Source organism: Burkholderia sp. MSMB1072 (genome assembly GCF_001524725.1).
GTDB lineage: Bacteria > Pseudomonadota > Gammaproteobacteria > Burkholderiales > Burkholderiaceae > Burkholderia.
Genome location: NZ_LOYC01000036.1, coordinates 1 through 52,398, shown reverse-complemented (window position 1 = coordinate 52,398; position 52,398 = coordinate 1). Strand labels below are relative to the sequence as shown.

General features: G+C 66.8%; 44 protein-coding genes and 4 pseudogenes. 26 read left to right on the top strand and 22 right to left on the bottom strand.

The genetic code is table 11. The annotated features are described in order from the left end of the window. Positions 1 to 201: 201 nt before the first annotated feature. From WS89_RS20730 to WS89_RS20705, 6 genes are all read right to left on the bottom strand, one after another. Entirely contained in the window at positions 202 to 942 is a 741-nt protein-coding gene (locus WS89_RS20730; RefSeq protein WP_082741922.1) for an SDR family oxidoreductase, read from the bottom strand. 97 nt (positions 943 to 1,039) lie between these two features. Beyond that, positions 1,040 to 1,951, bottom strand: coding sequence for an SDR family oxidoreductase (locus WS89_RS20725; RefSeq protein ID WP_059793107.1), 912 nt, complete (start codon positions 1,949 to 1,951; stop codon positions 1,040 to 1,042). Positions 1,952 to 1,995: 44 nt separating this feature from the next. Continuing rightward, positions 1,996 to 3,105, bottom strand: coding sequence for a HoxN/HupN/NixA family nickel/cobalt transporter (locus tag WS89_RS20720; RefSeq protein ID WP_082741921.1), 1,110 nt, complete (start codon positions 3,103 to 3,105; stop codon positions 1,996 to 1,998). Positions 3,106 to 3,177: 72 nt separating this feature from the next. Next, on the bottom strand, positions 3,178 to 4,209 hold the full coding sequence (locus WS89_RS20715; protein WP_059793106.1) for a DUF4331 family protein: 1,032 nt from the start codon (positions 4,207 to 4,209) through the stop codon (positions 3,178 to 3,180). Between the two features lie 233 nt (positions 4,210 to 4,442). Next, entirely contained in the window at positions 4,443 to 5,762 is a 1,320-nt protein-coding gene (locus tag WS89_RS20710) for an MFS transporter (RefSeq protein WP_059793105.1), read from the bottom strand. Then, positions 5,759 to 7,000: a sensor histidine kinase gene (locus tag WS89_RS20705; protein WP_257128191.1), complete on the bottom strand. Its 1,242-nt coding sequence runs from the start codon at positions 6,998 to 7,000 to the stop codon at positions 5,759 to 5,761. Before WS89_RS20705 ends, WS89_RS20710 begins: the two co-directional genes overlap by 4 nt. A 370-nt stretch (positions 7,001 to 7,370) precedes the next feature. Here WS89_RS20705 and WS89_RS20700 point away from each other — a divergent pair, with 370 nt between their 5' ends. Then, on the top strand, positions 7,371 to 8,192 hold the full coding sequence (locus WS89_RS20700; protein ID WP_059793103.1) for an alpha/beta fold hydrolase: 822 nt from the start codon (positions 7,371 to 7,373) through the stop codon (positions 8,190 to 8,192). Positions 8,193 to 8,245: 53 nt separating this feature from the next. Here WS89_RS20700 and WS89_RS20695 read toward each other — a convergent pair whose 3' ends face one another. Continuing rightward, positions 8,246 to 8,596, bottom strand: coding sequence for a DUF4148 domain-containing protein (locus WS89_RS20695; RefSeq protein WP_059793101.1), 351 nt, complete (start codon positions 8,594 to 8,596; stop codon positions 8,246 to 8,248). 420 nt (positions 8,597 to 9,016) lie between these two features. Here WS89_RS20695 and WS89_RS20690 point away from each other — a divergent pair, with 420 nt between their 5' ends. From WS89_RS20690 to WS89_RS20675, 4 genes and pseudogenes are all read left to right on the top strand, one after another. Next, positions 9,017 to 9,403 (top strand): response regulator transcription factor, encoded by a 387-nt coding sequence (locus WS89_RS20690; protein WP_156440579.1) that lies wholly within the window; start codon positions 9,017 to 9,019, stop codon positions 9,401 to 9,403. 375 nt (positions 9,404 to 9,778) lie between these two features. Continuing rightward, positions 9,779 to 10,549 (top strand): annotated as a pseudogene (locus tag WS89_RS20685) (sensor histidine kinase); the annotation flags it as partial. After that, positions 10,539 to 11,213 (top strand): response regulator transcription factor, encoded by a 675-nt coding sequence (locus WS89_RS20680; protein WP_059793098.1) that lies wholly within the window; start codon positions 10,539 to 10,541, stop codon positions 11,211 to 11,213. The pseudogene WS89_RS20685 and the gene WS89_RS20680, both read left to right, overlap by 11 nt. A 221-nt stretch (positions 11,214 to 11,434) precedes the next feature. Then, complete coding sequence (locus WS89_RS20675) at positions 11,435 to 12,490, top strand: alpha/beta hydrolase (protein ID WP_059793096.1); 1,056 nt, start codon at positions 11,435 to 11,437, stop codon at positions 12,488 to 12,490. Between the two features lie 109 nt (positions 12,491 to 12,599). Here WS89_RS20675 and WS89_RS20670 read toward each other — a convergent pair whose 3' ends face one another. From WS89_RS20670 to WS89_RS20650, 5 genes are all read right to left on the bottom strand, one after another. Continuing rightward, a complete protein-coding gene (locus WS89_RS20670; protein ID WP_059793094.1) occupies positions 12,600 to 13,760 on the bottom strand; it encodes an NAD-dependent formate dehydrogenase in 1,161 nt (386 codons plus the stop codon). A 154-nt stretch (positions 13,761 to 13,914) separates the two neighbouring features. Next, the gene (locus WS89_RS20665; RefSeq protein WP_257128190.1) at positions 13,915 to 19,410 is read right to left on the bottom strand and encodes a trifunctional serine/threonine-protein kinase/ATP-binding protein/sensor histidine kinase; all 5,496 of its coding nucleotides are present in this window, start codon (positions 19,408 to 19,410) and stop codon (positions 13,915 to 13,917) included. A 192-nt stretch (positions 19,411 to 19,602) separates the two neighbouring features. Further along, a complete protein-coding gene (locus tag WS89_RS20660) occupies positions 19,603 to 20,250 on the bottom strand; it encodes a response regulator transcription factor (RefSeq protein WP_082741918.1) in 648 nt (215 codons plus the stop codon). Positions 20,251 to 20,775: 525 nt separating this feature from the next. Further along, positions 20,776 to 22,200 (bottom strand): aminotransferase-like domain-containing protein, encoded by a 1,425-nt coding sequence (locus tag WS89_RS20655; RefSeq protein WP_059793088.1) that lies wholly within the window; start codon positions 22,198 to 22,200, stop codon positions 20,776 to 20,778. A 165-nt stretch (positions 22,201 to 22,365) separates the two neighbouring features. Next, positions 22,366 to 24,456, bottom strand: coding sequence for a cation:proton antiporter (locus WS89_RS20650; protein ID WP_059793086.1), 2,091 nt, complete (start codon positions 24,454 to 24,456; stop codon positions 22,366 to 22,368). Between the two features lie 434 nt (positions 24,457 to 24,890). Between WS89_RS20650 and WS89_RS20645 the strand changes: the two genes are divergently transcribed. The 6 genes from WS89_RS20645 (at position 24,891) to WS89_RS20630 (ending at position 27,874) form a co-directional block, all read left to right on the top strand. Then, positions 24,891 to 25,331: a PRC-barrel domain-containing protein gene (locus tag WS89_RS20645; protein ID WP_059793084.1), complete on the top strand. Its 441-nt coding sequence runs from the start codon at positions 24,891 to 24,893 to the stop codon at positions 25,329 to 25,331. Between the two features lie 36 nt (positions 25,332 to 25,367). Next, positions 25,368 to 25,631, top strand: a complete 264-nt coding sequence (locus tag WS89_RS34270) for an SDR family NAD(P)-dependent oxidoreductase (protein WP_082741916.1) — start codon at positions 25,368 to 25,370, stop codon at positions 25,629 to 25,631. Next, on the top strand, positions 25,571 to 26,050 hold the full coding sequence (locus WS89_RS32850) for a nuclear transport factor 2 family protein (RefSeq protein ID WP_082741915.1): 480 nt from the start codon (positions 25,571 to 25,573) through the stop codon (positions 26,048 to 26,050). Before WS89_RS34270 ends, WS89_RS32850 begins: the two co-directional genes overlap by 61 nt. A 256-nt stretch (positions 26,051 to 26,306) precedes the next feature. Continuing rightward, positions 26,307 to 26,576, top strand: a complete 270-nt coding sequence (locus WS89_RS20640; RefSeq protein ID WP_059793082.1) for a hypothetical protein — start codon at positions 26,307 to 26,309, stop codon at positions 26,574 to 26,576. A gap of 288 nt (positions 26,577 to 26,864) precedes the next feature. After that, entirely contained in the window at positions 26,865 to 27,332 is a 468-nt protein-coding gene (locus WS89_RS20635) for an MEKHLA domain-containing protein (RefSeq protein WP_059793080.1), read from the top strand. Between the two features lie 236 nt (positions 27,333 to 27,568). Continuing rightward, on the top strand, positions 27,569 to 27,874 hold the full coding sequence (locus tag WS89_RS20630; RefSeq protein WP_059499808.1) for a DUF4148 domain-containing protein: 306 nt from the start codon (positions 27,569 to 27,571) through the stop codon (positions 27,872 to 27,874). A 68-nt stretch (positions 27,875 to 27,942) separates the two neighbouring features. Here WS89_RS20630 and ansP read toward each other — a convergent pair whose 3' ends face one another. Next, positions 27,943 to 29,433: an L-asparagine permease gene (gene ansP, locus WS89_RS20625; protein ID WP_059793078.1), complete on the bottom strand. Its 1,491-nt coding sequence runs from the start codon at positions 29,431 to 29,433 to the stop codon at positions 27,943 to 27,945. A gap of 471 nt (positions 29,434 to 29,904) precedes the next feature. Here ansP and WS89_RS20620 point away from each other — a divergent pair, with 471 nt between their 5' ends. The 5 genes from WS89_RS20620 to WS89_RS20600 all read left to right on the top strand — a co-directional run bounded on the left by WS89_RS20620 (position 29,905) and on the right by WS89_RS20600 (position 33,321). Next, complete coding sequence (locus WS89_RS20620) at positions 29,905 to 30,711, top strand: transporter substrate-binding domain-containing protein (protein WP_059793076.1); 807 nt, start codon at positions 29,905 to 29,907, stop codon at positions 30,709 to 30,711. Positions 30,712 to 30,800: 89 nt separating this feature from the next. Beyond that, the gene (locus WS89_RS20615; protein ID WP_059793074.1) at positions 30,801 to 31,487 is read left to right on the top strand and encodes an amino acid ABC transporter permease; all 687 of its coding nucleotides are present in this window, start codon (positions 30,801 to 30,803) and stop codon (positions 31,485 to 31,487) included. Beyond that, on the top strand, positions 31,484 to 32,134 hold the full coding sequence (locus tag WS89_RS20610) for an amino acid ABC transporter permease (RefSeq protein WP_059793072.1): 651 nt from the start codon (positions 31,484 to 31,486) through the stop codon (positions 32,132 to 32,134). The genes WS89_RS20615 and WS89_RS20610 overlap by 4 nt, the downstream gene beginning before the upstream one ends. Beyond that, positions 32,121 to 32,873, top strand: a complete 753-nt coding sequence (locus WS89_RS20605) for an amino acid ABC transporter ATP-binding protein (protein ID WP_059499790.1) — start codon at positions 32,121 to 32,123, stop codon at positions 32,871 to 32,873. Before WS89_RS20610 ends, WS89_RS20605 begins: the two co-directional genes overlap by 14 nt. Before the next feature lie 169 nt (positions 32,874 to 33,042). Next, positions 33,043 to 33,321, top strand: a complete 279-nt coding sequence (locus WS89_RS20600) for a DUF4148 domain-containing protein (RefSeq protein WP_059793070.1) — start codon at positions 33,043 to 33,045, stop codon at positions 33,319 to 33,321. 178 nt (positions 33,322 to 33,499) lie between these two features. Here WS89_RS20600 and WS89_RS32840 read toward each other — a convergent pair. The 3 genes and pseudogenes from WS89_RS32840 to WS89_RS20590 form a co-directional block, all read right to left on the bottom strand. Further along, positions 33,500 to 33,874, bottom strand: a pseudogene (locus WS89_RS32840) (FAD-dependent monooxygenase); the annotation flags it as partial. After that, positions 33,868 to 34,416, bottom strand: a pseudogene (locus WS89_RS20595) (LysR family transcriptional regulator); the annotation flags it as partial. The pseudogenes WS89_RS32840 and WS89_RS20595, both read right to left, overlap by 7 nt. Positions 34,417 to 34,507: 91 nt before the next feature. Then, on the bottom strand, positions 34,508 to 35,185 hold the full coding sequence (locus WS89_RS20590) for a hypothetical protein (protein ID WP_059793068.1): 678 nt from the start codon (positions 35,183 to 35,185) through the stop codon (positions 34,508 to 34,510). Between the two features lie 106 nt (positions 35,186 to 35,291). Between WS89_RS20590 and WS89_RS20585 the strand changes: the two genes are divergently transcribed. Then, complete coding sequence (locus WS89_RS20585; RefSeq protein WP_059793114.1) at positions 35,292 to 36,455, top strand: aldose epimerase family protein; 1,164 nt, start codon at positions 35,292 to 35,294, stop codon at positions 36,453 to 36,455. A 30-nt stretch (positions 36,456 to 36,485) separates the two neighbouring features. Here the strand turns inward: WS89_RS20585 and WS89_RS20580 are convergent, their stop codons facing one another. Next, positions 36,486 to 37,457, bottom strand: a complete 972-nt coding sequence (locus WS89_RS20580; RefSeq protein WP_059793066.1) for an AraC family transcriptional regulator — start codon at positions 37,455 to 37,457, stop codon at positions 36,486 to 36,488. 94 nt (positions 37,458 to 37,551) lie between these two features. On the opposite strand from WS89_RS20580, the gene WS89_RS20575 reads away from it, so the two are divergent. Beyond that, positions 37,552 to 38,385, top strand: a complete 834-nt coding sequence (locus WS89_RS20575) for an oxidoreductase (RefSeq protein WP_059793063.1) — start codon at positions 37,552 to 37,554, stop codon at positions 38,383 to 38,385. A 137-nt stretch (positions 38,386 to 38,522) separates the two neighbouring features. After that, the gene (locus WS89_RS20570) at positions 38,523 to 39,359 is read left to right on the top strand and encodes an alpha/beta fold hydrolase (protein ID WP_059793061.1); all 837 of its coding nucleotides are present in this window, start codon (positions 38,523 to 38,525) and stop codon (positions 39,357 to 39,359) included. Between the two features lie 227 nt (positions 39,360 to 39,586). Here WS89_RS20570 and WS89_RS20565 read toward each other — a convergent pair whose 3' ends face one another. The 4 genes from WS89_RS20565 to WS89_RS20550 form a co-directional block, all read right to left on the bottom strand. Next, entirely contained in the window at positions 39,587 to 40,294 is a 708-nt protein-coding gene (locus tag WS89_RS20565; RefSeq protein WP_059793058.1) for a DUF3142 domain-containing protein, read from the bottom strand. Between the two features lie 7 nt (positions 40,295 to 40,301). Continuing rightward, positions 40,302 to 42,479, bottom strand: a complete 2,178-nt coding sequence (locus tag WS89_RS20560; protein WP_059793056.1) for a hypothetical protein — start codon at positions 42,477 to 42,479, stop codon at positions 40,302 to 40,304. 175 nt (positions 42,480 to 42,654) lie between these two features. Next, positions 42,655 to 44,067 (bottom strand): hypothetical protein, encoded by a 1,413-nt coding sequence (locus WS89_RS20555; protein WP_059793054.1) that lies wholly within the window; start codon positions 44,065 to 44,067, stop codon positions 42,655 to 42,657. 31 nt (positions 44,068 to 44,098) lie between these two features. Continuing rightward, positions 44,099 to 44,860, bottom strand: a complete 762-nt coding sequence (locus WS89_RS20550) for a 2-keto-4-pentenoate hydratase (RefSeq protein ID WP_059793052.1) — start codon at positions 44,858 to 44,860, stop codon at positions 44,099 to 44,101. Between the two features lie 295 nt (positions 44,861 to 45,155). Here WS89_RS20550 and WS89_RS20545 point away from each other — a divergent pair, with 295 nt between their 5' ends. The 6 genes and pseudogenes from WS89_RS20545 to WS89_RS20525 all read left to right on the top strand — a co-directional run bounded on the left by WS89_RS20545 (position 45,156) and on the right by WS89_RS20525 (position 49,428). Then, positions 45,156 to 45,635, top strand: coding sequence for a universal stress protein (locus tag WS89_RS20545; protein ID WP_059793050.1), 480 nt, complete (start codon positions 45,156 to 45,158; stop codon positions 45,633 to 45,635). A 13-nt stretch (positions 45,636 to 45,648) separates the two neighbouring features. Next, the gene (locus tag WS89_RS20540) at positions 45,649 to 45,840 is read left to right on the top strand and encodes a DUF2964 family protein (protein WP_059793112.1); all 192 of its coding nucleotides are present in this window, start codon (positions 45,649 to 45,651) and stop codon (positions 45,838 to 45,840) included. Between the two features lie 84 nt (positions 45,841 to 45,924). After that, a pseudogene (locus tag WS89_RS33880) lies at positions 45,925 to 46,047 on the top strand (MFS transporter); the annotation flags it as partial. Between the two features lie 149 nt (positions 46,048 to 46,196). Next, positions 46,197 to 47,933 (top strand): site-specific integrase, encoded by a 1,737-nt coding sequence (locus WS89_RS20535; protein ID WP_059502968.1) that lies wholly within the window; start codon positions 46,197 to 46,199, stop codon positions 47,931 to 47,933. A gap of 164 nt (positions 47,934 to 48,097) precedes the next feature. Continuing rightward, entirely contained in the window at positions 48,098 to 48,421 is a 324-nt protein-coding gene (locus tag WS89_RS20530) for a TfoX/Sxy family protein (protein ID WP_059502966.1), read from the top strand. A gap of 86 nt (positions 48,422 to 48,507) precedes the next feature. Further along, entirely contained in the window at positions 48,508 to 49,428 is a 921-nt protein-coding gene (locus WS89_RS20525) for a hypothetical protein (protein WP_059793110.1), read from the top strand. A 14-nt stretch (positions 49,429 to 49,442) separates the two neighbouring features. On the opposite strand, the gene WS89_RS20520 is transcribed toward WS89_RS20525, so the two are convergent. Next, a complete protein-coding gene (locus WS89_RS20520) occupies positions 49,443 to 51,620 on the bottom strand; it encodes a DUF4132 domain-containing protein (protein ID WP_059793048.1) in 2,178 nt (725 codons plus the stop codon). Positions 51,621 to 52,176: 556 nt separating this feature from the next. On the opposite strand from WS89_RS20520, the gene WS89_RS20515 reads away from it, so the two are divergent. Continuing rightward, on the top strand, positions 52,177 to 52,398 hold a 222-nt coding region (locus tag WS89_RS20515; protein ID WP_156440578.1), incomplete at its 3' end, for a GntR family transcriptional regulator.

Here is a 52,398-nt window from a genome sequence, read left to right as displayed (position 1 = left end):
GATGCCGTTGGCCCGTGAGGATCCACCCCTCTTTACCCTCACGTGCGTGGGTGGGACGCGTTCATTTCATTCTCCTTGCTCATCGGAGGCGGACGAGGCGGCCAACGCCGTTGACGCAACCGGCGTTCGCGCATGTCGGCACGTTCGCCCGACATGCGCGAGCGCGGCCGCCGTCGGCGCTTCACGCTCGTCCGGCCGTCGTCAGCACATTCCGCCGTTCGCGCGTACGACCTGGCCGTTGATCCATCCGCCCTGCGGGCTCGCGAGGAACGCGACGACGGCCGAGATGTCCTCCGGCTGCCCAAGCCGCTCCATCGGATTCATCTTCTCCATGCGCTCGATGAGTTCCGGGCTCTTGCCGGCGAGGAACAGCTCGGTGGCGACCGGCCCCGGTGCGACCGCGTTGACGCTGATGCGGCGACCGCGCAGTTCCTGTGCGAGCACCTGCGTGAGCCCTTCGACCGCGCACTTCGTCGCGATGTACACCGCATAGGTCGGCAGACGCACGCCGGTCACGCTCGTCGTCAGGTTCATGATCCGGCCGCCGTCGCGCACGCGGCGCGCGGCTTCGCGGCACACGTTGAACGCGCCCTTGAAGTTGATGGCGACCGCTCGGTCGAACGTCGCGTCGTCGAATTCGGCGATCCGTGCCTGAAGCATCACGCCGGCGCTGTTGACGACGACGTCGACGCCGCCGTATGCCTTTTCCGCCGCATCGAACATCGCGATGGTGGCCGCCGGATCGGCGATGTCGGCCTTGACGAGCAACGCATCGCCGCCCGCCTGGCGGATGCGGGCGACGACTTCTTCCGCCGGCGCCGCGTTGCTTGCATAGTTGACGACGACCTTGAACCCGTCGTGCGCGAGGCGAACTGCGATATCGGCGCCGATGCCGCGCGACGAACCGGTAACGATGGCGATCTTGTCGGACGATTGAGACATGGGTGCTCCTTCAATGAAGGCCGGGCGGCTGCGGACGCGGCGCATCGCGGCCGAGCCCGGACGGGTGGATGATCGATTGCGGGTGAAACGGCGCGCGTCACGCGCGATTCGACGTCGGGACGTGCGGCGACAGAAGATCGGACAGCCCGACGCGATGCAGCATCTCCGCGCGCAGCCGGTCGAGCACCGTAAAGCCGACGTTCGCGCCGTCTTCGGTCGGATCGATGTGCACGCGAAACGGCCGCTTGCCGGCAGGCGTCGCGACGACGTCCACGATGGCATCGGCGACGAGGCTCGCGTGCGCGTGTGCCGGCACGATCGCGGCGAACGCTTCCTGCACTTCGCGGCCGAAGTCCGCATAGGGTCCGGCGTCGTATTCGGCCGCACGCGCGGCGTCGGCCGGCGCGCTCGCGTGGGCGAAATGATTCGTGCCCTGCGTGAATGCGCCCGGCACGACGATCGACGTCTCGATGCCCCAGCGAGACAGTTCGCGCGCATACAGCACGGCGATCGCGTCCATCGCGGCCTTCGCGCCGAAATACGGTGCGAGGTACGGCGGCGTGCCGCCAGCGGCGCTGCTGCTCGATACCCAGATCAGCAGTCCCTCGCGCCGGCCGCGCAGGTGGGGCAGCACGGCGCGGTTCACACGCTGGGTGCTGAGCACGTTGATGTCGTACAGCTGCGCATACTGCTCCGGCGTGAACGCTTCGGCCGGGCCGAATGCCATGTGGCCGGCATTGTGGATCAGCACGTCGATGCGGCCCGCTTGCTCGATCACCTGCGCGACGGCGCGATCGATCGACGCGTCGGACTGTACGTCGAGTTCGAGCGGGCGCAGGTCGATGCCGGCGTCGCATGCGAGTGCGTGCAGCTGTTCGCGCGCCGGCGCATTGCGCCCGCCGATGTCGCGCATCGACGCATAGACGGTGTGGCCCGCGCGTGCGAGCGCCTCGGCCGTCAGCCGGCCGAAGCCGCTGGACGCGCCGGTGACGAGTATGACTTTGCTCATGATGGATGCCCTCCGTAGGCAAGTGAACGTGACGTTGCGCAATGCTATGCGTCGCGGCCGACGGCCCAGCGCTGCTCGAACCGCCCGACCTTCCAGATCGCGATCGACACGGCCCAGGTGGCGACGAACAGGCCGACGATCGCAAAGCCGAGATCGTTCAGATCGAGCGTGGCGAGCCATGTGCCGGCCGCACCGTGCGTACCCAGTGCGCGGTTGAGCAGGCCGAGTACCTCGACGGTGCCGATGACGAGCGCGACGCCGATCGAGAGACCGGTGACGACCAGGTTGTAGTAGATCTTGCGAACGGGCCGTGCGAGGGCCCATCCGTACGCGACGTGCATGAACGAACCGTCGATCGTGTCGAACAGCAGCATGCCGGCCGCGAACAGCACGGGCAGACAGAGAATCGCGTACCACGGGAGACCCGACGCGGCGCCGGAGCCGGTCAGCACCAGCAGCGCGATCTCGGTCGCCGTATCGAAGCCCAGCCCGAACAGCAGGCCGACGAAGTACATCTGGCCCGGCTTGCGCACGATGCGCATCAGCGGGGCGAGCACGCGGGCGACGAGACCGCGCGACTCGAGGCGCCGCTCGAGTTGGGCTTCGTCGTAACGGCCCGTGCGCATCGCGCGGAACGCCGCATACAGGTCGTAGAACGCGGCGACGTTGAGTGCCGCGATCGCGTAGAGAAAGACGCTCGATACGACGGCGCCGAGCACGCTGGTCAGCGCGCGCAGCGTCGATCCGGCGTCGACCACATGCGCGGACAACGAGCGCATGCCGAGCGAGATGAGCACGGCGAGCCCGAATACGACGCTCGAGTGCCCGAACGAAAACCAGAAGCCGACGCTCGCCGAGCGCTGGCCTTCACCGAGCAGCTTGCGCGTGGTGTTGTCGATCGCGGCGATGTGGTCCGCGTCGAACGCGTGGCGCATGCCGAGCGAATACGCGGTGATGCCCGCGCCGATTCCGAACGCACGGGAACCGACGCTCAGATGCTGCGGGACGATCAGCGCGATCAGCGTACCCCAGCCGACGACGTGCAACAGCACGATGAAGGCGACGATCGCGATCGCGGAAAGATCGATCGACGTGATGCGATGTCGGTGTGCCCGGTCGGTGCCGGACGGCGGGAGATGTCGACGTGCAAGCATGGCAGCCTCGTCAAGGGGAGCTGCGCGCCCGGCGACTCGCGGACGCCGGACGCGGGAAACGCCGGACCGGCGTCAGGCTTTCGGAACGTACGGGAACGTGGACGACGGCTTCGACGTGACCGATTCCTTGCCGATTCCGAGGCGGATCGGCGTGTTCGACGCGATCGTGAACATCACGTCCGGCGCGTTGTCGGTGAGCGATCGCCCGTTCCACTCGGCCATGCCGAACACGGCGGGCGTGCCGATCGTGTACGGCAGGACGTTCGGCAGGAACCGATGCGCGACGGCGGTTGCATAGCCGACCGGATCTTCGGCGGTGCCGTTCGCGCGCACCGCGCCGGCCACCGATGCAATCACCGTTTCGCCGTATGTCGCGAAGTCGTCGGCGGGGCGTCCTGCGTTCAGCCGGTCGCCGAGGTCCTCGTTGTATTGCGTGAAGAGCGGATGAATCATCGGCAGCCCGACGCGATTGATCGATCGCCAGCCGCCGGCGTCCGTCGCGAGGGTCGCCACTGCCCATACGCCGACCTTGCGGTTCGCGTCGGCATTCGCGAGGAGCTCGGCGTCGGGCACTTCGAGCACGATCGAGTAGACGGTGTGGCCCGCGAACAGGTTGCGTGCATCGCCCGGCTGCCACGTACCGAGGTCGAGCGGGGTGCCATCCTGGAACGCGTGGCCGACCGCATGCAGCACGTCGGGTTCGATCCAGAACGGATCGCCTGCCTTGCCGGCCCAGACTCGCGTACCGGACGGCGCGGTAACCGCTTCGTCGGTGCTGCCGCGCGCGACGAATTCGCCGTCGGCATGCGGATCGGTGGCCGCCGCACCCGCGATACGGCGCAGCTCGAAGCGCTGGCGCCCGTGCGTATCGCGCGCGTCGAAGCGGATCCGGTACGTGAGCTCTTCGATCGCATCGCCGTTCAGATCGAGCTTGAATTCGTAGAACCCTTCGGGGTGATAGCCGGGTGTCGGCACGTCGCCCGCGATCGAGTGGCAAACGTTGATCGCCAGCACCGTTCCCGTCTCCCCGCGAAAGCAGTAGAGGTCGGTGATGTCGAGGCGAATGTCCTGCCGCGCGAGCGGGGAGTCGAGATGATGTGACATGGTTCGATCCTGTCCGAAGTGGGGCTGCGGGTGGGCAGACGTGCCGTATCGCGCGATGCGCGCCGGCATGGTCTTCGACGCTTTTCAGCGGAACGTCGGACGCTTCGATCGACGATGCGTCGGACGACAGGCAGATTCTGGAAGGGAGCAGGGCAGGGCGCTGTCGGCGAACGGCGGGCGTTTGCGGAATCGCACGACGGCGGCGTGGCGGCGGCCACCGCCGGAAGCGGCGTTCAGCGTCGTACGGCGGGCGTTCGCGCGTCGGCCGCGCGAACGGCGGCAAGCGCGACCAGCGTGACGGCGGCCGATACGAACACGTATGCGCCAGCCGCGCCGTGCGTGCCGGCCCACGCGTTCACGGCCGCGACGACGAACGGCGCGGTGCCGCCGAACAGCGCAACGCCGGTCGCATAGACCACGGAGAGGGCGGCCGCCCGGCCGTGCGCGGGGAACATGTCGAGGATCGCGACGATGCTCGGCGCGCCGGCGAGTGCCGACAACCCGGCGAACAGCGCGACCACGCCGAGCAGCGCGAGCGGATGCGCATGGACGGCCGCGAAGTGGAATGCCGGCAGGACGACGGTCATCGTCAGCGCGCGGGCCAGCACGATGGTGCGGATGCGGCCGATCCGATCGGCAAGCAGGCCGCCCGCGATCGACAACGCGAACGTCACTGCGCCGACGGCCGCGGTCGTCACGAACGATGCATGCGCGGATGGCGGCGGCCCTGCGACGCCGAACGTCGTCGTATAGGTGGCGACGTAGGTCGGCACCGTGCCGCCGAAAATCAGTGCGATCGCGAGCAGCCATCGGCCGCGATGCTGCCGGAGCATGCCGCCGAACGCGGTCGTTGCGGTGCGCCGTTCCCACGTTTCGTCGATATGGCGGCGCAAGTAGATCTGCACGGGAATGAGCGCGGCCGCGAGCGCGAACGGCACGCGCCATCCCCAGCGCTCGATCTGCGCGGCGCTCAGCGTCGCGTACAGCGCGATCCCGCAGGCGCCGGCGGCGGCCAGCGCGAGCCCCTGCCCGGCCATCAGCCAGCCCGCGTACGTGCATGTGCGCCCGGGTGGGCACCGCTCGATCAGCAATGCGCCGGACGCGCCCATCTCGCCGCCCACGGCAATGCCCTGCAGGATCCGGCACAGCAGCACGGCGATCGGCGCGGCGATGCCGAGCGTTGCGTAGCCCGGAATCACGGCGAGCCCGAACGAGCCGGCCGTCACGAGCGCGGCGCTCAGCAGCAGCGCCGGCTTGCGTCCTGCGGCATCCGCATGGACGCCGATCGCGATCGCGCCGAGCGGGCGCGACAGGAACCCGGCGGCGAAAGTGCCGAGCGACAGGAGTGCGGCGTAGGCGCCGGCAACGTGCGGGAAGAACGTACGCGTGATGAAGGCTGCGTAAACGGCGTACGAGAAATAATCGAAGAATTCGAGCGCGTTCGCCGCGACGACCGTCGCGAGGAGCCGGCGCTCGGATGCGCGCCGCTGCGCGGTGGCGGCATCGGCCGCGCGCGCGGCGCCGGCGGGCGGTTTCGCGCGGTGCCGGCTCAATCGTCGGTCCGGCCGGGAGCCGGTCCGGCACCGGCCGCCGCGTGCACGGACGAAGGCAGCGTGAAGCAGATCTTCGTGCCGTGCGGGCCGGTGTCGCCGATCCAGATCGTGCCGCCGTGCGCTTCGACGATCGATTTCGAGATCGGCAGGCCCATTCCCATGCCGTCGCGCTTGGTGCTGGAAAACGGCTGAAAGATCGCGTCGCGCGGCGCGCTGGCGATTCCGCAACCGTTGTCGGCGACTTCGAACAGCGTATGCGTGTCGTCGTAGCGGCCGGCTCGCACGCGCAACAGCCGCTCGCGCGCGTCGGCGGGCGCCGCGTCGATCGCGTGAATGCCGTTGATGAGCAGGTTCGTCAGCACTTGCTGGAGTTGAATCCGGTCCGCATGCGCCGTCGCGCCGGCGGCGACTTCCGCGGCGAGCGTGATCGTATGCGCGCTCGCTTCCGATGCGACCAGTTGCATCGCGGAAGCCACGACCTCCGCGCAGTCGAGGTCCACCGCTTCCACCGGCGCGCCGGCCAGGAACCCGCGCAAGCGCCGGCAGATGTTCGCCATGTCGTCCGTCCACCGCGATGCGTGGCGAAAGGCGGCGGTGGCTTCGGCGACGTCCGGCTCGCTGCGGTCCAGCCATCGGACGGCCGCGTCGAGCGCCGTGCGGATCGCACCGAGCGGCTGGCCGATCTCGTGCGTGATCGACGCGACGAGCTGGCCCATCATCGACACGCGGGCCGTGCGCGCGAGCTGCGCGCGCAGCGCGTCGAGCCGTTCGCCGTTCTCCTTGTATTCGGTGACGTCGAATGCGTAGAAATGAAGCCGGCGGTATGCGTCGTCGTCGGCCGGCAGCGAGCAGCGCCAGACGATCGGCACTTTCCTGCCCGTCAACGTGGAGAGCGTACGCTCGCCCTGACACGACGAACGGCCGGCGAACATCGCATGCAGGACCTGCGAATTGCTGAGCCGGCTGGCCGGCAGCAGTTGCCCGGCCACGGCGAAAAACGCTTCCTTCGATGCCGCCTCGAACAGCGACAGCGTTGCGTCGTTCGCGTCGACGAACGCGTGCAGCCGACGCATTTCGTCGATGACGTCGGGATGCGCGTCGAGGTAGGCGTCGAGATCCGTCACGCCGCGCGCCTTCAGCGTATCGATCCAGCGTTTGATGCCGGACCAGTCCTCGATCAGGATCGGGATCGGCGCGCGGCGGAACAGCGCGTCGACGCGTGCGTCGTCTGCGCGCATATTCCGATCGGGCATCGTGTCAACCGCTGCGTGAGGTTCGTTCATGGTGGAGTGCCACGTTGGCCGCGTGTTCGGGCGACGCCCCGCGACACGGGACATGCCATCTCGCCGAAAAATGCGCGCCGATTATACACAGACAAAATGGCCGGATTGCCGCGCGATGCCGCCGCCCGGTCGATCGCGAGACGCGCGAGGTTGTCGTGCGGAACGGAAATGCGGCCTGCGTCCGGAAAACTGGTCGGCCGCGCGATGCCGAGAATGGCTCGGATGCACGATGGCGCGATCGGCAAAGGGCCGGTGCGCGTGCCGTGCGACACCGCCGCATGCCCGCGATGGCGGGCGACAGCGGCCTTCTCGAAGGAGCATGAAAATGGCAAAGCGCGTACTGAAAGACGGCACTGAACTGTTTTACAAGGACTGGGGCACGGGCCAGCCCGTGGTGTTCTCGCACGGCTGGCCGTTGAACGCCGACGCGTGGGACGCGCAGATGATGTATCTCGCCGAGCGCGGTTTTCGCGTGATCGCGCACGATCGCCGCGGACACGGCCGCTCGAGCCAGCCGTGGACCGGGAACGACATGTCGCGTTATGCCGACGACTTGGCTGAACTGATCGAGTCGCTCGACCTGAAGGACGCGGTGCTGGTCGGTCACTCCACCGGCGGCGGCGAAGTGGCGCGTTACATCGGCCGGCACGGCACGCAGCGCGTCGCGAAGGCGGTGCTGATCGCCGCCGTGCCGCCGCTGATGCTGAAAACGGCCGCGAACCCCGGCGGGTTGCCGCTGTCGGTGTTCGACGATATTCGCAGCGGGGTTGCCGGGAACCGGTCGCAGTTCTTCAAGGATCTTGCGGTGCCGTTCTACGGTTTCAATCGCGACGGCGCGAAGCCTTCGCAAGGCACGGTGGACGCCTTCTGGTATGCCGGCATGCAGTGCTCGATCAAGAGCGCATACGACTGCATCAAGGCCTTCTCCGAAACGGACTTTACCGACGACCTCCGGCGCATCGACGTGCCGACGCTCGTCCTCCAGGGCGATGACGACCAGATCGTGCCGCTCGACGATTCGGGCAGGCTGACGGCCGAGATCGTTCGCGACGCGCGGCTGACGGTCTATCCCGGCGCGCCGCACGGGCTGTGCACGACGCATGCCGATCGCGTGAACGCGGATCTGCTCGCATTCATCCGCGCGTGAACGGCCGCCCCGCCTCGCGCGCGCAGGCTCGGCGCGCGGGCGGGCGGCGGGGTTCAACTGCCGAAGTACGGATTGCAGAAGCTGGCCGGTCCGACGCAGCTCCCGCCCTTCGCGACGGTGCGTGCGGCGCGGGTTCCGGCCGCGCTGCTGCCTTCGGGCGCGCCGCCATATCCCTGCACGAGCGCCTGCCGTGTGTCGTTCGCAGCGATTTTCGCTTCGGCGGCCTGGATGTCGGTCGGGTAATCCGCATTGGCGCCGCGCGACGGCAGATAGCCTGCCTGCTCGACGCGAGCGAGGTCGGCGCGTACCTGCGCACGCGTGACGGGCGTTGCGGCTTGCGCGTAACCGGCGGCGGGGATCAGCGCGCAGGCGCCGAGAATCAGTGAGACGGCGATGTTCTTCATGATGACGCTCCTTCGGATATCGATGGGGACAGTGACAATGCGTGCAAGCACGCCGGCGACGACCGGTGCTGCGTGACAATCGTTCGAGGCGGCGGACGGCGGGACGCGGCGAAGAGGGCGTGCCGGCTGCCGATCGATGGTCGACGCGTGCAATATAGGGGGCGCGCGCCGTGGATCGTTACGCGAACGCACGCAATCCTGCGGATTCGCCGGATCGCGAGCGGCGCCGGCCGGCCGCGCGCCGGTGCGCCGGCGGTCGTCGGCCCGGCTGCCGGCCCGTGGCGGGCGGGAACGGGCGGGCGCGAGCGCGACTATACGTACATATGATTTCCGCGGCCGATCGATTTCTCTAACATGGCTGGGGTCAGGGCGGCTGGTATCGCGCCGCCCACCGTACGATTTCGGCCGAGGGCCCGGGGTGTGCAGAAAAATCCGATCGTTTCGATTGTCGACGACGACGAATCCGTCCGTGTCGCAATGTCGAGCCTGGTGCGTTCCCTGGGCTGGACGGCTCGCCTCTATGCGTCCGCGGAGCAGTTTCTCGCGGCGGACGACATGGATGACGTCTGCTGCATTATCTCGGACGTCCAGATGCCCGGCATGTCGGGCCTGGAGATGTATCGCCGCCTGGTCGACCGCGGCATCGCGCTGCCGGTCATTTTCATTTCCGCGTACGCGTCGGATGCGGTCCGGCGGCAGGCGCTCGACGTGGGCGCCGTTTGCGTGCTCGGCAAACCGGTGGACGCGACCGAGGTGGCGCGTCGCCTGGAATCGGTGAAGCCGGGCGGGACCGATGCGGTGCGCTGATCCGTGTTTCCCTTTCTCGGTGCGGCACGCCGCGGAACGACGATGAGGCTCGACCGAAGCATCGGCAAGCCCTGGCGCGACGATGCACGCGTGCTGTACTCGTTGGCCGGCGCGCTCGCCGTGGCGATCTTCGTCGTCGACGTGACGCCGCTCGATATCGCGATCGCGGTGCTTTACGTGGTTGTCGTGCTGCTGGTCGCATCGGCCGGTTCGCAACGCGCGACGTGGGTGACCGCTTGCGCATGCATCGCGCTCACGCTGCTCGCGCTGTTGCACGACGAACGCTATTCGGGCGGCGCTCTCGCGCGCTGCGGGGCGAGCCTGTTCGCGATCGTCGCCACGGCATGCCTTTCGCTGCGCAATCTCTCGCCGACGGACGTGATCGAACGCGTCGCCGCACAGGATGCGCTCGACCGTCCCACCGCCGAATTCGTGCATGCGACGCACGTGACGATGCTCGGCGAACTCGCCGCGTCGATCGCGCACGAAGTCACGCAGCCGCTCGCCGCGGTCGTGACGGCGGGCGACGCTGCACTGCGCTGGATCGACCGGCCGGAACCGGATCTGGGTGAGGTGCGGCAATCCGTCGGCCAGATGATCCGCGACGCCAGGCGGGCGTCCGACGTGATCCGGCAGATCCGCGACATGGCGAGAAAACGCGCGCCCGAGCAGACGGCGCTCGATCTGAACGCCGTTGTGCGAGAATCGCTCGGGCTCGTGCGGCGCGAACTCGACGGTCAGCGGATCGACGTCGAAGCCGACTACTCGGCGTCGCCGCAGCGTGTGCGCGGCGACCGCGTGCAACTGCAGCAGGTCGTCATCCATCTCGTGACGAACGCGATGCAGGCGATGTCGGACGTCGAACCCGGCGCGCGCCGCCTGCGCATCCGCACGCATGCGTTCGACGAGCGACACGCGTGCGTCGTCGTCGAGGACAGCGGCACGGGGATCCGGCACGCGGATGCCGATCGTCTGTTCAGCGCGTTCTTCACGACCCGGGAGGATGGCATGGGAATGGGGCTGTCGATTTGCCGATCGATCGTCGAAGCGCACGGCGGCCATATCTGGGCGGACCTGCGCGCAGGTCCGGGCGCTGTCATGCAGTTCGTGTTGCCAGTCGAGGAGGAAACGAATCATGAGCACTGACGCGCAGGATTCGGCCGAGCAGGCGATCGTCTACGTCGTCGACGACGACGAGTCGATGCGCACGGCCGTCGACATGCTGCTTCGGTCGGTGGGCCTGCGCGTTCAGGTGTTCGCATCCGCGCACGAATTTCTCGCGTTCGACAAACCAGACGTGCCGAGCTGCCTGATCCTCGACGTGCGCCTGAAAGGCCAGAGCGGCCTTGCGGTTCAGGAGCAGATCGCGGCCGCCGACCTGCAGCTGCCGATCATCTTCATGACCGCATACGGCGACATAGCGATGTCGGTGAAGGCGATGAAGGCCGGCGCGATGGATTTCCTCGCGAAACCGTTCCGCGAACAGGACATGCTGGATGCCGTCTCCGCAGCGCTCGCGCGCGACGAGCAATGCAGGAGCGGGCAGCGCGCGCTCGCCGATCTGCGCGGCCGGTATGCGACGCTGTCGGCACGCGAGCGCGAGGTGATGGCGTTCGTCGCGAGCGGCCTGATGAACAAGCAGATCGCGGCCGAAATGAACCTCAGCGAAATCACCGTGAAGATCCATCGCGGACAGGCGATGAAGAAGATGGACGCGCGCTCGCTGGCCGACTTCGTCAAAAAGGCCGAAGCGCTGGGCATCGATCGGCCTACCGAGTCCGCCGCCGCGCCGAGGATTCGCGGAACCTGAATCCGGGTGCCGCACCGCGCCGGCCGCGTTCGGTTGGCACGCGCGCCTGGCCGTTCGAATCGACAAGCACGCTCGGGTCGCGAAACGATCCCCTCCATGCAAAGGGCATGATGGCTGCGCCTGCGAAACCGTTCGCTCGCGACATGCCCGTCACGCACTGCGCGCCGCGCAGCCACATGCGTGACGCGTCCTCCCACACCCGGAAAAGCAAAGGGGATCACATGAACATGCCATTCAGGAAGATGCTGGTTTGCGCGGCCATCGCCGCCTGTGCGACGCTGGGCGTCGCGACATCGTCGGCCGCCGCTGCGCCGGCCGATCCGTCGACGGACGAGCACATCGATCCGCAGATCCGGACCTTCCTTACCGCACTCAACAAGGACAGCAGTCCGTTCTGGGAGTTGCCGCAGCCGAAGCCGCAGGAAATCCTGACCCATCTGCAGGACCAGACGCCGGTCGACCTGTCCGGCGTCACGACCACCGAGCGAACGATCACCGAAGACGGGCGCACGGTGAAGATCTACATCGTGAAGCCGACCCACGTCGAAGGCAAACCGGGCGTGCTGCTGTTCATCCATGGCGGCGTCTGGATCGTCGGCAATTTCGCGAACCACCGGCGTCTCGTGCGCGACCTCGTGGTCGGCTCCGGCCAGGTCGCCGTTTTCGTCGAATATACGCCGCTGCCGCAGGCGAAATTCCCGACGCAGCTCGAGGAATCGTATGCGGCGCTGAAGTGGGTTGCCGCCAACGCCGGCCAGTTCGGCGCCGACGGTTCCCGGATCGCGGTGGCCGGAAATTCGGTCGGCGGCAACATGGCCGCGGCGCTGACGTTGATGGCCAAGGACCGCGACGGCCCGAAGATCAGCTACCAGGCACTGCTGATTCCGGCGACCGACGCCAGCGTCGATACCGATTCGTATCGCACTTACGCGACGGGGCGATTCCTGGCCCGGGCGTTCATGAAATATGGCTGGGATCTGTATGCGCCCGATGCGAAGGCCCGCGACAACCCGTACGTGTCGCCGCTGCGTGCAAGCAACGATGAACTGAAGGGGCTGCCGCCCGCGCTCGTGATTACCGCGGAGAACGATCCGCTGCGCGACGAAGGCGAAGCGTACGCGCGCAAGCTGAAGGACGCGGGCGTCAGTGTCGCGGCCGTCCGTTACAACGGCACGATCCACGATTTCGTCCTGCTGAATGCGCTGCGCCACGTGCCGTCGACCGAGGCCGCGCTGGAGCAGATCAGCGCCGGCATCCGCGAGCATATCGGCCAGTAACGCCGGGCACGGGCCGGCTGCGGCGTTCGCGTCGAGGCCGGCCTGCTTGCGACCTGACACGCGACTTGACGCGCCGCCTTCGCGCGGTGCGCCGGCCGCAATGAGCGTTTCAGGTCAGGCCGTAGGATGCGGCGCCGGTACCCGCGAGTTTGCCGCCTTCGACGATCAGGTATTCCGGACGAATCGGTTTGCCTTCGAGAAAGCACTGCAGGATCTCGAGCGTGCCCGCGGCATAGCGCGCTTGCGCGGACAACGACGTACCCGAGATGTGAGGCGTCATCGCGGCATTCGGCATCGGGCGCCACGGATGATCGGGCGGGGCTGGCTGAGGAAACCACACGTCGCCGCCGTAGCCCGCGAGGCGGCCGGATTCGAGTGCGCGCACGACCGCGCCCGTGTCGCACAGCCGGCCGCGCGCCGTGTTGATCAGATACGCGCCCGGCTTGACGTGGCCGAACATCTCGTCGTCGAACATGTGTTCGGTCGACGGATACAGCGGACATTGCAGATTGATCACGTCGCAGACCTGCACCAGCGATTGCGGCGTGCAATGGTAGACGAGCCCGAGTTCGCGCTCGAGGTCGGACGAGAGGCGATGGCGGCTCGAGTAGTGCAGGTGCACATCGAAAGGTTTCAGTCGCCGCAGCACCGCGAGACCGATGCGTCCCGCGCCGATCGTCCCGAAGTGCATCCCTTCGAGATCGTAGCTGCGGCTCACGCAATCGGCGATGTTCCAGCCGCCGTTCACCGCGTCGCGGTGGGCCGGCAGAAAGTTGCGAACGAGCGCGAGTACCGTCATCACCACGTGCTCTGCCACGCTGATGCTGTTCGAGAAGGTTTGCTCTGCGACGACGATGCCTCGCTCCGTCGCGGCCTGCAGATCCACGTGGTCCGAGCCGATGCCTGCCGTGAGTGCAAGCTTCAGCTTGGTCGCTTTCGCGATCCGCTCGCGCGTCAGATAGGCAGGCCAGAACGGCTGCGAAATGACGACATCCGCGTCGGGCAGGTGCTGTTCGAAGAGGGAGTCCGGCCCGTCCTTGTCGCTGGTCACGACCAGTTCGTGGCCATGCGCTTCCAGATACGGCCGCAGGCCGAGTTCGCCGGATACGCATCCCACCAGCCTGCCCGGCCTGAAACCGGGTTCGCCTTGCGGCGACGGCAATCGTTGTCCGCCCGGATACGCGGCGATGGCCGGTATGTCGTCGCGAACGTAATGCGGCGGGTAGCCGGCCGTCGGGTCGGGGTACAGCACACAGAGCACTTTCGCCATCGTCTTCTCCTGGGGGCACGGCCTTTCGTCTGCAGAAAGGGTTCTCGCCGCAGCTTAGGAGAGGCGTCTGGGGTGTCGTTCCATCGCCGCACGGATTTTTCCGAATCGCATGGGAGCGCATCGCGACTGCGGCAGGCGCACCTGCACGATGCCGTCAGCCTTGCACCGACGGAAGCGTGACGTGAAAGGTCGTGCCGGACGGCTCGTGGCAATGCGCGCGCAACTGGCCGCCGTGCGCGGCGACGATCGAATGCGCGATCGACAGGCCGATGCCCATCCCCGTATCCTTGGTCGTGAAGAACGGCTCGAAAAGCCGGTCCATATGGGCGTCCGGCACGCCGGGCCCCGAGTCGCTCACGCGGATTTCGACGCTGCGATCGCCCGTGTTCGACGTCGAGATGACGAGCTTTCGACGCCCCTCGTTGACCGCCTTCATGGCCTCGATCGCGTTGACGATCAGGTTGAGGATGACCTGCTGAAGCTGGACGCGGTCGCCGACGACGCGCGGTGACGGCGTCGCGAGGATCGTTTCGATACAGACGCCGTGTTTTTCCGCGTCGCGCCGCGTCACGAACAGAATGTCCCGAATCGCCACGTTGACGTCCACCGTCTCTTCGCGCACGGGCGATTTGCGGACGAAGTTGCGGATGCGGTCGATGATGTCGCCCGCTCGCAGCGCGTCGCGGACGATCAGATCCAGCGCCTTGGCCGCCCGGTCGACGTTCGACGGCCGGGCGGCCAGCCATCGCAGCGCGGCGTCGGCATTCGCGGCCATCGCGGCAATCGGTTGCTTGACCTCGTGACTCATCGTGGCGGTCAGTTGCCCGACGGCCGACACGCGGTTCGCGTGCGCCAGTTCCTGCTGCATTTCACGGAAGCGGCTCTCGCTTTCCCGCGCGCGCGCCTCGGCGCGCTTGCTTTCGCTCAGGTCGAGGACGAACGCGACGCCGTCCTGACCGGTGGACGAGAACATCGCCGCGCCGACCAGAATGGGCGCGCGGCTACCGTCCTTCCGGAAGTACTCCTTTTCAATCGGAGGCAGCACACCGGTTTCACGAAGGGTCGGTTCGTGGATCTGCAAATCTGCCCCGATCCATTCCGGCGGCGTCAGCGATCGCCAGTTCAACTGTCCGCGTTCCAGTTCCTCCCGGCTATAGCCGATCAGGTCGAGGAGGGCGGAATTCGCTTCGACGATCGTTCCGTCGAGCGCATAGATGAAGATGCCGATGATGTTCGCGTCGACGAGCCGGCGAATCCGCGCTTCGCGCTCGGACAGTTCGCGATACAGGCGCGCGTTCTGCAGCGAGATCGCCACCTGCGACGCGAGCACGCCGAGCGCCGCAAGGCGCGCCGGCGCGAACACGCCGGTGGCGAGCCTGCTCTCGAGATACAGCACGCCGGTCAGTTCGCCCCCGCGCGCGAGCGGCATGCACAGGATCGAACGCACGCGTTGCGCGACCGTATAGGGATCGGCCGCGCAGATCGGCTCCCTGGCGGCATCGGGAATGGATACGGTTTCGCGCGTTCGCAGCACGTAGTTGATTGTCGCGATCGGCAGGCGACGCGCTTCGAGCGGCGAGCTTTCCTGCACGACGGTCACCGTATCGTCGTGCACGGTCGCTTCCGCGCGGATACTCGCGTCACTGCCACCGTCGCCCGAAGCGAGGATCAACAGCCCGCGGTTCGCGCCGGAATGGGTGAGCGCGGCCCGCATGAACGTGTCGATCACCTTCTCCGGAACGATCTCCGACGATACGCGCTGCGACACATCGATCAACATCGCGTAATCGATCTCGCCCGCCGTCGACCGGATCGTTTCGCGGCGATCGCGGTGGCCCGTCTCCGACGCGAGGTGCGGGTACGCCTCGTCGAGATGACGGACCTTCGCATCGGCGCCCCAGCGCATGTATCCGTGACGCGCATGCCGCACATACGCGTCCGCGATGATGTCGAAGCCTCGCTCGCGGTAGAAGCGCGAGGCCAGTTCGCTGGCGATGGCTTCCTGATGCGGGAAGTCGTTCGTGCGTGCCGAACGGATCGCGTGCTCGTACAGATTCTGTGCGTCGACCGTACGCGATTCGATACGTGCGTGTTCCGCGCCGAGCAGTGCCGCGCGATGCTCGAAGTTTGGACGAAACTGCTCGGACAGCATGTCGATACGCGCCTTATGCGCGACGAAGCGCGCGAGTAGACTGGCGCGCTCCCGGGGCGCCGCGTCGTCGATCGCGGTGGCCAGCGTGAGCGCCGCATAGAAGTGGAACTCGGCCTCCTCCAGAAACATCGACGACGTCCAGATCAGCGTGTGCGCACGCCGCAGCGACTCGAGCGCCGCTTCGCGATCGGCAAACAGATAGCGTGCCTGCAGCTTTCTCGTCCAGTACCAGCACTCGGCGATCGCGAGTCCCGGATTGGCCGCAAGACGCGCTTCGAATGCGTGCTCGACAAACGCTCCGTCGTCGAACGATCCCGGTCGTCGCGTCTGACCGCGCAACGTCCGGACCAGCGCGAGCTGCGTCGACAGGATGTCGACGATGAGACCATGCCCCGCCTGGCGGGCGAACGCGATACCGCGCTCGACTTCGTCGCCGACGGCTGTCAGCGGATCGCCCGCGAACAGGCAGTTCGTATTCAGGCCCGTGAGCGAATACGACGCGTACAGGAGGTCGCCTGCCTTGTTCGCCGCGGTGAACGCGCGCCTCAGCGCGTCTTCGGACAAACGCACGTGCGTCATCCAGCGCAGCGTGAAGAAGACGAACACCATGCAGGTGCTCGCATGGAACCGGTGTTGCGGATTGCGTTCGGCGATCCGGTAGCCGGCCTGGCCGAACCGGATACCGAGTTCGAAATCGCCGAAGCGCGGGCCGGCGATCCGGCTCAACGTGCCATACGCTACGCACGACGCTTCACAGTTGCCTCCGGCGAGGCTGAGGTTGATGGCCTTGCACGTGATCAGCGAATTCAGATTGAAATCGGTGAAGCACGCGGCGGACAGCAGGCGCGTCAATACTTCGAGCGTGGTCAGCCCCACCGGATCGGTCATCGAGGGCAAGCCGACGATGTCGTCGATCGTCAGACTGGCCGCGCGGCGGCGAAGCGCTTCGTATTCGTTCCGGACGTCGAGATCGGACGGATGCGCGGAGGTATCGATGCCCACGTGGCGCAGGAATCCGAGCGCAACCCTGATCGCGTCGCCGCTTCGATCGAGTGCCGTATAGACGTCCATCCGGCGGACGGCGACGCGACCGCGATCGATCACGTCCAGCGTGTCAACGTGGAATGTCGCAAGCCGGCGCTCGGCCGCCGCGAGGTCGCCGGTCAGGAACTCGCATTCGGCGAGTTCCATCTCGAATTCGAAGCGAATGCCGGGCCAGCGTGTGTCCGGCACGCGGGCCAGCAGGTCGACGCCTGCGTGCAGATAGCGCAGTGCGGCGCCGTACGCGGCCGACGCCTTCGAGCGGATGCCGGCGCGCAGGTCGAGCATCGCCACTGCGTACCGCTCGTCCGCCGACAGCGCGTCGCTGCCGGCCCGCTCGAACTGTGCGACAGTTTCGTAGAGAAGTGCGTCGTCGTGGGAGTCGGGCAAACACGGCAGCAAGCGCCGACCGACGTCCCGGTGCATGTCGGCTCGTGCTGCTTCGGGAATCAGCGAATACGCGGCTTCCTGGACCCGGTCGTGCACAAACCGATACGTGTTGCCGACGCATTCGACCAGTTGGTGCCGAATCGCGGGCCGAAGCTCCGCCTGCAATGCGTGTTCGGTCACGTGCCTGGCGATCGCAAGGCTGCGCACGGTCGCGCTGTTCCCGAGGCAGGCGAGTGCGCGGAGCGCGTCCTTGCATGCCTCGGGCAGGCGTTCGAGCCGCGCGGACATGAGGTCCGCGACGTTGTCCGTCAACCGCGCGCGCCTGACGGTCTGTACGTTCCATGACCACTGTCCCGTGGATCGGTCCATCCGCAGCACGTTCTCGTCGGCGAGCGCGTGCAGGAACTGGACGACGAAGAACGGATTGCCGGCCGTCTTTGTGTGCACGATGCGTGCAAGCGACGCCACGCGCGTGTCGCGGGACTGAAGGACGTCGCCGACGAGGGCGCTCGCCTGCGGAACCGTCAAGGGCTGTAGCCTGATTTCATCGACCGCGACGCCGGTCGACCTGATTCGCGCGAGTCGCCGCGGCAACGGGTGTGCGAAGTCGATCTCGTTGTCGCGGTACGCGCCGATCAGCAGCAGATGGCGCAGCCCGGACCGGCTGCATATGCTTTCGAGCAGATCGAGCGTCGCCGCGTCGGCCCACTGCAGGTCGTCGACGAACAGCACGAACGGCGGGTTCAGTCGCGTGAAGACCTGAATGAAGCGGTGCAGCACGAGCTGAAAACGCGCGTGCGCCTGCGGTAGCGGCAGCTCCGGCACGGCCGGCTGTTCGCCGAGCAGCAGCGTGAGGTCGGGCACGAAGTCGGTGATCAGCTTGCCGTTCGGTCCGAGTGCGTCGACGACCGCACCGCGCCATCGGCGCAACACGTCGTCAGGTTGCGTCAACAGCGACTTCGTCACACTTTTCAGCGCGAGCGCGATAGCCGCATAAGGCGTGTCGCAATTGTGCTGATCGCACTTTCCGACCGCGAAAGTGCCGTGCGACGGTCCGACCGCCGCTTGCAGCGTACGCACCAGCGATGACTTGCCGACACCGGCGTATCCGGAAACCAGCGCGAGTTCGATTGGCCCGCCGTGCACGATCCGCTCGAACACGCGCGTCAGCCGCGCGAGTTCGTGCTCGCGGCCGTACAGCCGGGCCGGGCCCGACAACCGGCTCGGAAAGTCGGCGTCGCCGAGATCGAACGAATGGATCGTTGCATCCGCAGACCACTGCGCCGCACATCGGAGAAGATCGCGCTCGAGCCCGACCGCACTTTGATAGCGTGCTGCGGGCTCCTTCTCCAGCAGCTTCATCACGATTGCAGACAGCTGGACATGGACGCGTTCGGCGCGCAGATGCGGTGGTACGGGATTTCGGGCCGTATGGCAGTGTATCCATTCCGTTGCGCTCGTGGCCATGAAGGGCAGCGTGCCGGTCAGCATCCGGTAGAGCATCACGCCGACGCCGTACAGATCGGTGCGGCCGTCGATCGGGTGATTCAGCCGTCCCGTCTGCTCCGGCGCCATATAGGCCATCGTGCCCGCGATGATGTCCGGCGGACTCGTACGCTCGCGGTCGCTCGGTATGTCGGACGCGATTCCGAACCCGGTGATCCTGACGTGATCGGTCGCGCCGTCGACGTACAGGTGCGCCGGTTTCAAGTCACGGTGCACGATGCCGGATGCATGCATCCGGTGCACGGCCGCCGCGATCCTGGTCGCGAGCTTCAGGAAACGCTCGATCGGCAGCGTTGCGCTCAGCAGATGTTCGAGCGGAACGCCGCCGGAATCTTCGAGAACGAGCGCGATGCGATCGCCTTGCCGCTGCAGCTCGAGCGGCCGCACCGCCCATCCGCGGTCGAGCTTGTCGCGGATCCGGAATTCGTTCAGCAGGCGCTCGAACGCGGCCGCGTTCGATGCGCCGCCTTTCGGCCGCACGATCAACACCGGGGTGCGGTGGCCATGTCCGTCGGTCAGCACGGTGCGGCCATAGGCGAGATCCTCGTCCTCGAACACCACGGAAACGGCAAGATCCGCGGCGCAGCGTGCCGTTGCCGGAAAGGATGGCACCGGAGGTGTCGGCGCGCGGTCCGCATCTTCAGCCCGGCCGGAGAAGGAACGGCTATTCGACGATTCTTTCATGGCGAACCGCGCTTCCGGTCGATTCGCCCCGCGTCGTCGTCGGCAACCGAATTCGCTTGCCGACGCGTGTCACGCATGATCGACCAGCCGGCTCTCGCGATCGACCAGCCCGAGCGCGTTGGCCTTCAGCACGAAATCGGCGAGCGACTGCGATTTCATCTTCTTCATCGCCTGGCCGCGGTGCAGTTTCACCGTGATTTCGCTCAGGTTCAGTGCCGTCGCGATCTGCTTGTTGAGCAGGCCGTTCGCGACCATCGCCATGATCGTGCGCTCGCGCGGCGTCAACGAGGCGTAGCACGCGCGCAATATCGCGGCCGAGCGATCGACTTCACGTCGCCAGCGGTCGCTTTCGAGCGCGCGCGTGACCGCGTCGATCATGTCCTGCCCGCGGAACGGCTTTGCCAGGAAGTCCACCGCACCGGCTTTCATGGCCTGAACCGACATCGGAATGTCGCCGTGTGCGGTCATCAGGACGACCGGGATACGCAGTTCGCGCGTGATGTGTTCCTGTACGGCCAGCCCGCTTTGTCCCTTGAGCCGGACGTCCAGGACGACGCAGCTCGGTACGTCGGGCAAGTCGAGCGCCAGGAAGGCCGGTGCGGCATCGAACGACCTGACGCGCAGCCCGACGGAGTCGAGCAACGTTTCGACCGCTTCACGCATCGCGCTGTCGTCGTCGATCACGAAGACGACGGGATCGGCCGTCTCGCCGGTCATACTGGTCATATCGCCCTCCGCCCGTGAAATCCCGAATAGAAGCATACGCGTCCGATGTTTCCGTTCAACGGCTCGGTACGAACGCGTCTGCATTTTATGTCCAAATCGGGAATCGAACGATCGTATCAAAAAGGCGCTGCGCGAGCTTTGCGCCGGCCCGGACAAGACTTGCTCGGGCCGGCTGCGGTGTGCCGCTTCATCCCTGCAATGTCCGGCCGCCAGCCGTCGCTCGTCGACCCGTCTTGCCGATCTCGGGAGCCTGACCGGTATCGGCATGCGCGATGTCGAAAGAAGTTGGCCTGTATTGCGACGTCGCCGATTCCGGCGGGTCGCAGGCGGGTAGCGTATCGCTGTACTTTTCGTCATGGGAAAAGCCTGCTCGTGGAACGACGATCGGTATCCCGGTGGTCGTTGTCGAGGGTCACGCGGCCGTGCCACGCCGGTAGTCGCCGGTGGTATTCAGATCGATCATCCGCGCGGTGTTCTCACGGCGCTCGATGATGCGCACCGGCCATTGTCGCTCGATCAACGCGCGCAGAGCGCAGCCAACCTGCCGACGGTGATGATGGCCTGCTCGATCGCAGCCGACCACGCGCTGCTGTAGTTCAGCCGGATAAATTGCCTATACCTGTCCGAAGCCGAGAACATGTGCCCAGGCCCGATCGTGATTCGGTGCTCCAGCGCGAGTCGATAGAGTTGCATCACGTCGATCTTGGCCGGCAATTCGACCCAAAGTACATAGCCTCCCGCCGGGCTCGAAATCCGCGTGCCTTCCGGAAAGAACCGCGACACGATCGTACGCATCAGGTTCGCCTGCTGCGCGTAGACCTTGCGCAAGCGCCGCAGGTGATGCTCGTACCCGTCGCGTTCCAGAAACTCCGCGATCGCGAGTTGTGGCAGAGACGGCGTCGCGAGCGTGTTCAGGAATTTCAGGTTCTCCACCTGATCGCGGTATCGGCCCGGCAGCGCCCAGCCGATCCGGTACGCAGCGGTCAGGCTCTTCGAGAACGACGTGCAATGCAGAACCAACCCATTTCTGTCGTACGATTTCAGCGTGCTGGGATGCGCATTTCCGAAATACAGTTCGTTATACACGCCGTTCTCAATGATCGGAATTCCGGTCTTTTCGGCAAATCCCACGAGTTCGCGCTTGCGCGCGTCGGGCATTTGGAAGCCGAGCGGATTCTGAAAATTCGGCATCACGATGCAGGCGGCAATCGGCTGTGATTTCGCCATCTCGGTTAGCGCTGCAATTTCGATCCCGTACTCGGGATGTGTCGGCACTTCGACCGTTTTCATTCCCATCCGCTCGATGGCATGCAGCATTGAACAAGCAGTCGGGGATTCCACCGCGATGACATCACCCGGCTTTGCAACTGCCTGTAGGCACAGATTGAGTGCCTCCGTCGCGCCGACCGTCACGACGATTTCATTCGCATCGACCGGCATACCGTTCTCCAGATGACGACGCGCAATCTGCCGTATAAGGCGTGGATGGCCAGGCGGCAGCCCGTCTGCAACGTCCCAGGGTGACTTGTCCCGGCCCGCAGCGTATGCATAGCGATTCAGCTTCTCGAACGGGAAAAGGTCCGGAGCGGGGTAGGGAGAGCCCAACGGCACGGCATCATCGGTGCCCAGCGTGCGCAGCGTTGAAAGCACCAGCCGGCCGATGTCATCGGGAGACGAACTCGGTGGCGGCTTCGAAGGCTGAAGTCCTCGCATGTGTCGATCCCCGCCATCGGCATGCAGGCGCACGAAATAACCCGACTGTGGCCGGCTTTCCAACAAACCGCGATTCTCGAGCAGACGGTATGCATGGAGCACGGTCGTGATACTCATCCTGTGCTGTTGGCTAGCTTGGCGAACCGACGGCACCCTGTCGCCGTGTTGGTACACACCCTGAAGAATGAGCCGTTCAATGTCGTCTGAAAGTTTCTTGTAGAGGTTCACTGGGCAAAGGACACAAGGTAGGTTTTTGGGGCGTGAATGAAGAACGTTCGCACAATGGTGGCTTCCGGCCGCACGCGCGGCTGTGCGTCGCCGGATTGCATATCCGTTGCGGCGACGGAAAATCGATTGGAGCGTTGGATGGGATGACCGCACGTCGGTCAAATTTCACCCATCGTCGACAGAAAATTTGGGTCGTACGACTGCGTTGCGCCATGCGCGCGTGAAATCGCGGCTGACCGACTCGTACACGTCGCTGGAAATCGACTGGTCGCGGTACAGACGCTCGATGCGATCGCGTCCCGCGTTCAGCGCGACGAGTAGCAACATACGTCGCTCGAGTTTGCCGGTGTACTGGCCGAAATTCTTCCGCATCTCGGCGATTGCTTCTTCGGTTCTGTCGATGCGGCCGTCAAGAATTGCGGAGAGCGTCTTCGTCGTTTCAGGGCCGAGTAGCGGCTGAAGGCTGGTTTCGGTATAGCGACGGAGTTGTTCCAGCACGGCGCCCCGGCATATGAGTAATTCGAACCGGTTCTGGAGCGCACGAGAGAATGGCCAACTGACCTTCAACCATGAATGGAGCCACCGGGCAGCCCGATAGCTCCATCTGACCTGCAGAATTTGTGCCGCCGCCTGCCGATATGCGACGCGCCCGCCATGCCGGACTGCTTCCGTCATCGAGCCTGCGTTCGCAATCATGCGATCCAGATTCGCGACCGAGATGATTCCGTTGCCGTACCGCGGGATGAGATCGCCTTCCCTGCGCGCAACCGCGAGTAAGCCGGCCGTCAGCCGGTCTTCGTCGGTCGTCGCGACGTCGTCGCAGTGCAATAAGTTATCGAGCGATATGCTTTGGTGATAGGCATCGATTGCGTCGCATGCGAGATTCGGGTCGATCCGAAGAGACCGCGCTGACGCGCGCACGAGCCCGTCGATTTCCGTCCCTGCAATGCCGACGACGCGTTCCTGCAGCGCCATGTCTTGCGGCGAGAGGCGATCGAGCCCGAGAAAGCGAATCAGGGGGCGGAGCGTCGATCCATTGACGACCAGCGAAAAGAGGACGAAACCGGTTGCCAGCACTGAAACGAAGCGACGTGCAGGTTCAGGCAACGCCGCGTTGCCCTCGATACCGAGCGCGAGAATGATGGTGACTGCTCCGCGTAAGCCGCCCCAGGTGATCACCAGCCTGAAGGAACGCGTGACGGCATTGCTTAACCCTAGACGGGACACCGAGGGAAACACGCCAAACAGTACCGCGAGCCGGGCGGCAAGTGCGGCGATGATGACCGCCCCGAGCGTCAGGATATCGGACGCTCGGGCGGCTCTCAACAGACCGGGCACGCGTATCGTCGCGAGAAGGAATACAAGCGTGCCGGCAATTCCGGCCACCTGTTCCCACATGAGTTGAAGATGCGACCAATTGCGCGGGGTGAGCCGAGTCCGTCCCAGCCCGCCGATCACGAGTCCCGCCGTTACGACAGCCACGACGCCAGAGACATGGAAGAACGTGTTGCCGAGAATATAGAGCGGGTAGGGAACCGCCAGGGTCAGCGTCAGCTCAGCCTTTCCTTCGCCGCCAAGGTGAACGAGTGCCCAGGCAAGCATGCGTCCCACGGCCATGCCCAGCATCGCACCACCAACGAATGAAGTAGCAAAGCCCTGCGATATCTCTGCGACCGTCTGTGAGACCGAATCGGCATTGTGCGATGCCGTGAGCAGGACCGTTGCGATCGAAATCGCGGCGGCATCGTTCAGTAAGCTTTCACCTTCGACGAGGCGTACGAGCCGGCTGGGCGCCGTCACGCTGCGAAATACGGCAAGGACCGCCGATGCGTCGGTCGTGGCGACAATTGCGCCAAGCAACAGACCGTCCCTGGACGGTACGTTTGCGGCGAATGACGCGACGAACCCGATCGATACGGTCGCTACAAACACGCCGATGATCGCGAGAATCAGAATCGGCAGCCAATCGCCGAGTATCTCGCGAACCTCGACACGCAATGCCGCTTGGAATAGCAGCGGTGGCAGAAACAGCGTCAGGCACATGTCCGCTGAAAGCGGCCCTGCGACGACCGGGTCGACAAACGCAAGCGCCGGCTCCGGAATCCACGCATGCATCGCGAGAAATATCGCTCCGAACAGAATGCCGACGAATGACACCACGAACGTTTGAGGCAGAGCGAACGAAACACTTGCCGCCTGGACGGCGCCGGTTACCGCGACAAGCATCGAGCCGAGCAACAGAATCTCTGTCGGCATCAGCGGTTGCGCCGAATGGCGCGGCGTCCTCTTTCGCACGGGCAGACCGCGAACCAAGCCGACAGCGGGCGGCGCTCGCTTTCCGTCACGTTGCTTGTGTCGATCTTCATGACTCGGGTTCCTCTGGTCCAGGTGAAAGGGAGGGCTGATTTCCACTCTGCGGCGTCGCCCATACTGTATTCGTCGCGCGCAGGCAGATTTTCCAGAAATGCACGAGATCGGCGATTCGCTCGTGCTGAATGAGGAATCCAGTCGCGCCGTCGTGCGAATTCGAAAACGCGCTGCCAATTTCGACATCGCAGTGTGAGAAGGGCGGCAATATGCCTTCGTGTCCGAGGATGTGCGGTTAGGGCACGTGCTTGGCGGGCTGCGGCGATTGCGTCGGCCCATGAGGACCGGAGTTGCCGCGATTTCTGGACTGACTGGAGTGAATGATGGAAACATCGAAATGGATCGCCGGAGCATTTATCGCAGCATCGCTTGTATCCGGCGCGATGCCTGCCGACGCACAGATCGCCGGCAGCGAGGTGGTCGGCGTGAGCATCGAACAGGCCAGTCTCGTGGTGAACGGCTGGAGCGCAAGGAAGAGTCTGCTCGGCAAGGCAATCTACAACGACCGCGGTGAGAAGGTAGGGGTACTGCACGACATCATCGTCACACCCGACGACGCCGTTTCATTCGCGATCGTCGCGGCGCACCAGTTCCTTGGCGTGTCTGCGCACGACGTTGCGGTGCCTGTCACGCAGATCGACTTCGTCGGCGGCAAGCTCGTCTGGGCCGGCGCGACGCGGAATGCGCTCAAAGCCATGCCGGTGTTTCAGTATTCGAAAGTGCGAGCTACACCGATTGCACGCACGGAATACGCGCACCACTGATGCGGGAGAGAAAATCCTCCGCGTCAAGTTTTCAGCATAACGATCAAGCTGTCTAAATCGACAAAGGTCACGCTAGTCACGGGCGCATCGGGCGGTATCGGAAGGGCGGTCGCGCTTCGGCTCGCTGCTGCCGGATTCGCGGTCGTTGGTCGCCGCGCTGAAAGTTCGCCGAGACCGATGCGGTGGTCTCCGAGATCGCGCGTGGTGATGGTTCAATTTGATTCTGGGGCGATTGAAAAATGCAAAAAGATAATGCAAAACTGTCGTTGGTCCCGCCGTTCACGCATGAGTCTGCGGTAGCGAAGATCCGCGCTGCCGAGGATGGATGGAACTCTCGCAATCCCGAAAAGGTTTCTCTCGTTTACTCGATCGATACGGTGTGGCGAAATCGCGCAGAATTCATTTCTGGTCGAGCTGAAGTTTGCGCGTTCCTCGAGCGCAAATGGCGGCGTGAGCTCGATTATCGGCTTATTAAGGAACTGTGGGCCTTCTCGAATGACCGTATCGCGGTACGTTTTGCCTATGAATGGAGGGATGATGCAAACAACTGGTTTCGTTCATATGGCAATGAAAATTGGCTGTTCGATCCGGATGGCCTGATGCATTATCGCCATGCAAGCATCAATGACCTGCCGATCAGGGAGGCCGACCGAAAATTTCACTGGCCGCTCGGTCGACGTCCGGACGACCATTCAGGATTGACTGAGTTAGGGCTCTGATTTCGAGGGGCCGGGGTGATGCCGTTTCGGGCACCGAGAAAGCGGCGGGCGAGTTCGGCCGCGCACTTGACGTCATGTCCTTTGGCGGCATTCGCTACAGCGGGATGGGGGCGTACAACGGCAAGGCGGGTTTCGATGCGCCGAGCAACCCCAATCGATGCTGATCAGCGTTCCCGATGCGATGTTCGACGTATTCCGCCTTATGCGGAAAAGGACATCTGCAGGATACCCGGCGTCTTCGTATAAGGTGGAAACAATGCATACGCTCTGGACGATCGTCGCCGGCGTGCTTTTGCTGGCCGTGTTCCTGTTGTTTGGGCAGTTGTGGGGCGTGCAGGCGGCATCGCCGGCATTCGCCGCGAAGGCGTTCGTGCCTGTCTGGCTCGGTATCTCGCTGGTCAATCTGTGGGTCGGCGTGTATCGAGCCGGATACGGCGTGCGCGAGGAACTGCCGGTGCTCGCGATCGCGTTCGGCGTGCCGGCCCTCGTGGCGGTAACCGTCGCGCTGCTGTTGCCGCGCACCTGAATCGAAACATGGCGACGAGTCGGGTGATCGCGCGTCCGTCGCCGACGTGCTTCCACGATGCCGCCCGTCATTCCGGTGCCGTGAAGATCGATCAGTCTTGGCTGCGCCGCTGGTCCAGGACGTCCTCACGTTCCGTGATCGATGCAGGGCCCGTGCAATGGTTCGCGAAACCGTGCGGCTTACCGCGTGTGACCGCCCAGCCCGACTTCGGCGTGCTGCTTCATCCCTATAATGATGGACCGTGAGCCGTCGCTCATTGACCCGTTGCCGATATCAGGAGCCTGATCGATGTCGTTGCGCACCGATGCAAACTTCTTCCTTCTTCTTGCCGACTCCTACCGCCGGCTGCTGAACCGCCCGCTCGTTCCCGACGGCATGAGCGCATCCGACGGCGCCGCGTGGTTGTATGGCGTGGCACCGTTCGGCATCCTGGCGCACGACGCGTCGGCCGATCCGGTGTTCGTGTACGGCAACAAGCGCGCGCAGGCGATTTTCGAATACGACTGGGACGAACTGACGGCGTTGCCGTCACGGCTGTCGGCGGAACCGATGGAGCGCCGCGAGCGCCAGTTGTTTCTCGACAAGGTGGCGCGCGACGGCTTCGTGTCCGAATACCGCGGCGTGCGCGTCACGAAGTCCGGCAAGCGTTTCTGGATCGAGCGCGCGACCGTGTGGCAACTCATGGACGCAGACGGAATCGTGCGCGGCCAGGCCGCGATGATTCCGGAAGTGCGGCCGCTCGACGCGACGGCATGAACGCGATGGTCGGCAGACATGCGGCGCGCGTTGCGCACCCGTGCCGTGCCCGATCAACGGGCGCCCGGTCGCACCCGACATGCGCCAGCGCCCGGATGACAAAACCGTAATCGAAGCCTCACCTTCAGGAAAGCGCGCGAATCGCAGAATGGACACAACTCCTCATCGCGTCGATGCGGAGCGGATGTCCGGCCTGATCTGCGGACGCAAACATGCCATCTTGTGAGGTGAACATCATGACCAACCTGATTCGTGCAGTCCTGCTTTCCTGTGCGCTGAGCGCACCGATCGTCGCCTTTGCGCAAACCACCGACCATGAGCTCACGCGTGCCGACGTGCGCGCCGATCTCGTCCGCGTCGAAAAGGCCGGTTACCGGCCGATCGGCAGCGATCCTTACTATCCGGAAGACATCCAGGCCGCCGAGGCGAAGGTCGCCGCGCAGCAAGCGCAATCGGCCGCTGCACGGCCGACCGACGCTGCAAAGCCCGCGACCTCATCGTTCGCGTCGCTCGACGCGCAGCAGTTGTACGAGCATCACTGAACGCGACGATCGACCGCCGCCCGCGGTGCCGGCGGCGGATCGGTCAACGGCACGCATGCCGCCGCGATTCAGTGCTCGCCCTTCTCGAGTACGTTCTGCGTGAGGGCGACCGACGGAATCGTCGGCTTGAACAACGCACGGCGCGCGCGGCGGCTCAACCACTTCCAGCCGGCCACGAGCAGCAGCGCGACCAGCGGGATCGATGCAATCGTCCATGTCCCGTTCGGGTAGTCGAAGGCCATCAGCACCAGCACGCCGAGCAGGAACAGCAGCGTGAGCCACGATGTCACGGGCGCGCCCGGCATCCTGAACGAGACGTCGTCCGCCTCGCCGCGCCGGACCGCGGCGCGGAACCTCATCTGGCACACGACGATGAAGCCCCATGTGCTGACGATGCCGAGCGATGCGATGTTCAGCACGATCTCGAACACGCTCGACGGCACGAGATAGTTGAGCAGCACGCCGACCACATAGATCGCGACCGTCACCAGAATGCCCGCGTACGGGACGGACTGCGCGCTCATCCGCGCGAGGAACGCGGGGGCCGAGCCGCCCATCGACAGCGCGCGCAGCACGCGCCCCGTCGAATACAGGCCGGAGTTCAGGCTCGACAGCGCGGCCGTCAGCACCACAAGGTTCATCACCGAACCGATGCCCGGCACGCCGAGCGCGCCGAAGAACGTGACGAACGGGCTCTGGCCCGCCTTGTACGCGCTCCACGGCAGCAGGCAGACCAGCAGCACGACCGATGCGACGTAGAAGATCGCGATGCGCCAGATCACGTTGTTGATCGCGCGCGGCAGCACCTTGCGCGCGTCCTTGCATTCGCCGGCGGCCGTGCCCACCAGTTCGACGCCTGCGAATGCGAACACCACGCCTTGCACCAGCACCAGCGCCGGCATCAGTCCGTGCGGAAAGAACCCGCCGTTGTCGGTGATCAGCTGCATGCCGGTGCCATGGCCGGCCACCGGCATGCCCGTGCCGAGGATCGCCGCGCCGATCACGAGAAACAGCACGATCGCGGCGACCTTGACCAGCGCGAACCAGAACTCCATCTCCGCGAACCACTTCACGCCGATCAGGTTCATCGTCGCGACGATGCAGAGCGCGACGAGCGCGAAGATCCACTGCGGCACGGCCGCGAACGGCGCCCAGTAATGCATGTAGAGCGCGACGGCGGTGATGTCGACGATGCCGGTCATCGCCCAGTTCAGGAAGTACATCCAGCCCGCGACGAACGATGCCTTCTCGCCGAGGAATTCGCGCGCGTACGACACGAAGCTGCCGCTGCTGGGGCGATGCATCACGAACTCGCCAAGCGCACGCAGGATCAGGAACGAAAACGCGCCGCATACGAGATAGACGATCGCGAGCGACGGGCCGGCGGCCTGCAGCCGGCCGCCGGCGCCGAGAAAGAGCCCGGTGCCGATGGCCCCGCCGATCGCGATCATCTGCACCTGTCGATTGCCGAGGGTCTTGTGATAGCCGGCTTCGTGCGATTCGAGCCAGCTGCGTTTGTCGGTTTCGCCGGTTGTCGACGGTTCGGGAATCGATGCCATGACGGTATCCTCGCGCACGGATGGGATTGGAATCATCCCGATCGCGGGACGATCGGGACCACCGGTACCGGCGGACCGGCGCGCGCAAGCAAGCGCACCCGTCCTGTTCGCGATTCGCCGGGTGTGGCGAAAGGCACGGTACGTCGCGAACGTATTCAGCCGTAATTCCCGTCACAAACGGCATGCAAAATTGGACTGCGTCTGTTCGAATCCGTGCATAGGGGCCTCGGCGGCGGGTGAACCAACTGGGTAATTTGGTGCGCCGGCGCGCACTGCGAGGGCAACCGTTGCCGAAGGTGCCGGCTCATGCACCGAAATGAGGAATGCGGTACACCGAAAGGTTCGCCGAAATTTCCGTCTCGCGCCGGTGCGGCCGGCGTTTTGCGGCAATGGCCTGGTTTTTGCTGGAGTGGTTCGGCCGCGCAATCGTTGCGCGCTGCCCGACGACATACCAGACAAGGAAGATTCACCGTGAGCCCGACGACCCGACCGTTCCCCCGACGCACCTGGCTGGCTGCACTGATCGCCGCCCCCGTGATCGCGCTGTTCGCCGCCGCGCCGGCCCATGCCGATGCGCTCGACACCATCGCGAAAAACGGCACGCTGCGCGTCGCGGTGCCCGAGGACTATCCGCCGTTCGGCTCGGTCGGCACGGACATGCAGCCGCAGGGCTACGACATCGACATGGCAGGACTCCTCGCCAAGGCGCTCGGCGTCAAGCTGAAGCTGGTGCCCGTGAACAGCGCGAACCGGATTCCGTACCTGACGACCAACAAGGTCGACATGGTGATCTCGTCGCTCGGCAAGACGCCGGAGCGCGAGAAGGTCATCGATTTCTCGAGCGCTTACGCGCCGTATTTCCAGGGCGTGTTCGGGCCGTCCGACGTGAAGGTGAGCGCGCCCGCCGACCTGTCCGGCAAGACGGTCGGTGCCACACGCGGCGCGCTCGAGGAGATCGCGCTGTCGCAGCTCGCGCCGAGCGCGACGATCAAGCGCTTCGAGGACAACAATGCGACGATCCAGGCGTTCCTGTCGGGGCAAGTCCAACTGATCGCGGCCGGCAACATCGTCGCGGCGGCGATTCTCGCGAAGAATCCGCCGCGCCGCCCCGAGGTCAAGTTCGTGATCAAGAATTCGCCGTGCTTCGTCGGCGTCAACAAGAACGAGCCACGCCTGCTCGCGAAGATCGACGATGCGATCGCGCATGCGAAGCAGGACGGCACGCTGGGCGAAATGTCGCGCAAGTGGCTCGGCCAGCCGTTGCCGGCCGGACTGTGACGAAACGCCGTGCCGCGTGACACGGCGCCGCGGCCGGGATGCCCGGCGCGGCACGTGTCGTTGTCCGAACCCGAACTTATCCCGTTCCCATGAGCTACCAGCTTCAATTCGGCGAGCTTGCCGAGTACGCCGGCGTGTTCACGAGCGGCGCGGCGATCACGCTCGCGTTGACCGCGGTCGCGACCGTGCTCGGCGTGGCACTCGGCGTGCTCGGCGCGGCCGCGTACAGCGCCGACGCGCGCGCAGCCGTGCGATTGCGCCCGCTGATCGGCGCGTACGTCGAGGCGATTCGCAATACGCCGTTCGTCGTCCAGCTGTTCTTCATCTTCTTCGGCTTGCCGGCGCTCGGCGTGCATATCGACGAATACACGGCCGCGATCCTTGCGATGACGCTCAATCTCGGCGCGTACTCGGTCGAGATCGTGCGCGCGGGCGTGGCCGCCGTGCCGAAAGGGCATCTGGAGGCGGCGTCCGCGCTGGCGATGTCGCGCGCGCAGATGTTGCGCCACGTCGTGCTGCCGCAGGCGCTCGCCAAGGTGTTTCCCGCGCTGTCGAGCCAGATCGTGATCACGATGCTCGGTTCGGCGGTCGTGTCGCAGATCTCGGTGGCCGACCTGACCTATGCGGCAAGCTACATTCAGTCGCGCAACTTCCGCGCATTCGAGACGTACTTCGCGATCACGCTCGCGTATCTGGCGATGGCGCTGCTGCTGCGCGCCACGCTCGGCGCGATGGGCCGCCGCCTGTTCTCCCGGCGCGTGCGAGGTGCGCGATGATCGATTTCACGCTTGGGCAAATTCTCGCGAACCTGCTGCTGGCCGCGCGCTGGACGATCGTGCTGTCGATCGTGTCGTTCGTATCCGGCGGCCTCGTCGGCCTCGGGCTGCTCGTGATGCGCGTGTCGAATTCGACGGTGCTGCGCGGCGTCGCGAAGCTCTATATCGAAGTGTTCCAGGGCACGCCGTTGCTGATGCAACTGTTCATCGTGTTCTTCGGCCTGCCGCTCGTCGGGCTCGACGTTTCGCCGTGGGTCGCGGCCACGGCCGGGCTCACGTTCTTCACCAGCGCGTATCTGGCCGAAATCTGGCGCGGCTGTGTCGAGGCGGTGCCGAAAGGGCAGTGGGAGGCGTCGGCGAGCCTGGCGATGGGTTACGTCGAGCAGTTGCGTCACGTGATCCTGCCGCAGGCCGCGCGCATCGCGGTCGCGCCGACGGTCGGCTTCGGCGTGCAGGCCGTGAAGGATACGGCGCTGGTGTCGATCATCGGCTTCACCGAGCTGACGAAGGTCGGCATCGCGATCTCGAACGCGACGTTCCGGCCGTTCGTCGTATATGGCCTCGTCGCGCTGATCTATTTCGCGCTCTGCTATCCGCTTACCCGTTATGCGCGCACGTTGCAAAGGAGATGGCATGCCGCTCGTTGAAACCCGGGGTGTCGAGAAGAATTTCGGTACCCATCATGTGCTCAAGGGCATCGATCTGTCCGTCGAGCGCGGGCAGGTCGTATCGATCATCGGCCGCAGCGGCTCGGGCAAGAGCACGCTGCTGCGCACGCTCAACGGGCTCGAGAGTATCGACGCAGGCACGATTTCGGTCGACGGAGAACGCGTCGATGCACGGCACGCGGACCTGCGTGCGCTGCGGCTGAAGGTCGGCATGGTGTTCCAGCAGTACAACCTGTTTCCGCACCTGAGCGCCGGGCAGAACGTGATGCTCGCGCAGTCGGTGGTGAAAAAGGCGCACCGTCAGCAGGCACGTGCGATCGCAGAGCTGATGCTCGAGCGTGTCGGCCTCGGCGACAAGTTCGACGCGTTTCCGGAACACCTGTCGGGCGGCCAGCAGCAACGCGTCGCGATCGCGCGTGCGCTCGCGATGAAGCCGAGCGTGCTGCTGTGCGACGAGATCACGTCCGCGCTCGATCCCGAGCTCGTCGGGGAGGTGCTGGGGGTCATCGAGCAGCTCGCGCGCGAGGACATGACGCTGATCATGGTCACGCACGAGATGAACTTCGCGCGTGCGGTGAGCGACAGGATCGTGTTCATGCACCAGGGGCGTGTATGGGAGAGCGGCACGCCCGACGAGATCTTCGAGCGGCCGCAGACCGTGGAGTTGACGCGGTTTCTGGGCACCGTCCGACACACGGCGCCGTTGCGCGTCGACTGACGCTGCCGTGCGGCCGGGCCGCGACCGGATGACAAGACCGTAATCGAAGCCTCACCTTCCGGAAAGCGCGCGAATCGCAGAATGGATACCACTCCTCGTCGCATCGATGCGGAGCGGGTGTCCGGCCTGATCTGCGGACGCGAACATGCCATTTTCGGAGGTGAACGTCATGAACAATCTTATTCGTGCAGTCCTGCTTTCCTGTGCGCTGAGCGCACCGATCGTCGCATTCGCGCAAACCGCCGGCGACACGATCACGCGCGCCGACGTGCGCGCCGACCTGATTCGGGCGGAGCGCGACGGTACGCTGCCGACGTCGAACTCGGACTATCCGCCGAGTACGGAGACGATTGCGCGCAATCGCGAACTGTATGCGATCGCACATGGCGACTGGCACACGGCAACGGCCGCGACGTCGGCGTCCGTCTCGACCGCGAGTGCGCAATGAAGCGCCGAGCGAAGGGGCTGGCGATCGCCGCGTGGCTTGCGGCAGCCGCGGCCCCGGCTTTCGCGCGCGGACAGCCGCAATTACCCGCAGACGACGGCGGGCGCGCGAGCGTGCTGCGTGCGCTGAATCCCGAGGGCGCTCCGTACCGCGCGGCGGCCGACACCCGACCGGCGCACCTTCATGCCGTACCCATCAGCCGCGCGCCGAGCGCGATCCCGCGCGCGGACAGCAACGCACCGGCCGCACGCTGACGGGCGTCCCAGCCTGCCAGCGCGACATCGAACGCGGCGCCGCGTGCGATGTCGCGCAATGCTTCGGCGAGACCGACCGCGTCGTCCGCGGCTTTCGCGACGCCCGCCGCCGTGTGCGGGCGCACGATGCATGCGGCGTCGCCGAGCAGCACCGCGCGCCCGAAAGCCATCCGCTCGACCGCGAGATCGAGGATCGCCTGCGCGAACGGCGCGGGTGTCGCATCGACGAGCGCGGCGAGCGTCGGTGCGAGCATCCGGTCGGCGGCGTCGACGAGTTCCGTGCGGTTGTCGTCCCGGGCAGCGACGCGAGCGGATGGGACGGCGCGACCGCGAACACGTGTTTGAGCGAACCGATCGGCCGCGCGACGATGCCCGGCAATTCCGGCGGTTCGCCCGCCGCGCCGACGACGAGATCCGCCCGACGCGAAATCAGCGCATCCCACGCGCCGCCGAGCACTTCGGTGGACAGCCGCAGCCGCGTATCCATCCCGAGCGCGTAGAACCGGTGCACGTACGGCCACAGCGCGTCGAACGGCAGGATTTCGTCGATGCAGACGCGGACTTCCGTTTCCCAGCCCTGTTGTGCCCGCAGCGCCTTCATTTCGAGTTGCTCGGCCGCGCGCAGCAGGCGCCGGCCTTCCTCGACGACGATGCGCCCTGCATGCGTGAGCTTCGCGCGCCGTCCGCTGCGGTCGAACAGCGCCACGCCGAGATCGCTTTCGAGTTTCTGCACCAGGTAGGTCAGCGCCGAGGGGACGCGATGCAGCAGTTCCGCTGCTTCGGCAAAGGTTCCGGTGCGGTCGATCGCGTCCAGGGCTTCGAGCGCTTCGAATGACAGCTTCATCGCGAATTCCGGTAGAGGTGGCTGGCGCATCATACCAGTGCCGGTACGGCGCGGGCTCCAGCGTGCAAGTCGGTCGCGATGTGGACGGCGTTCAAGCGTAGAAGTCGATCAGCGTGTCGAGATTGCGTTGCGCGCGCTGCTCGAGCGGCGCGAATTCCGCCGATCGAAACAGCGGGGCCTGCCCGCGCAGATGTTCGAGCGCCTGCCTGCGACCGGCTCGGAAGCTTGCCGACGGCGCATCGGGATCCTGCGCCCACTCGCGTGCAATCGCGCGGTCGTACTCGCGAAGCCGCTCGGGCGCGGCCGCGAGGATCGCGAGATCGGCGTCGAGAAAAATCCGCCCCGCGCGCTGCAATGCCGGATCGGCGGCGAACGTTTCAGGCAGCCGGTGCGACTGCGTCGCGAGAATGAGATCGGATGCAACGGACACGTGCGATGCGTGCGCATGCAACCACGACGCGGTACAGTGCGTGTTGGTGACCTGCGCGAGCCATTGCGCGCTGCGCGCTTCGTTGTTCGCGTAGTCCGGCAGCGTCGTCGCGTAGACGACATCGTGGGCCCAGACCGCAAGCTCGATGGCCGGCCATAGGGGTTGCGCGCGATACGGCGCGAGGTGCGCGAACAGTTCCGCCAGATGCGCGAGCGTGTGATAGAAGCGCTGCGGCTGGCCATAGGCGCGTGCGACGAGCGGCCACACGGTCGCAGTGCCGAAGCAGGCGTCGCAGGCGGCGCGCAGCGTGCGCTCGATATCGGGGGCGATGGCATTCATGGCGGCGCTCGGCTCGGGCGGACGATGCGCGCAGCATAGCAAACGCGGCGGCGTGCAGGCACGCAACTTGCGCGCGGGCACGGACCGCACCCCTTCGGAGGCTTCCATGAAACGAATCTGGCCGCGACGATCGATGCTCGCGATAGGTGTGCTCGCAACAGTCGGGCTGCATGCAGCCGTCGCATCGGCGGCGCCCGACGTCTCGATCGGCCATGCGAATTACGGGACGACCGCGTCCGGGCAGGCGGTGAGCCAGTACACGCTCGCGAACCGGCACGGCGTGACGCTGAAAATCATCACGTACGGCGGCATCGTGACCGCACTCGAGGTGCCGGACCGCACCGGCCGTGTGGCCGACATCGTGCTCGGCTTCGATTCGCTCCACGATTACGAAGCGCACAACGGCAACATCCATTTCGGCGCGCTGATCGGCCGGTATGCGAATCGCATCGCGGGCGGGCGTTTTACGCTCGACGGCAAAACCTGGAAGCTGCCGGTCAACGACGGGCCGAACACGCTGCACGGCGGCCCCGACAGTTTCGACGCGAAGGTATGGACGGTCGCCGGCACGCACAGCGACGCGACCGGTGCGAGCGTCACGCTGCGCTACGTGAGCCCCGACGGCGAGAACGGCTTCCCCGGCACGTTGACGACGGACGTGACCTACACGCTGACCCGCGACGATCAGGTCCGCATCGACTACCGCGCAACGACCGACCGGGACACGGTCGTCAACCTGACGAACCACAGCTACTTCAACTTGGCGGGGCAGGCCGGCGGCAGCGTCGAGCGGCAATTGATCGAGATCGCCGCATCGCGCTTCACGCCGACCGACGACACGTCGATTCCGACCGGGCAACTGGCGAGCGTCGCGGGCACGCCGATGGATCTGCGCCAGTTGACGCCGATCGGCGCGCATCTGCGCGATGCGTATCCGCAGCTCGCGCTCGCGCATGGCTACGACCAGAACTGGGTGCTGGACCAGGGTGGCCAGTCGGCGCCGGCGTTTGCCGCGCGCGCTTACGACCCGGCGTCGGGGCGTTTTCTCGAGTTGTACACGACGCAGCCGGGGCTGCAGTTCTACACGGCCAACGGGTTGAACGGCAGCGTCGCGGGCAAGGGCGGAACGGTCTACCGGCAGACCGATGCGTTCGCGCTGGAAGCCGAGCATTTTCCCGATTCGCCGAATCGTCCGGCCTTCCCGTCGACGGTGCTCAAGCCGGGCGAGACGCTGCACGAAGTGACGGTGTGGCGGGTGGGTGCGCGATGAGCGTGTGGGTCGCGGCCGCGTTCCGGCGCGTCAATGCGACGACACGAACACCGCATCGTCGAACGCTTCGGGAATCGCGAAGCTCGCGCGCATGCGCTGCGTCTCCTTCGCCGGCGTCAAGCCGAACAGGCGCTTGAATTCGCGGCTGAACTGCGACGGGCTCGTGTAGCCGACCGCGTAGCCGGCCGCCTCCGCCGTCAGGTCCTGGCGCACCATCAATAATCGCGCCTGATGCAGGCGCGTCGACTTCAGGTACTGCATCGGCGACACCTGCGTGATCGCCTTGAAATGGCTGTGAAAGCTCGGCACGCTCATGCCGGCCGCGTCGGCCAGTTGCGACACGTCGAGCGGCCGCGCGTAGTCGGTGTGGATCACGCGCAATGCGCGCCCGATCCGGCCGAACTGCCCGCGCATCGCCAGTGCGCTGCGCATCGCATCGCCCTGCGCGCCGGTCAGCACGCGGAAATACAGCTCGCGAAGCAGCGCCGGGCCGAGCACCGCGGCGTCGAGCGGCCGCTGCATCGCCTCGACGAAACGCAGCACGGACGCGTACATCGCTTCATCCATCGGCGTCGACATCATGCTCTTCGGCGCCTGCACGGGTTGTGCGAGGCCGGCGCGATCGATCTGCGCGGCGAGTTCGGCGGCCAGCGTGAAATCGAGGTGCAGGTACAGCGCGAGCAGCGGGCGCTCGGGCGTGGCGTCGGTTTCCATGCTGAACGGGACGGGTACGGAGACGGCCAGGTAATGGTGCTCGTCGTACAGATAGCGCTCGCCGCCGAAGTAGCCGCGCTTCGATCCCTGGCACACGATCACGATGCCCGGGTCGTACAGCACCGGCGTGCGCGACAGCGCGCGGTTCGAGCGCAGGATGCGCACGCTCGGCAGCGCCGTCAGGTTGTAGCCTTCGTCGGGCGCGAGCGCGTGCAGCAGCGTCACCAGGCGCTTCCGGTCGCGCGGGGACAGCGCCGGAGATCGGGCGGAGATGGGCGAGGTGCTCATAGTTTTGTGCAAGAAAATCAGCGGAATCGGGCTTATTCGGCGCAGTTCGTCAGACTAGTATGCATGCTTCGATCGACATTCGGGAGAAGCTCACATGGCATCCGGCAACATCATGCTCATTACCGGCGTCAGCAGCGGTTTCGGTCGCGCGCTCGCGCGGGAGGCGCTGGCCGCCGGCCACACGGTGGTCGGTACGGTGCGCAGCGCGCAGGCGGCCCGCGATTTCGAGGCGCTGTCCGCGCAGGCGGCCGTCGCGCGCGTGCTCGACGTGACCGACTTCGACCGCATCGACGGCGTCGTCGCGGACATCGAGGCGAACGTCGGGCCCATCGACGCGCTGGTGAACAACGCGGGTTACGGGCACGAAGGGATCATGGAGGAGGCGCCGCTCGACGAGATGCGCCGGCAGTTCGACGTGAACGTATTCGGCGCGGTCGCGATGATGAAGGCCGTCGTGCCGTTCATGCGCGCGCGCCGGCGCGGCCGCATCCTGAACATCACGTCGATGGGCGGGCACATCACGATGCCGGGCATCGCGTACTACTGCGGCAGCAAGTTCGCGCTGGAAGGCATTTCCGAAACCCTCGGCAAGGAGCTCGAACCGTTCGGCATCGCGGTGACGGCCGTGGCGCCGGGTTCGTTCCGCACCGACTGGGCCGGCCGCTCGATGGTGCGCACGCCGCGCTCGATTGCCGACTACGATGCGCTGTTCGATCCGATCCGCCGCGCGCGCGAGGAGAAAAGCGGCAAGCAGCCGGGCGACCCCGCGAAGGCCGCGCGGGCGATGCTCGCCGTGATCGCGGCGGACCGTCCGCCCGCGCATCTGCTGCTCGGCAGCGATGCGCTGCGGCTCGTGCGGAGCAAACTGTCGGCGCTGGACGACGAAATCCGCGCGTGGGAAGCCGTGACGGTGTCGACGGACGGCTGACGCGCGCGGCATCGTTCATTTCCCGCCGGTGGATGATCGGCCGTCGCCGCGCGCGATGGCGTCGAGGTTTCACAATAATGGCCGATAATGGCAACCGGCCCGCTCGCCACGTTCATCCACCTCACCGGAGCATCGCGATGCCATACGTCACCACGAAGGACAACGTCGATATTTTCTACAAGGATTGGGGTCCGAAAGATGCACAGCCCGTCATGTTCCACCACGGCTGGCCGCTGTCCAGCGACGACTGGGATGCGCAGCTGCTGTTCTTCGTCCAGAACGGCTATCGCGTGATCGCGCACGACCGGCGCGGCCATGGCCGCTCGGCGCAGGTCTGGGATGGCCACGACATGGATCATTACGCGGCGGATGCGTTTGCGGTGGTCGAAGCGCTCGACCTGCGCAATGCGGTGCATATCGGGCACTCGACGGGCGGCGGCGAAGTGGCGCGCTACGTCGCGAAGCACGGCGAGCCGGCCGGCCGCGTCGCGAAGGCGGTGCTGGTCAGCGCGGTGCCGCCGCTGATGCTCAAGACCGACTCGAACCCCGAGGGCTTGCCGCTCGAGGTGTTCGACGGCTTCCGCAAAGCGCTCGCCGACAATCGCGCGCAGTTCTTCCTCGACGTGCCGAGCGGCCCGTTCTACGGGTTCAACCGCGAGGGCGCGACCGTGCACCAGGGCGCGATCCGCAACTGGTGGCGGCAGGGGATGGCAGGCAGCGCGAAGGCGCATTACGACGGCATCAAGGCGTTTTCGGAAACGGACCAGACCGACGACCTGAAGTCGATCTCCGTCCCGACGCTCGTGCTGCATGGCGAAGACGACCAGATCGTGCCGATCGCGGACTCCGCGCTGAAGTCGGTCAAGCTGCTGAAGAACGGCACGCTGAAGACCTATCCGGGCTATTCGCACGGGATGCTGACGGTCAACGCGGACGTGCTCAACGCCGATCTGCTCGCGTTCGTGCGGGCATGACGGTGTCGGCGCCAGCCCGCTGCGGCGGGCGGCGCCGCGATCGAAGGGAGGCGATCCGGCCGCGTGGGAAAGGGCGGATCGCCCGCCGGGTGCTTCACCCCAAATCGACGAAGCGCACGCCCGGATGCGCGAGGCGCGGCAGCCGGCTGCTCGGCAGCGCGATCGCGAGCGCCGCGTAGCGCATCGTCGATCGGCGTGACGCTTCGTTTGCGTCGCGCTGGCGCCCGCTAGCCATTGCGCAGGAACACGACGTAGCCGCGGAACCACGGATTCGACGCGAGATACGGCGGCGCGTCCCACTCGCCGCCCTGGATCACGCCGATGCGAAACGGCAGTTGCAGCCGCGCGACGCGTGGCAGATAGGCCGCATAGTCGGGAATCGTGCTGCGGCCCTGGTAGGTCTGCACGACCACTTCGTCGACGATCCCCTTGAGCTGGTTGACCTGGTCGGTATCGATGCGGCTGCTCCAGTCGAGCAGCCCCGTGATGCTCAGCCTGCAATCGGCGGGCAAGGTCTCGCGCAGCGTGCGCAGGAACGCGAGGTAATCCTGCAGGTGGCGCGTACCGGCATCGAAGTCGATCTGGATGCCGGCGATCGTGCGGCCCGACGCACGCCAGCGTGCGAGCTGCGCGAGCATGATCTGCGTGACGCGCGGCGTCCAGCGCAGCGTATGCGCGCGATAGACGAGCCACACGTGCGCGTCGGGCGCGGGCGGCAGCGCGACGCCCTGCGCGATCACGCGCACCTGCGACTCGTCCCGCGGCGACGCCTCGATCTGACCTTGCAGCACGTAGACGGCGCGCGCGCCGCGCACGACCGTCTGCGGCTTCACGCCCGCCCACAGCCAGAACGCGTCGTACCGTGCGGCGTCGACGGTGCCGGCCAGCGCACCGCGCGCGGCCAGCAGCAGCGCGATGCACGCGATGCGTTTCATGCGGCGCTTACCAGTAGTAGCGAAGCTTCCGCGCCCACGGGCTGCCCGCATAGGCGGTCTTCAGCGTGTCGAACCAGCGCTTGCGCGTGCTCTTCGACACTTCCTTGCCGCCGCACTCGTTGGAGCCGCTCGGCTCGTAGCACTTGATCGCGCGATAGAACGCGTACGCGCGGTCGTTCGGGTCCGCCTGCGTATCCGCCATCACCGTCACGTAGCTCGACATCCGCTCGTACGGCTTGCCCGCGAACTGCGACGGCGCGTCGCCGAGCGTCGGCGGCACGCGCGTGGCGGCCGTGCTCGACGCATTGCGGACCCACGACGGCACCGGATCGATTTCGAGGCCGGGCACCGGCGGATGAAGCCGCACGAAATCGGCCAGGCAGTTCAGCCCTTTCGGATCGGCGGGATTCTGCTGCAGCGTCGCGGCGATGTCGCGCGCCGAGGGGCACGTGTAGCCGTCTGCGTTTTTCGCACCGGCTGCGACGAACGGCTTCAACGGATCGGCGGGCGTGCCGGACACCAGCGCCGTGTCGGCGATGAAATCCGCGTAGTGCGAACGCGTGAGCTCCTTGTACAGCAGCGTGTACAGCGCGGTGTCGCGCAGCGCGCTGCCGGTCGCGCGATTCCGCGCTTGCGCGCGCAGCAGGTCGGCATTGGCCGCGCGCTGCAGCAGCACCGCGCGGATCGCGGCGTTCTGCACGGGCGAATCGTCGGCGAATGCGTCGTTGACGAGCCCGGCCTGCTCCAGGTTGATCGCGAGCGCGAGTTCCAGCATTTCGCGCTGGAAGCGGAATGTCGCGAGCGGGATCAGGTCGCGCCACAACTGGCGGGCCTTGTCGTTCTGGCCGCTATCCTCCAGCGCGAACCCGCGCAGCGCCTGCTGGCTCAGACCGAAGTAGTCGAGCGGCGCGGCGGGCGTTTGCGGCAGCAGGTCGAGGGCGGCATCCGGCTTGTGCCCGATCTGCACGTACCACGTTGCGAGCAGGTAGTCGTACAGCGCGGGTGCGTTCGCGAAGCGCGGCTTCTGCGCTTGCAGCTCGTCGAGCGTCATCGGCTTGCGGCTCGGATCGCTGCTGTCCGACGCACGCATGCGCAGCAGGTCGACGGTGGCGAGCACGGTCGGCGACTGGATCTGGCTCGCGTCGAATGCCGAGCCGAACAGCAGCTTGCTGTCGAATTCGTTCGCCAGCTGCATCAGCGGCACGTTCGACGTCGCCGGCGACCAGCGCGCGAGCGCATGGCCGTACAGGTCGGCCTGCTGCGTGACGTTGCCGTCGAGCCACGCGACACGCCGCAACAGCCCGCTCGCGGACACCGCGTAGCGCCCCTTCGGATACACCTTCAGGTAGGTCCGGAACACCGTGTTCGCCGCGTCGAGCGACACCTTCGACACGCGCGCGCGCGACGGCGTCGGGCTGTCGTTGTCGAATACGTTGGCCTGCGCCGCGTTCAACTGCGCGCGCCCGGCCATGTAGAGGCCGGTTTCCTTCAGCCACGGGTCCGCGCTGTGCGACGCGTTCGCGAAGGCGCGGGTCGCGGTGAGGAAGTCGGCACGGTAGAACGCGTTCGTGCCGTCGAGGTACGCGGCGAACTGCTGGCCGAGCGGCGACTTGACCGGCGGCTTCGTCCACGCGGCGCTCGCGCCGCCCGCGCCGCCCGCGGCACAGGTCTTCTGCGCGATGTCGGCGCGTGCCGCGCGCAGGCGCGCTGCTTCGTCGGCGGGCAGGCCGCCGGCGCCGGCCAGTGCGTCGTTGAACGCTTCCGCGCCCGCGCTCATGCTGCGGCAGATGCTGCCTTCGCCGTCCGCGTACCGGTTCGACGACGCATCCGCATCTGCTGCGCCGCCGGTCTGGTCGGGCTCCTTCTGGCCGATATAGATCCATCCGGAGAAATCCATCGGGAACGGCACGACGATCCGGTCGACCCGCTCTTTCGCCGGGATGGTCTTCGGGTCCGGAAACACCTGCGCGACCTTGCCGCTGTCAACCATCATCAGCATCGCGTTGATGCGCGTGTCGTTGGCGGGCGTCAGCATCGGCACGTTGCCGCATGAGTATGAAGTTTGCCGGAGCGTGTTCGGCACGTAGCAGCCATCGTCTCCACTGGCATGGGCGGCCGGCATCCAGAGCAGGCCGGCCGCCAGCGCGGCGAACAGGTTTCGGTGCAGCATCGGGTTTCTTCGCATTTTTCTTGTGTCGGGTAGGGGCCGCGACGGCCGGTTCTCTCAGGGGGCGCGGTCGGCCCCGGCGCGTATCGTACCTGACGAGGCGTGATGGCTCACGCGATGAATGCTGCCGTTCGAGGTGCTCGCCAACTGGGCCGGCCGTGCGTGAGCGTCCCGCGGCGACCGCGCTCGCGCATCACGCGCACACGCTGGTGGCGATGCCTCCGTCGTCCATCTCGTCGAGCGCGGCCCGCAAGTCGTCGATGGCCACCATCAGCTCGCGGACCTGCCGCAACGACGGGTATTGATGCAGCACGGCTTGCCACTGCGGCAGGGTCAGCAGCGCGTGCCAGATGACGCCGAGGCCGTCCGGATCGGCATCCGGTTGCCGCGCGAGCGCGCTCGCGTATTCGAGGCTGGCCTGCGCCGACAGCAACTGCATCCGGCTCGCGGCGCCCAGCAGGCGCGGTGTCGCGTCCGCGGACGCGTCGCAGCAATACAGCACCTCGCGTGGCAGCGCCGTTTCGTCGGTCGTCAACGCGTGCAGCGATGCGCCATGCACGCGCACCGTGCCCTGGTGCGTCTCGAATGCATAGACCGTGTCGGGCGCTGCCTGCGCGAGCAGGTTCAGGCCGCGCAGCAGCCGCGGCAGGTCGGTGGTCGCGGCATCCGCGGATGCCTTCGCTTCGACGAGAAAGCGCACGTTCCACGCGAGCGCCGGGTCGCCGCCGCGCGCGCGTTCGAGCAGGATCGCGTCCCATTCGGTTTTCGCGCGGTCGTGCCGGCCCGGGATCGACGACGGCACGCGCATCGACGTGACCACGCGGTAGGTGCGCTGCTCGTCCACCGCGTCGAGCCTGCGCGCCAGCGCATCGAGCGCCTGCGCGGCCAGCGCTTCGACGGCCGCGCCGCGCTGCTGGGACGCCGCGCCTTGCGCGACGGCGGCCGTGCTGCCGACGAGCGGGCCTTGACGGACCCACAGCGCGCGGTAGCGACGCACGTCTTCGTCCGCGGCCAGCGCATCGAGTCGCAGCGTGCGTTCGAGCGCGGGGCTGTCCTTGAGTTTGACGATGTCCTGCTCGAATGCCGCGTCGGTCGCCATCTCGGGCAGCGCGAGCAATTGCGCGAGTGCGGCACGCAGCTCGACCCACGCCGCCGAGGTCGCGGCCGCATGCAGGCGCGCGAGGCCGTCGCGTTGCCAGGCCTGCGCGCTGCGCTCGAGCTTGGCCGGGTGCGCGATCGCATTGACGGCCGCGTGGAGCGCGCGCCGGTCCTGCTCGGCGTGCGCGGACAACGACGCGTATTCGCGTACGTTCGGCGCATCGTGGCGCAGCACCGATGCCTGAAACGACGGATCGCCGGATGACGGATCCATCGCATCGCGGATCATCCGTGCGAGCGCATCGATGAAGCGCTGCCGCAGGTCCGCGCCGGGCGCGTGGCCGTCCGCCTGCATCCTGCGCGCTTCCTCGATCACGACCGCCAGCGCGGTGGCCGGGTTCGTCGCGTCGGTCAGCGACGACGCGCGGTCGAGCGGCGGCAGCCGATAACGGCGCGCGACGGTGCGCAGGGTGGCATCGAGCAGGGCGGGCAGCGGTGTCAGCGACATGGCGGATCGGGCGTGAAAGCGACGTGACCCGTCACGCGGTCAACGTCACCGACAGGCTGCCGAGCTCGCCGAAGCGGACCGTCAGCGCATCGCCGAGCGGCACCTCGATCGCACCCGCGTACGAGCCGGTCGTCACGATCTGGCCGGCGCGCACCGCATCGCCGCGCGACGCGAGGAAGTTGACGAGCCACACCAGCGGCTTCAGCGGATCGCCGTCCGGATGGAGGCCGTCGATCGTACGGTTCAGCGCGCCTTCGAACGACAGCGCCAGCGTCGCGAGCGGCGCGTTCAGGCCGTCGGGCACGGCCGGGCCGACGCACAGTCCCTGGTTGAATTGCCCGTCGGCCAGCAGCTCGAACTTCGACGCGCGCGCCGGCTCCGCATAGCGGCAGCCGAGTATCTCGAGCACGACGCGCACTTCCCGGATCGCCGCCCGCACGTCGCCTTCGGCGTACGGTTGCTCGCGCGCGGGCAGGTCGCGGTCGAGCACGAACGCGATTTCCGGTTCGATCCGCACGATCGGCCCGCCGACGACGCGGTACGGTGCATCGGCTTCGCGGATCGTCGACGCGAAGATCGGCGCGAGGATCACGCGATCGGGCGGCGGCAGCGCGCATTTCCATCCGACGACGGGTTCGCCGAGCAGAACGGCCACGCGCTGCTGGATCGCGAGCGCGGTGTCGATGTCGTCGGGGCGCAGTGCATCGGGCAACAGCGGGCCGGGCGCGCCGGCATGGCGGGCGGCGACGAGATGCTGGGCGGCGCCGTCCACGCGTTCGGTAGTCGTTGTCATGTCGGTTGAGCGAGTCGAAAGTGGGGCCGGAAAAAAGGGCCGGACGAAAGTCGCACATCCGATGATAGCGCCTTCGGCGCGATGGCCGCTCGATAGCGTGCGGCGCACGCATGGCCGGCCCGGTTCGCGGCCTGGCCGGCAACGCAAGCTTCTCCCTTCCCGTCGCGCCGTTTCGCCGCATGCGCGGTCGCCGCCGGACTTGATCGCCGTCAATATTCGAACCCGCCGTCGGCCGATGATGGAGACATGGCCGGGCGCGACGGCGCGCGCGGCAACTCACCCCAGCGAGGTTCGCATGTACGAGAAGATCATGGTGGCCGTCGACGGCAGCGCTTCGTCGAAGCGGGCGCTGGCCGAGGCCGTGAAGGTGGCGCTGGCGGGCGATACGCACGTCAGCGTCGTGTACGTGGTCGACAAGTCGGCGCTGTTCACGTATGTCGGCCGTCTCGATCCGCACGCGCTCGTCGAGGAAATTCGCGACGACGGGCGCAAGGTGCTGCGCGAAGCCGAACGGATCGTCGCGCTGGCCGGCGCGAAAGGCGAAGCCGAACTCGTCGAGACCGAGAGCATCGGCGAGGACGTCGCGGAACGCCTGCAACGTTACGTGAAGGAGCGCGGGATCGATCTCGCGGTGGTCGGCACGCACGGGCGGCGCGGCATCCGGCGCGTGCTGCTCGGCAGCGTCGCCGAGCGTTTCGTGCGCGGCTCGAAGTGCCCGGTGCTGTTGATTCGTGGCGACGACGCCGACGAGCCGGTCGCCGCGGCCGCGGCATGACGCGGCGCGCACGATGATACGCCGCCAGTACCGGATCGTCGCCGCGGCGATCGCCGTGTTCGTGTCGCTCGCCGGCATGATGGCCGTCGTGACGGGCCTGCTGTTCGACGCGACGACGGCGCTGCGCGGCGGCGCCGTTGCGTTGATCGTCGGCGTGGCCGGCTTCGTCGTGATGCTGAACCCGGGGCCGAAAGACGAGGCGTGACCCGCATGGAGGAGGGGGGCGCACGTCCGGCCTCGGTTTTGCGACGACCGGCGACAGCCGTTGCTCCGCCCCGGGTTCGCCCGATTCGAGGGCTTCACCGCGCTGTCGCCGTGGATTACGCAGTACCTGAAGAGCGAATACGGGATGTCGCTTGTGATGGCGTCCGCGTCCGCGACCGGCCTCTCGCTGCCGGGCTCCGTGTGGCGCACACCCGTCGTCACGGGCTGACGTCTTTCGACCGATCCGATGCGCTGGCGCGCTGCCCGCAGGGTTCGCGGCCGCGCACGCGCATCGTCCCGTTCGGGAGGGGGCGGGCAGCGTATCCGGCCGCGCGCGCTTCTGTCAAACTGGCGCCCATGAAACCGCGCCTCGCCTCACCGCTTTCCCCCGATTCCGCGCCTGCGCCCGCAGGTTTTCCCGACGCCGACGAACTGGCCGCACTGCGCGCGTGGTACGCGGGCATGACCGTGCGCCAGGCCGTCGAGCGCTACCTGCCCGACCGGCTCGGCGACGGACGGTCGGCGCGCGGCGTGATCGGCGCCATTCGCCGGCGCCTCGTGCGCGTCGCGCGGCAGGTGGGCCGTGCCGATCTCGCGGAACGGCTCGGTCATCCGGACGGTGAGCGTTTGCGGGAGGCGAAGGCGGCAACCGACGCGATCGGCCTGCTGCGTCATGCGCGCGCGCCGGTCCCGCAGATCGGCGACGACGTCGGCCTGTGGTTGCCGGCGCGCGCGGTCGCGGCGTTGCGTGCGCATGGGATCGCGACGCTCGCCGACCTGACCGTGCGGATTCCGCGCCGGCGTCAGTGGTGGCGTGCGATCGCGGGGCTCGGCATGGCCAGCGCGCGGCGCATCGAGGCGTTCTTCGCCGCGCATCCGGAGCTGACCGAACGCGCGCGTGCGCTGATCGCCGCGACGCCGCGCGGCAGCATCGTGCCGTGGGAGCAATTGAAGCTGCCGCACGAAGTCGACGGCTCGGCCGGCACGTTCCGCGCGCCGCGCGCGAGCAGCACGCTCGATGCGGACAACGATTACGCGGCCGTGCACGCATGGCTGTCGCTGCACGAATCGGCCGCGACGCGGCGTGCATACCGGAAGGAGGCCGAGCGGCTGATCCTGTGGGCGATCGTCGAGCGCGGCCGCGCGCTGTCGTCGCTGACGACCGAGGATGCGCTCGCGTATCGCGCGTTCATCCGGCGGCCGACGCCGCACGAACGCTGGGTCGGCCCCGTGCGGCCGCGCGGCGCGCCCGACTGGCGACCGTTCTCGGGCGCGTTGTCCGCGCGGTCCGCGGCGTACACGCTGTCGGTGCTCGGCGCGCTGTTCCGCTGGCTGATCGAGCAGCGCTACCTGCTCGCGAATCCGTTCGCCGGCGTGAAGGTGCGCGACACGCGCGGCGCGACCGCACTCGATACGTCGCACGCGTTTACCGAAGGCGAGTGGCTGCTGGTTCGCACGATCGCCGACGGGCTCGAATTCCGCAAGCGCACGGGCGACGCTGCGCCGCAGTCGGGCTGGACGCCGGCCGCCGCGCAACGGCTGCGCTTCATTCTCGATTTCGGCTATGCGACCGGGCTACGCGCGAGCGAACTGGTCGGCGCGACGCTCGGCGACATCGGGACGGACGCGCATGGCGACGCGTGGCTGAAGGTGATCGGCAAGGGCCGCAAGGCCGCCCGCGTCGCGCTGCCGCCGCTGGCGCGCACGGCGCTCGATCGCTATCTGGTCGCGCGCCGGTTGCCGGTCACGCCGGTGCGCTGGCGGCCCGATACGCCGCTGATTCCGAGCCTCGCGGAAGACGACGCGGCCGCGATCACGAGCGTGCGGCTGTGGAAGGTGATGCAGCGTTTCTTCGTGCAGACGGCCGATAGCATCGAGGCCGACCACCCGGCGCTCGCGCACAAGCTGCGCCAGGCGAGCCCGCACTGGATGCGGCATACGCATGCGACGCACGCGCTGGCGCGCGGCGCGGAGCTGACGACGGTGCGCGACAACCTGCGGCATGCGTCGATCTCGACGACGTCGATCTATCTGCATGGCGACGACGTGAAGCGGGCGCGGCAGATGTCGAGTGCGTTCGGCGTGGACAAGTAGGCGAGTCGGAAGCTGCCGGCCGGCACCGCGCACACGACGGCAGCGGTCGATGCCTGGGCGCGTTTCGCGTCCGCGAATGAATGACGCACCGCAGCGTATCGGCAGACAAGGCGGAACGGTCCGGCGCGCACGACGGTCATAAACTTTTTCATCGGGAGCGGCGGATGGCATCGAGCCAGCGCACGGTCGATTTCATCGTCGAGCAGATCGCGGCGGCCGGTACGGTATCGGCGCGCAAGATGTTCGGCGAATACGGCATCTATTGCGACGGCAGGATGGTCGCGCTCGTCTGCGACGACCGGCTGTTCGTCAAGCCGACGCCCGAAGGCCGCGCGTATCTCGGCGCGTGCGACGAAGCCCCGCCGTATCCGGCCGCGAAGCCGCATCTCGTCATCGCCGGCGATCGCTGGGACGATCGCGAATGGCTGTCGACGCTGATCCGGATCACCGCCGCGCAATTGCCGCTGCCGGTGAAGCGCGGCCGATGACGATCGAGTCGGATGCCGCGCCGCGCAGCCGGCAGGCGTATTCTGTGACACATGCGCGCGACCATCGTGCGCCAGGGAGTACCAACATGGAGACATCCGGACCGTCGCGCGGCACGCGGCTGGCGCGCCGCGCCTGGCGCGCACTCGTCGTGACCCTGTGCGTAGGCTGGAGCGCGCTGTCGTTCGGCGCGGAGGGCGCGAACGGCGCGGCCGCGCTGCTCGACCGCTACCGCAGCCTCGGCCCGCAACTGCAGGACAACGCGTTTCACCGGCCTCTGGTGCTCGAATCGTCGGAAGCGTCGTCGTCGCTGAAGGGCGACATCTATGCGGTCGTCGATTATCCGTTCGTGGTGGTGAACGGCCAGCTCAACGATCCCGCACGAGGCCCCGCGAACTGGTGCGCGGTGCTGATCCTGCACCTGAACACGAAGTACTGTCACGCATCGAGCGGCGCCAACGGCGCGGTGCTCGACGTGAACCTCGGCCGCAAGATCGAGCAAAAGCTGTCGGACACCTATCGCGTGCAGTTCCGCTACCGCGTGGCGGCCGCGACGCCCGATTATTTCCAGGTCGACCTGACCGCCGACAGCGGCCCGATGGGCACGAAGGATTACCGGATCGCGCTCGAGGCCGTGCCGGTCGGCGCGTCGCGCACGTTTCTGCACCTCACGTATTCGTATGGCTTCGGCACGGTCGGCCGGATGGCGATGAAGACCTATCTCGCGACCGTCGGCAGCGACAAGGTCGGGTTCACGACCGTCGGCGCCGCGTCGGCCGCGCAGCCGCGGTACGTCGGCGGCGTGCGCGGGCTGCTGGAGCGCAACACGATGCGCTACTACCTCGCGATCGACACGTATCTCGCGACGCTCGACAAGCCGCTCGATGCGCGCCTCGCGCGCTGGTTCGACGCGACCGAGCAGTACCCGCAGCAACTGCACGAAGTGGAGCGCGGCGCGTATCTGCAGATGAAAGCGCAGGAGGTGCAGCGGCAGCAGACGGCGAAGTAGGCGCCGCCCGCCGCTCAATCGAGCAACCCCGCGACGACGTCGACGATCCGCTGCAGCAGCGCTTCGTCGTAAGGCAGCCAAGGCACCGCGCGCAGTGGCGACGGCGGCGGGGCGGTCGTCGCATCGACGAGTTCGCCGTCGCGCGTCACGCGGCCCGTCGCGCAATGCACCGACCATGCGCCGACGCGCACATGACGTTCGTCGATCGTCATTCTCCCTTGCGCGAGCGCATCGGCGAACACGAGCGACAGCACGTGCTTGCGATGCCGCGCCATCACGCCCAGCGGTAGATCCGACAATCGGTTCAGGCGGTCCCGGCGTTCCGTCTCGATATCGCGCTGGCGGACCGGGTCCGTCGCGCGTGCGGCGACTGCCGCATGCGTCGCATCGTCGTCGAGCGCGAACGCGGACACGCTCACGAGCAGGTCGACCGCACGCGCCACTTCGGAGAACACCACACGATCGATTTCGCCGATCGGCACCGGCAGCCACCGTGCGCCGTGTCGGCGTTCGAAGTGCAGCCGGCGCGACGTACCGTGGCTTTCCGAGCCGGGATAAAGCCGCGCATCGACGACGAAGGTCGCGCGCACGTCGCCGAATTCGCGGACGAGCGCGTCGTCGTACGCGCGGATCGACCAACCTTCGCGGCGCGCGACGCCGAGCAGCGGCCGGCTCGACAGCACGTGGCCTTCGAACATTGCGGAATCGCTGGCCGATGCGTCGCCATCGCTCGCCACGTAGTACTCGCGGAACGCCTGCCTGACCGGTTGTCGCAGCGAACGGCCGATGAACGTACGCTGCCACGCGAGCCGCTCGTCCGCGTCGGCCAGCAACGGGTGCCATAGCCGGATCTCGCAGTCGTCGGCGATCTCGCACGCCTGGCCGGCCGCATCGCGCAGCACGACCTTGCCTTTGGCGATATCGGGGATGAACGATTGCGTCGAACCGTCGCCGTTGTTTTGTGCCAGCCAGATCATCCGCGCCGAGAACGCGGCGCCGGCCGGCGCGTCGACGAGCCGCTCGCGCCATTCGGCGTGGCCGAGCGTCATCGGCTGCCAGAAGCCGGCCTCCATGCACGTGGCGAGCATCGCGAGCTGCTTCTTGTCGGGCTTCGCGTCGAGCGTCATCCGCAGCGCGGTGCGCGGCCGCTCGCCGAGTGCGCGTTCGGCCGGCTTCAGGTTGCGCGCGAGTTTCTTCTGCACGCCCGCGTGACGGACGACGGCCAGCGCGTCGCGCAGCGCGCGCACGCTCTCGGGTGTCGGGATCGTCTCGATCGCATGGCCAAGCGCGATGGCGAGCGATTGCGACGGCGCGGTTTTCGCGGCCGTCGGCGCGACGCATACGCCCGTCAGCAGCGGCCCGATCAGCGGCCGCAACCATGCCTCGTCGCGATAGGCGGCCACGCGCGCGGCGCGTGACAGAACTTGCGCGTCCTCGGTCGTGAACGCGCGATCGGCTTCGTAAGGCACGGTGCCGGCATGCAGCGCGGCGACCTGTCGCGCGGCTTCGGTCAGCGCGTGGCGCGCGAACGCGACGTACGCGGCCTCTTCCGCGAGCGTCACGGCCGGATCGCTGAGGTCGAGCCACAGCCGCTTCGGCGCGAAATAGCCGTCGTTCGTCGCAGCCAGTGCGAGCAGCGCGGCCGGGCCGAGTTCGGGCAACACGTCGAGTTCGCGCACGCGAAACGGCGAATCGGCCAGCGCCTGCGCATAGGCTTCGTGCCGTGCCGAGAAGTCGCGGCGGCCGGCGAACCGGTCGAGCGCATACGCGGCATAGGCGGATGCCGCGCGCAATCCGCCTTCTTCCGGTTCGCCGGCGATCCGCGCGAGTTCGGCCTGCAGCGCCGCCGACGGCAGCGCGTCGAGACTCGGCAGATCCTCCAGCGCGCGTTTCCATCCGCCGGCCGGAATGGCGCGGAACAGTTCGAGCGCCGCGTCGGCGTCGATGAGCGGCACGAGGCCGAGCGCGTCGATCTGCCGACGCAGCCAGCACGCGAATACCGCGCGCGGATCGTCGAACGCTCGGTCGCGCACGAGGAGCTCGTGCCCGACGCGCCGGAAAGCCGGCCACACGGCGCCGAGCGCAGGCGCGTCGAGCGTCGACAGGTCGATCGGCTCGTCGACGGAGCCCGAGGGGGCGGCCGGGTCGGTCAGGCGCGCGACCAGCAGTGCAACGAGAGCGTGGTCAGTCATGCACGCGCTCCCGGCCGGCTGCGGCGTTCCGGCACGATTTCTTCCATACCGGTCGCGCGACGCGTATCGCGCCGCCGAAGCGGGCTACGTGTTCGATCGTGTACTGCATGGTCTCGCTCTCGCCGTGAAAAACCCTGGGGGCGCACAGTATTGCACCCTGATTGATCCGATCGCGCGGAGGCCCATGCGCCGGCCCTCCCGGGCCGGTTTGGCCGCTCCGAGCCGGCCGACCGACCGTCCGGCCATTTCATAAGACGTACAGTTTTCCCGCGATACGCGACTCGCGCCGAACTGTACTCTTGTCCGCGCGTTCGATGTGTGTACTCGCCGCCAACTGTTCTTCTCTTAAGATTCGCTCATCAAGTGCACAGTGCCGCGGATCCAGCTGGTTCGGAACCCTGCCGGCGCATCTTCAAGAGAGAGCCAGTGCGATGGAAAAGGCAAAACCGGAGGGAAAGATCAGGAATCACGACGGCCCGGTCGGTGGGCAAAACGCGTGCGTGTCGGATGCACATGGCGTGGCGGCGCGGCTGCGCCCGCCCGCGGGAGACGCACGATGAAACTCTATGAAAAACTCGCGGACGACATCGAGCGCCTGATTCGCCAAGGCGTGTACCGGCACGGCGACCGGATTCCGTCGGTGCGGCAGGCGAGCCAGCAGCACCGGATCAGCATCACGACCGTGCTGCATGCGTATCTGCTGCTGGAGAGCCGCGGGTTGCTCGAAAGCCGGCCGCAGTCGGGCTATTTCGTGAACCTGCGTCGCGACGACGGTCAC

What these genes read in the sequence shown, in the direction of transcription:
- WS89_RS20730 (WP_082741922.1), bottom strand. Translation starts at nt 942, where the DNA reads ATGTCTCAATCGTCCGACAAGATCGCCATCGTTACCGGTTCGTCGCGC.
- WS89_RS20725 (WP_059793107.1), bottom strand. Translation starts at nt 1,951, where the DNA reads ATGAGCAAAGTCATACTCGTCACCGGCGCGTCCAGCGGCTTCGGCCGG.
- WS89_RS20720 (WP_082741921.1), bottom strand. Translation starts at nt 3,105, where the DNA reads ATGCTTGCACGTCGACATCTCCCGCCGTCCGGCACCGACCGGGCACAC.
- WS89_RS20715 (WP_059793106.1), bottom strand. Translation starts at nt 4,209, where the DNA reads ATGTCACATCATCTCGACTCCCCGCTCGCGCGGCAGGACATTCGCCTC.
- WS89_RS20705 (WP_257128191.1), bottom strand. Translation starts at nt 7,000, where the DNA reads ATGCGCGCAGACGACGCACGCGTCGACGCGCTGTTCCGCCGCGCGCCG.
- WS89_RS20700 (WP_059793103.1), top strand. Translation starts at nt 7,371, where the DNA reads ATGGCAAAGCGCGTACTGAAAGACGGCACTGAACTGTTTTACAAGGAC.
- WS89_RS20695 (WP_059793101.1), bottom strand. Translation starts at nt 8,596, where the DNA reads ATGAAGAACATCGCCGTCTCACTGATTCTCGGCGCCTGCGCGCTGATC.
- WS89_RS20680 (WP_059793098.1), top strand. Translation starts at nt 10,539, where the DNA reads ATGAGCACTGACGCGCAGGATTCGGCCGAGCAGGCGATCGTCTACGTC.
- WS89_RS20675 (WP_059793096.1), top strand. Translation starts at nt 11,435, where the DNA reads ATGAACATGCCATTCAGGAAGATGCTGGTTTGCGCGGCCATCGCCGCC.
- WS89_RS20670 (WP_059793094.1), bottom strand. Translation starts at nt 13,760, where the DNA reads ATGGCGAAAGTGCTCTGTGTGCTGTACCCCGACCCGACGGCCGGCTAC.
- WS89_RS20660 (WP_082741918.1), bottom strand. Translation starts at nt 20,250, where the DNA reads ATGACCGGCGAGACGGCCGATCCCGTCGTCTTCGTGATCGACGACGAC.
- WS89_RS20650 (WP_059793086.1), bottom strand. Translation starts at nt 24,456, where the DNA reads ATGCCGACAGAGATTCTGTTGCTCGGCTCGATGCTTGTCGCGGTAACC.
- WS89_RS20645 (WP_059793084.1), top strand. Translation starts at nt 24,891, where the DNA reads ATGGAAACATCGAAATGGATCGCCGGAGCATTTATCGCAGCATCGCTT.
- WS89_RS32850 (WP_082741915.1), top strand. Translation starts at nt 25,571, where the DNA reads ATGCAAAAAGATAATGCAAAACTGTCGTTGGTCCCGCCGTTCACGCAT.
- WS89_RS20640 (WP_059793082.1), top strand. Translation starts at nt 26,307, where the DNA reads ATGCATACGCTCTGGACGATCGTCGCCGGCGTGCTTTTGCTGGCCGTG.
- WS89_RS20635 (WP_059793080.1), top strand. Translation starts at nt 26,865, where the DNA reads ATGTCGTTGCGCACCGATGCAAACTTCTTCCTTCTTCTTGCCGACTCC.
- WS89_RS20630 (WP_059499808.1), top strand. Translation starts at nt 27,569, where the DNA reads ATGACCAACCTGATTCGTGCAGTCCTGCTTTCCTGTGCGCTGAGCGCA.
- ansP (WP_059793078.1), bottom strand. Translation starts at nt 29,433, where the DNA reads ATGGCATCGATTCCCGAACCGTCGACAACCGGCGAAACCGACAAACGC.
- WS89_RS20615 (WP_059793074.1), top strand. Translation starts at nt 30,801, where the DNA reads ATGAGCTACCAGCTTCAATTCGGCGAGCTTGCCGAGTACGCCGGCGTG.
- WS89_RS20610 (WP_059793072.1), top strand. Translation starts at nt 31,484, where the DNA reads ATGATCGATTTCACGCTTGGGCAAATTCTCGCGAACCTGCTGCTGGCC.
- WS89_RS20605 (WP_059499790.1), top strand. Translation starts at nt 32,121, where the DNA reads ATGCCGCTCGTTGAAACCCGGGGTGTCGAGAAGAATTTCGGTACCCAT.
- WS89_RS20600 (WP_059793070.1), top strand. Translation starts at nt 33,043, where the DNA reads ATGAACAATCTTATTCGTGCAGTCCTGCTTTCCTGTGCGCTGAGCGCA.
- WS89_RS20590 (WP_059793068.1), bottom strand. Translation starts at nt 35,185, where the DNA reads ATGAATGCCATCGCCCCCGATATCGAGCGCACGCTGCGCGCCGCCTGC.
- WS89_RS20585 (WP_059793114.1), top strand. Translation starts at nt 35,292, where the DNA reads ATGAAACGAATCTGGCCGCGACGATCGATGCTCGCGATAGGTGTGCTC.
- WS89_RS20580 (WP_059793066.1), bottom strand. Translation starts at nt 37,457, where the DNA reads ATGAGCACCTCGCCCATCTCCGCCCGATCTCCGGCGCTGTCCCCGCGC.
- WS89_RS20575 (WP_059793063.1), top strand. Translation starts at nt 37,552, where the DNA reads ATGGCATCCGGCAACATCATGCTCATTACCGGCGTCAGCAGCGGTTTC.
- WS89_RS20570 (WP_059793061.1), top strand. Translation starts at nt 38,523, where the DNA reads ATGCCATACGTCACCACGAAGGACAACGTCGATATTTTCTACAAGGAT.
- WS89_RS20565 (WP_059793058.1), bottom strand. Translation starts at nt 40,294, where the DNA reads ATGAAACGCATCGCGTGCATCGCGCTGCTGCTGGCCGCGCGCGGTGCG.
- WS89_RS20560 (WP_059793056.1), bottom strand. Translation starts at nt 42,479, where the DNA reads ATGCGAAGAAACCCGATGCTGCACCGAAACCTGTTCGCCGCGCTGGCG.
- WS89_RS20555 (WP_059793054.1), bottom strand. Translation starts at nt 44,067, where the DNA reads ATGTCGCTGACACCGCTGCCCGCCCTGCTCGATGCCACCCTGCGCACC.
- WS89_RS20550 (WP_059793052.1), bottom strand. Translation starts at nt 44,860, where the DNA reads ATGACAACGACTACCGAACGCGTGGACGGCGCCGCCCAGCATCTCGTC.
- WS89_RS20545 (WP_059793050.1), top strand. Translation starts at nt 45,156, where the DNA reads ATGTACGAGAAGATCATGGTGGCCGTCGACGGCAGCGCTTCGTCGAAG.
- WS89_RS20540 (WP_059793112.1), top strand. Translation starts at nt 45,649, where the DNA reads ATGATACGCCGCCAGTACCGGATCGTCGCCGCGGCGATCGCCGTGTTC.
- WS89_RS20535 (WP_059502968.1), top strand. Translation starts at nt 46,197, where the DNA reads ATGAAACCGCGCCTCGCCTCACCGCTTTCCCCCGATTCCGCGCCTGCG.
- WS89_RS20530 (WP_059502966.1), top strand. Translation starts at nt 48,098, where the DNA reads ATGGCATCGAGCCAGCGCACGGTCGATTTCATCGTCGAGCAGATCGCG.
- WS89_RS20525 (WP_059793110.1), top strand. Translation starts at nt 48,508, where the DNA reads ATGGAGACATCCGGACCGTCGCGCGGCACGCGGCTGGCGCGCCGCGCC.
- WS89_RS20520 (WP_059793048.1), bottom strand. Translation starts at nt 51,620, where the DNA reads ATGACTGACCACGCTCTCGTTGCACTGCTGGTCGCGCGCCTGACCGAC.